The sequence below is a fragment of the Bariatricus sp. TF06-38A genome (assembly GCF_027690675.1).
Classification (GTDB): Bacteria; Bacillota; Clostridia; order Lachnospirales; family Lachnospiraceae; genus Allocoprococcus; species Allocoprococcus comes.
The window spans coordinates 1-57527 of sequence record NZ_JAQFCE010000023.1 but is presented as its reverse complement, the minus strand read 5'-3'; the positions used below and the strand labels follow the sequence as shown (position 1 = coordinate 57527).

The 57527-nt window shown below is 41.8% G+C and carries 50 protein-coding genes and 1 riboswitch; of the genes, 13 read left to right on the top strand and 37 right to left on the bottom strand.

Features of this window, described 5'->3' with window-relative positions:
- Positions 1-17 precede the first annotated feature (17 nt).
- From PG418_RS14990 to PG418_RS14915, 16 genes are all read right to left on the bottom strand, one after another.
- The gene (locus PG418_RS14990) at positions 18-710 is read right to left on the bottom strand and encodes an AraC family ligand binding domain-containing protein (RefSeq protein ID WP_498837629.1); all 693 of its coding nucleotides are present in this window, start codon (positions 708-710) and stop codon (positions 18-20) included.
- 227 nt (positions 711-937) lie between these two features.
- Positions 938-1963, bottom strand: a complete 1026-nt coding sequence (locus PG418_RS14985; protein WP_446821247.1) for a DUF3878 family protein — start codon at positions 1961-1963, stop codon at positions 938-940.
- Positions 1964-2992, bottom strand: coding sequence for a transglutaminase domain-containing protein (locus PG418_RS14980; RefSeq protein WP_173685258.1), 1029 nt, complete (start codon positions 2990-2992; stop codon positions 1964-1966). It lies immediately after the preceding gene.
- Positions 2993-3267: 275 nt separating this feature from the next.
- Positions 3268-3627 carry a DUF1667 domain-containing protein gene (locus tag PG418_RS14975; RefSeq protein WP_055155468.1) on the bottom strand — a complete coding sequence of 120 codons (360 nt, stop codon included), beginning with the start codon at positions 3625-3627 and terminating at the stop codon, positions 3268-3270.
- 3 nt (positions 3628-3630) lie between these two features.
- Positions 3631-4899 (bottom strand): NAD(P)/FAD-dependent oxidoreductase, encoded by a 1269-nt coding sequence (locus PG418_RS14970; protein WP_498837628.1) that lies wholly within the window; start codon positions 4897-4899, stop codon positions 3631-3633.
- Between the two features lie 17 nt (positions 4900-4916).
- Positions 4917-6353, bottom strand: a complete 1437-nt coding sequence (locus PG418_RS14965; RefSeq protein ID WP_055155469.1) for an NAD(P)/FAD-dependent oxidoreductase — start codon at positions 6351-6353, stop codon at positions 4917-4919.
- Positions 6354-6499: 146 nt separating this feature from the next.
- Entirely contained in the window at positions 6500-7213 is a 714-nt protein-coding gene (locus PG418_RS14960; protein WP_022220047.1) for an MIP/aquaporin family protein, read from the bottom strand.
- A 60-nt stretch (positions 7214-7273) separates the two neighbouring features.
- Positions 7274-8770, bottom strand: coding sequence for a glycerol kinase GlpK (gene glpK, locus PG418_RS14955; RefSeq protein WP_008373317.1), 1497 nt, complete (start codon positions 8768-8770; stop codon positions 7274-7276).
- A 132-nt stretch (positions 8771-8902) separates the two neighbouring features.
- A complete protein-coding gene (locus tag PG418_RS14950; RefSeq protein ID WP_055155471.1) occupies positions 8903-9472 on the bottom strand; it encodes a glycerol-3-phosphate responsive antiterminator in 570 nt (189 codons plus the stop codon).
- Positions 9473-10013: 541 nt separating this feature from the next.
- Positions 10014-10343 carry a divalent cation tolerance protein CutA gene (gene cutA, locus PG418_RS14945; protein ID WP_270223057.1) on the bottom strand — a complete coding sequence of 110 codons (330 nt, stop codon included), beginning with the start codon at positions 10341-10343 and terminating at the stop codon, positions 10014-10016.
- A gap of 287 nt (positions 10344-10630) precedes the next feature.
- Positions 10631-11908 (bottom strand): L-cysteine desulfidase family protein, encoded by a 1278-nt coding sequence (locus PG418_RS14940; RefSeq protein WP_498837627.1) that lies wholly within the window; start codon positions 11906-11908, stop codon positions 10631-10633.
- Between the two features lie 78 nt (positions 11909-11986).
- Complete coding sequence (locus tag PG418_RS14935) at positions 11987-12964, bottom strand: ABC transporter ATP-binding protein (protein ID WP_008373311.1); 978 nt, start codon at positions 12962-12964, stop codon at positions 11987-11989.
- On the bottom strand, positions 12954-13985 hold the full coding sequence (locus PG418_RS14930; protein ID WP_022220050.1) for an ABC transporter ATP-binding protein: 1032 nt from the start codon (positions 13983-13985) through the stop codon (positions 12954-12956). Before PG418_RS14930 ends, PG418_RS14935 begins: the two co-directional genes overlap by 11 nt.
- A 14-nt stretch (positions 13986-13999) precedes the next feature.
- Complete coding sequence (locus PG418_RS14925; RefSeq protein ID WP_008373309.1) at positions 14000-15337, bottom strand: ABC transporter permease; 1338 nt, start codon at positions 15335-15337, stop codon at positions 14000-14002.
- A gap of 15 nt (positions 15338-15352) precedes the next feature.
- On the bottom strand, positions 15353-16270 hold the full coding sequence (locus PG418_RS14920) for an ABC transporter permease (RefSeq protein WP_055155474.1): 918 nt from the start codon (positions 16268-16270) through the stop codon (positions 15353-15355).
- A gap of 68 nt (positions 16271-16338) precedes the next feature.
- Positions 16339-18069 (bottom strand): peptide ABC transporter substrate-binding protein, encoded by a 1731-nt coding sequence (locus tag PG418_RS14915; RefSeq protein WP_008373307.1) that lies wholly within the window; start codon positions 18067-18069, stop codon positions 16339-16341.
- Between the two features lie 220 nt (positions 18070-18289).
- Between PG418_RS14915 and PG418_RS14910 the strand changes: the two genes are divergently transcribed.
- The 5 genes from PG418_RS14910 to PG418_RS14890 are packed head-to-tail and all read left to right on the top strand — an operon-like array spanning position 18290 to position 23536.
- Positions 18290-19144, top strand: a complete 855-nt coding sequence (locus tag PG418_RS14910) for a M55 family metallopeptidase (protein WP_055155475.1) — start codon at positions 18290-18292, stop codon at positions 19142-19144.
- 23 nt (positions 19145-19167) lie between these two features.
- Positions 19168-20331, top strand: coding sequence for a MalY/PatB family protein (locus PG418_RS14905; protein ID WP_055155476.1), 1164 nt, complete (start codon positions 19168-19170; stop codon positions 20329-20331).
- Between the two features lie 36 nt (positions 20332-20367).
- Positions 20368-20961 carry a helix-turn-helix domain-containing protein gene (locus PG418_RS14900; RefSeq protein WP_008373304.1) on the top strand — a complete coding sequence of 198 codons (594 nt, stop codon included), beginning with the start codon at positions 20368-20370 and terminating at the stop codon, positions 20959-20961.
- A 13-nt stretch (positions 20962-20974) separates the two neighbouring features.
- Positions 20975-21973: a dipeptidase gene (locus PG418_RS14895; protein WP_498837626.1), complete on the top strand. Its 999-nt coding sequence runs from the start codon at positions 20975-20977 to the stop codon at positions 21971-21973.
- A 24-nt stretch (positions 21974-21997) separates the two neighbouring features.
- Entirely contained in the window at positions 21998-23536 is a 1539-nt protein-coding gene (locus tag PG418_RS14890) for a serine hydrolase domain-containing protein (RefSeq protein ID WP_498837625.1), read from the top strand.
- Between the two features lie 142 nt (positions 23537-23678).
- Here the strand turns inward: PG418_RS14890 and PG418_RS14885 are convergent, their stop codons facing one another.
- The 5 genes from PG418_RS14885 to PG418_RS14865 all read right to left on the bottom strand — a co-directional run bounded on the left by PG418_RS14885 (position 23679) and on the right by PG418_RS14865 (position 28768).
- A complete protein-coding gene (locus PG418_RS14885; RefSeq protein WP_195548576.1) occupies positions 23679-24614 on the bottom strand; it encodes a GTP-binding protein in 936 nt (311 codons plus the stop codon).
- 196 nt (positions 24615-24810) lie between these two features.
- A complete protein-coding gene (locus tag PG418_RS14880) occupies positions 24811-24948 on the bottom strand; it encodes a hypothetical protein (protein WP_022219980.1) in 138 nt (45 codons plus the stop codon).
- Positions 24949-25100: 152 nt separating this feature from the next.
- Entirely contained in the window at positions 25101-26435 is a 1335-nt protein-coding gene (locus PG418_RS14875; protein WP_227084671.1) for an MATE family efflux transporter, read from the bottom strand.
- The gene (locus tag PG418_RS14870) at positions 26428-26913 is read right to left on the bottom strand and encodes a MarR family winged helix-turn-helix transcriptional regulator (RefSeq protein WP_055155481.1); all 486 of its coding nucleotides are present in this window, start codon (positions 26911-26913) and stop codon (positions 26428-26430) included. Before PG418_RS14870 ends, PG418_RS14875 begins: the two co-directional genes overlap by 8 nt.
- A gap of 160 nt (positions 26914-27073) precedes the next feature.
- Entirely contained in the window at positions 27074-28768 is a 1695-nt protein-coding gene (locus tag PG418_RS14865; protein WP_055260348.1) for a carbon starvation CstA family protein, read from the bottom strand.
- A gap of 358 nt (positions 28769-29126) precedes the next feature.
- Positions 29127-29231: riboswitch (TPP riboswitch) on the top strand.
- Positions 29232-29699: 468 nt separating this feature from the next.
- Between PG418_RS14865 and thiS the strand changes: the two genes are divergently transcribed.
- The 5 genes from thiS to PG418_RS14840 are packed head-to-tail and all read left to right on the top strand — an operon-like array spanning position 29700 to position 33131.
- Positions 29700-29897 carry a sulfur carrier protein ThiS gene (thiS, locus tag PG418_RS14860; protein WP_008368609.1) on the top strand — a complete coding sequence of 66 codons (198 nt, stop codon included), beginning with the start codon at positions 29700-29702 and terminating at the stop codon, positions 29895-29897.
- A gap of 6 nt (positions 29898-29903) precedes the next feature.
- A complete protein-coding gene (gene thiF / locus PG418_RS14855) occupies positions 29904-30545 on the top strand; it encodes a sulfur carrier protein ThiS adenylyltransferase ThiF (protein WP_008368611.1) in 642 nt (213 codons plus the stop codon).
- Between the two features lie 26 nt (positions 30546-30571).
- Positions 30572-31348 carry a thiazole synthase gene (locus tag PG418_RS14850; protein ID WP_008368613.1) on the top strand — a complete coding sequence of 259 codons (777 nt, stop codon included), beginning with the start codon at positions 30572-30574 and terminating at the stop codon, positions 31346-31348.
- Positions 31349-31360: 12 nt separating this feature from the next.
- Positions 31361-32575, top strand: a complete 1215-nt coding sequence (gene thiH / locus PG418_RS14845; protein WP_498837624.1) for a 2-iminoacetate synthase ThiH — start codon at positions 31361-31363, stop codon at positions 32573-32575.
- Positions 32568-33131, top strand: a complete 564-nt coding sequence (locus tag PG418_RS14840; RefSeq protein ID WP_195479118.1) for a thiamine phosphate synthase — start codon at positions 32568-32570, stop codon at positions 33129-33131. The genes thiH and PG418_RS14840 overlap by 8 nt, the downstream gene beginning before the upstream one ends.
- An 80-nt stretch (positions 33132-33211) precedes the next feature.
- Here PG418_RS14840 and PG418_RS14835 read toward each other — a convergent pair whose 3' ends face one another.
- The 5 genes from PG418_RS14835 to PG418_RS14815 form a co-directional block, all read right to left on the bottom strand.
- Positions 33212-34141, bottom strand: a complete 930-nt coding sequence (locus tag PG418_RS14835; protein WP_195253502.1) for an ABC transporter ATP-binding protein — start codon at positions 34139-34141, stop codon at positions 33212-33214.
- A complete protein-coding gene (locus PG418_RS14830; RefSeq protein WP_175305835.1) occupies positions 34113-35810 on the bottom strand; it encodes an ABC transporter permease in 1698 nt (565 codons plus the stop codon). Before PG418_RS14830 ends, PG418_RS14835 begins: the two co-directional genes overlap by 29 nt.
- On the bottom strand, positions 35800-36873 hold the full coding sequence (locus PG418_RS14825; RefSeq protein WP_055296616.1) for an ABC transporter substrate-binding protein: 1074 nt from the start codon (positions 36871-36873) through the stop codon (positions 35800-35802). Before PG418_RS14825 ends, PG418_RS14830 begins: the two co-directional genes overlap by 11 nt.
- A 251-nt stretch (positions 36874-37124) precedes the next feature.
- Positions 37125-38534: a magnesium transporter gene (gene mgtE / locus PG418_RS14820; protein WP_211134090.1), complete on the bottom strand. Its 1410-nt coding sequence runs from the start codon at positions 38532-38534 to the stop codon at positions 37125-37127.
- 402 nt (positions 38535-38936) lie between these two features.
- Positions 38937-40421, bottom strand: coding sequence for a C69 family dipeptidase (locus PG418_RS14815; RefSeq protein ID WP_498837623.1), 1485 nt, complete (start codon positions 40419-40421; stop codon positions 38937-38939).
- 184 nt (positions 40422-40605) lie between these two features.
- On the opposite strand from PG418_RS14815, the gene PG418_RS14810 reads away from it, so the two are divergent.
- Positions 40606-43140, top strand: coding sequence for an ATP-binding protein (locus PG418_RS14810; protein ID WP_498837622.1), 2535 nt, complete (start codon positions 40606-40608; stop codon positions 43138-43140).
- Positions 43141-43255: 115 nt separating this feature from the next.
- Here PG418_RS14810 and PG418_RS14805 read toward each other — a convergent pair whose 3' ends face one another.
- From PG418_RS14805 to PG418_RS14780, 6 genes are all read right to left on the bottom strand, one after another.
- Positions 43256-43759, bottom strand: a complete 504-nt coding sequence (locus tag PG418_RS14805; RefSeq protein ID WP_368282514.1) for an NUDIX hydrolase — start codon at positions 43757-43759, stop codon at positions 43256-43258.
- 81 nt (positions 43760-43840) lie between these two features.
- Entirely contained in the window at positions 43841-44338 is a 498-nt protein-coding gene (locus tag PG418_RS14800) for a hypothetical protein (RefSeq protein WP_117557271.1), read from the bottom strand.
- An 11-nt stretch (positions 44339-44349) separates the two neighbouring features.
- Positions 44350-45186 carry a class C sortase gene (locus PG418_RS14795; protein ID WP_498837621.1) on the bottom strand — a complete coding sequence of 279 codons (837 nt, stop codon included), beginning with the start codon at positions 45184-45186 and terminating at the stop codon, positions 44350-44352.
- A complete protein-coding gene (locus PG418_RS14790) occupies positions 45183-46691 on the bottom strand; it encodes a SpaA isopeptide-forming pilin-related protein (protein ID WP_498837620.1) in 1509 nt (502 codons plus the stop codon). The genes PG418_RS14795 and PG418_RS14790 overlap by 4 nt, the downstream gene beginning before the upstream one ends.
- A 275-nt stretch (positions 46692-46966) precedes the next feature.
- Positions 46967-47419, bottom strand: coding sequence for an AfsR/SARP family transcriptional regulator (locus tag PG418_RS14785; RefSeq protein ID WP_055155495.1), 453 nt, complete (start codon positions 47417-47419; stop codon positions 46967-46969).
- A 122-nt stretch (positions 47420-47541) separates the two neighbouring features.
- A complete protein-coding gene (locus PG418_RS14780; protein ID WP_008368677.1) occupies positions 47542-48036 on the bottom strand; it encodes an NUDIX hydrolase in 495 nt (164 codons plus the stop codon).
- A gap of 461 nt (positions 48037-48497) precedes the next feature.
- Between PG418_RS14780 and PG418_RS14775 the strand changes: the two genes are divergently transcribed.
- Positions 48498-51371: an HD domain-containing phosphohydrolase gene (locus PG418_RS14775; RefSeq protein ID WP_498837619.1), complete on the top strand. Its 2874-nt coding sequence runs from the start codon at positions 48498-48500 to the stop codon at positions 51369-51371.
- Here PG418_RS14775 and PG418_RS14770 read toward each other — a convergent pair.
- Together PG418_RS14770 and PG418_RS14765 are read right to left on the bottom strand one after the other, a co-directional pair.
- On the bottom strand, positions 51346-51531 hold the full coding sequence (locus tag PG418_RS14770) for a MerR family transcriptional regulator (protein ID WP_055155497.1): 186 nt from the start codon (positions 51529-51531) through the stop codon (positions 51346-51348). The genes PG418_RS14775 and PG418_RS14770 overlap by 26 nt on opposite strands.
- A gap of 54 nt (positions 51532-51585) precedes the next feature.
- A complete protein-coding gene (locus PG418_RS14765) occupies positions 51586-52755 on the bottom strand; it encodes an iron-containing alcohol dehydrogenase (RefSeq protein ID WP_498837618.1) in 1170 nt (389 codons plus the stop codon).
- Positions 52756-53086: 331 nt separating this feature from the next.
- Between PG418_RS14765 and thrH the strand changes: the two genes are divergently transcribed.
- A complete protein-coding gene (gene thrH, locus PG418_RS14760) occupies positions 53087-53689 on the top strand; it encodes a bifunctional phosphoserine phosphatase/homoserine phosphotransferase ThrH (RefSeq protein WP_008368697.1) in 603 nt (200 codons plus the stop codon).
- A gap of 132 nt (positions 53690-53821) precedes the next feature.
- Here thrH and PG418_RS14755 read toward each other — a convergent pair whose 3' ends face one another.
- The 3 genes from PG418_RS14755 to PG418_RS14745 form a co-directional block, all read right to left on the bottom strand.
- The gene (locus tag PG418_RS14755) at positions 53822-55513 is read right to left on the bottom strand and encodes an acyl-CoA dehydratase activase (RefSeq protein WP_195250708.1); all 1692 of its coding nucleotides are present in this window, start codon (positions 55511-55513) and stop codon (positions 53822-53824) included.
- A complete protein-coding gene (locus tag PG418_RS14750) occupies positions 55494-56819 on the bottom strand; it encodes a 2-hydroxyacyl-CoA dehydratase subunit D (protein WP_055155501.1) in 1326 nt (441 codons plus the stop codon). The genes PG418_RS14755 and PG418_RS14750 overlap by 20 nt, the downstream gene beginning before the upstream one ends.
- A 383-nt stretch (positions 56820-57202) precedes the next feature.
- A complete protein-coding gene (locus tag PG418_RS14745) occupies positions 57203-57511 on the bottom strand; it encodes an SseB family protein (protein WP_498837617.1) in 309 nt (102 codons plus the stop codon).
- Positions 57512-57527 lie beyond the last annotated feature (16 nt).

The window sequence follows — 57527 nt, the reverse complement described above, 5'->3', positions numbered from 1 at the left end:
TTTCAATGTTCTTAAATTTAGCCTTGACTTTTTATTTGCAGGCTAATACTCTGCAAGTATTCCCTATAACTAACTTTCGCATACTTTTGAAACATCTTCGACAAATAGGTCGGAGAATATCCAAATATTTTTGCCAGACTTTCAAGAGAGATATCTCCCTCATAATTTTCTTTAATATAATTTGTTATATCTGTCAGACGATTCAAATGCTTATAACTTTTTATTCTTTCATCACTTACATCTGTTATCCTATACACTGTTACCATTAAATATAACAAATGATAAAACTTTGTTTGAGTTAGAAATTCATACCCGCACTTCTTTGCTACATAGGCTCTGTACATCTCTTTCATTATACCCATCATATCTTTATCACAATAATTGGAATCATGTGAAAATGTAATGAAATTTTTCTCAATATAATACTCTTCAAAAACAACAAGTGGGATTTGAATAACTAATGTCAAATTTAAATCTGGTGCAAAAATAGAATGCACTTCATTTGAATTTACAATAACAAATTCACCTTCTTTCAAATAATATTCTTCATCATTTAAAAAGAATCTTACTGAACCTTTAAAAACAGCAAAAATCTCTATTGATGTATGCCAATGTTTATTTCTTACATAATTTCCGTTTTTCCCTTCAAATATAAACATTTTAAATGGTAATCCTTTATTAGGTATAATAATTTCATGATTAGCATCCATGCATTTCCCCACCTTCTAATAATATACTTTACACATTTTGCCTTTTCTATTCCCCAATATTCAAGCAAAATATGTCTTTTAAAAAACTAATTTTACTAAAATTACTTTTCTATTTTATCTTTTATTCTAACACTTATCCTACTGATTTCAACCATCTATCCCTATTTGCCTCATCATCAAAAAATACTTTTTATTTTAAATTATTTTTCTATTTTATTTACAAAAATTCAAAGAAACTCTTCGATTTCCACGATCCGATCTCCCCTTTTTTCTTTCCATATCATCAGATACACCTTAAAATCCACCAAATCTCTTGCAGCAGAAAACGGTTCCTCACGCACAAGCGTCACTTTCTGCCCGTTTATCTCCAGTTCTTCTTTTCTTTGCTCTGCTTTCTGTAAAACTTTTTCGTACTTCTGGTTAAATTTCTCTCCAAAATCTCTTCGTGGATAATTTTTTGCTTCTTTTGCAAGCTTTTTATCCAGCAGGTCAATCATATCTGCATGGCTTCTTCTGTGTAACAGCCTTGCAAGCCATCTGCTCATCACTTTTCCGTGATGCTTCCGGTAAAAACGAAGCCACCTTACCATGCTTCTGTCCCCTTTCTCCACAGCAAGCTCTTCCATTACATCCATTGCCTCTTCGGTCGGATTCCACGGATCTTCCATCGGGACAATATATTTTGCCGGAACTGCCGGATAACAGGTATAGTTCAGCGGAGGAAAATGTACCAGTTTTGCAAGTTTCCGTTCTGTATCACTTGTTGCCTTTTCTCCAAGATATTCACATTTATCACTCAGAATCGCCAGACGATATTCCAGAATCCGCAGATACTCATACCCTTTCAACCAGAAATGTCCTATATCTCCGTAATTATAGAGATTCATCTCCAGCGAAAGATCCTGGAAGAAAATGGTCACAACCGTTTCGCCCTGATATACGACAAGTACATATTCTCCATCCTCCTGGCTTAAAGTTGCGTCCAGCTCTCCTTCATAATCTTTCTGATAATGTCCGGTCATTCTTGCACCAGAGAATACCAGAAAGCTTTCCACTGCATCATTCATCAGATACACCAGACGCATTTCATCCTGGTTTTCCACATCTTTGTCTGGAAACAGAAGTTCAAACTGATCCTGACCGAGTAACTGGGCAAGCTTCTGGAAGGCCTCCGGAATTTCTTCATATGCACTTTCTGTATCCATGAACGCTTCCTCTGCTGACATATTTTCCTGTATTTCCAGTTCACTCATCTATTCCTTTTCTCCTTCATTTGCCTCTTCCATATCCACACAGGCAAGTCCTCTGTCCTCCACATAACTGACACGGATCACTGCCTGCGACCAGTTGAGGCTGATCCTGGCAGCCTTCTGCTTCTCTTCTCCGGCTTTCCGGAGCAGATCCAAAAGTTTCTCCAAAACTTCTCTTGTCAGATAGCCGCCTCTCCACTGAAAGGTCAATATCCTGCCCTTCTTAGCCGCCTGCAGCGACCGTTTATAGACATCTTCTTCTTTTGTAAAGGAAAGTTTCTTCTCCCGATAATAAAAATGATCCCCATTCGTACAGACCGGTGCCGGTGCGATCAGCGGTTCATGATCCCGGAAAATCTTCTTGTCGTCCAGATTGAAATAATCATAGCGGATCTCCTGTCCTGCCGCACTGTGTTTACCAAGCGTATTGTCAAAAGTTGCATCCAGATGATAATATGTACCACCAATTTTTACGATATTCCAAGTATGACGGTACTTGATCCCTTTTTCCGGATTGTTACCACAGACTGCGATCATGCACCAGATTCCAAGCGCATCACAGAGTACTTTCACAGATTTTGCAATCCCTTCACATACGCCAACTCCATGTCCAAGTGGACCGATGATCTCATGGGAATACGCCTTTTTCAGCTTATCATAAGTCACATTATCACAGATAAAATCATGAATATATTTCTCCTTTTCCCATTCAGACAAATCTTTTGCCGCCCGCGCAAGTTTTTCTACTCTGGAGGACATTGCCCTCTGATGCTCCCGGATTTTATTTTTGTCAAACAGATACTCCGGTACAAAGATCAGATTCGGAGAGTCCTGATAGTATTTATACTTATATCCTGTCATCCAGAAAATCTCCGGATGATCCAGCCGAAGCCTGAAAAAGACATCATAAAGCTCCGCACTTTCTATGCGCGGTATCTGAAATTCATCCGCAAGTGCATTCGCTCCCTGCATGATTACATGGTATGCTGCCTGCTGCTGTTTCGTCATTTTGGTATAATAGAATGGTTCCATGAAAGTCCTCCTGCGCAATGTTTTGATTCTCCTATTATACATTTTTTCACGAAAACACGAAATGTTTTTCCTTGCTTTTTAACGAAAAACAGAAATGTTTTACGCTAGTTTTTAACGAAAATAGAAAATGTTTATACCCATTTCTTAACGAAAAACAGAAATGTTTATACTTAGATTTTCACGAAATCACAAAATGTTTCTCCAGAATACAATATAAAAAAGTCCCATATGGCAACCCTTTCCGTCACCATACAGGACTTCTCCTTCTTTTCCTTTTATTCAACATTCTTCGTCGCAACAATATCCACGCCCGTGTCCGCCACATTTTCAAGAATCACATCCCCAATATGAACCGGAGCCGGAACTTCAATTCCTTTGAGCGCCTTCACACATTCAAAGATCTTGCCCTTCGGGATATCTTCTTTCGTCTTCACCGATACCATGTCGATGCTTCCGCCGGACACACGCACGGTCGAAGTTACGATTCTCGTCGGATTCGTCACTTCTTTTCTTGCGTATACATCACCGCGCTTGCAGGTATTTCCGGTTACACCCACTACTTCTTTCCCATTCATTATAACTGTAAGAGGGCAGCCCATCGGACAGCCGATACATGTCAATTTTCTCTCTTCCATCGTCTACGCCTCCTCAATCTTTACTGTGATGGTCTGCAGATCCGGATATTTCAGAAGCTGCTCTTTTGTCAGCTTAATCTCTTCCATCTCACCCGGTGCAACAACCGGACGTTTTCTGTGGATCACTCTCTCATCATCAAAATATGCGCTGATATAACAGTTCTTGTAGACACCGCCCACACGGAAACGCACGGTCAGGTTCTCATCCATCCGGTCTACGTTAATCGTTCCCGGAACTGTATAGCGGACACCTTCGACTGGATTCATCCGAATCTCTTTTCCATCCTGTCTGCGCTCTTCTCCCAGTTTGACGTATTCCGCAGCATTTCTTCCTGCAGTTCCGGCTTCTTCCGATACAAAGTCAACCAGGTCATGCACATGCAGGACATTTCCGCAGGCAAATACACCTTCGATGTTTGTTTCCAGGCTCTCATTTACCTTTGGTCCTGATGTGACAGGGTTCATATCCACGCCCATGCCTCTTGAAATTTCATTTTCCGGGATCAATCCTACGGAAAGAAGAAGCGTATCACAGCTGTATTCTTCTTCAGTTCCCGGAATTGGTTTTCCGTGACTGTCCACCTGTACCAGTGTAATGCCTTCCAGCCGCTCTTTCCCTTTGATGTCCACAACGGTATGGCTCAGCTTCAGCGGAATATCATAATCATCCAGACATTGTACAATATTTCTCTTAAGCCCTCCGGAATACGGCATCAGCTCTGCAACAACCTTAACCTTTGCGCCTTCAAATGTCATTCGTCTCGCCATGATCAGTCCGATGTCGCCGGAACCAAGGATCACGACCTCCCGCCCCGGCATATAGCCTTCGATATTGACCAGTCTCTGTACCGTACCTGCCGAGAAAATACCCGCCGGACGATAACCCGGAATATTAAGTGCACCTCTGGAACGTTCACGGCATCCCATTGCCAGGACAACTGCCTTCGCCTGAATCTCGAAAAGACCTTCCTCCCGGTTCATTGCGGTGACAACCTTCTGTGGGCTGATATCCATAACCATTGTATTCAGCTTGTATTCAATATTCAGTTCTTTCGCCTGATCAATAAAACGTCCTGCATATTCCGGTCCGGTCAGTTCTTCCTTAAATGTATGGAGTCCGAATCCGTTGTGGATACACTGATTCAGGATTCCGCCAAGTTCTTTGTCTCTTTCCAGGATCAGAACACTGTCCACTCCGCTTTTCTTCGCCGAAATTGCAGCCGCAAGTCCTGCCGGTCCTCCTCCAATGATAACAATATCATAAGCTCTCATGATGCAATGCCTCCCTCTTATAACGAATCCTTATTAGTACCTGTGACAATTTTAGAATCTCCACCGGATTTTGTGATCTCGAACATACTCACATGGCGTTCTCTCGCCAGGATCTCCATCGTTCTCGGTGAACAGAATCCAGCCTGACATCGTCCCATTCCGGCTCTTGTTCTGCGTTTTACCCCATCCAGAGATTTGGCACCGAGCGGTCTGTTGATTGCATCCATGATCTCACCCTCTGTAACCATTTCACAACGGCAGATAATATTTCCATATTCCGGTTTCTCTTTGATCAGTTCCATTCTTTCTTCCTTGCTGAGTGTATTCGGATCTAGAACACCCTTTCTTGTTGCGATAAAATCTTCTTTTTCTTCCAGATTCATTTTCTCTTTCAGGATCTGTGCCACCATTTCTCCGATTGCCGGTGCACTGGTAAGTCCCGGTGATTCAATGCCTGCACAGTCGATAAATCCTTTTGCATCCTCCACTTCCCCGATCAGGAACTCATGTCCGTCCTCATGTGCACGAAGTCCGGCAAATGAAGTAATCACCTGACGGAGCGGAATATTTTTCACATTCATCTCTGCTCTTTCGATCACCTGGTCCAGACCTTCTCTTGTTGTATTGGTCCCTTCTTTATCTTCGATATCGATCGCCGTTGGTCCAAGGATCAGATTACCGTGAACCGTCGGTGCAACCAGAATACCTTTTCCATATTTTCCCGGAAGTGCAAAAATCGTCTTGCTCACATGACTTCCCGCACTCTTATCAAGCAGGCAGTAATCTCCTCTTCTAGGGGTAATATGGATCTTCTTCTCACTTACCATATTATGAAACTTGTCTGCATAGACTCCGGCTGCATTTACCACGTACCTTGTCTGAAAAACTCCGTTATTTGTATGGATTTCCCATCCCTCATCTATTGGTTTAAGATCCGTAACTTCCGTATCAAATTTGAACTCCACACCATTTACATTTGCATTCTCAGCCATTGCAATGTTCAGATTAAACGGACATACAATTCCGGCTGTCGGTGCATAAAGTGCGGCATACGCCTGATCGGAAATATTCGGTTCCATTTCTTTCAATTCCTTACAGTTAAGAATTCTTAACTCCTTAACACCATTTGCAACACCTCGGTCATACAGTGCCTGAAGATTCGGCATATCCTCCTCATGCAGACATACAACCAGAGAGCCATTTTTCTTAAATGGGAAATCCAGATCCTTTGAAAGCTGTTCCATCATCTGATTTCCCCTGACATTCAGTTTTGCCATCAGCGATCCTTCTGCCGCATCATAACCGGCATGGACAATTGCACTGTTTGCCTTGGAAGTACCACAGCATACATCCTCTTCTTTCTCGATTACACATGCCTTCACTTTATAACGTGACAGCTCTCTTGCTGTTGCCGCACCGGATACTCCAGCTCCGATAATTATTACATCATACATTCCCAGATCACTCCTTAATAACTGTTTTTTTCTTCCTGAACTTCCTGATTATGAAAAAGAGCCTGCCAAGTAAACGCATTTCCTTTATGCGGTTATCCTGTCAGGCTCTCTCATCTCATGCCATTACCATTTTCAATTCTGAACTTTTACCACGGAATTGCCCCATACAGTAATACTGCTGCGATTGCTCCGATGATTGGTCCGATGATCGGTACAACCAGACCGTATCCGAAGTTTGAATCACCTTTTCCTTTAATTGGAAGTACTGCGTGTGCAAGTCTTGGTCCAAGATCTCTTGCCGGGTTGATCGCATAACCGGTCAGTCCGCCAAGTGACATACCTACTGATACGATAATTCCGAATACAAATAATTTGTCAACGCCTGTGGAAAGTCCTGTCACGTTTCCAATTCCCTTGATCGCAAATACAAGGATAAATGTTCCAACTGCCTCACTGAAAATATTCAGTCCTGTGTTTGCAATCGAAGGTCCTGTACAGAATACACCAAGCTTTGTTCCCGGATCTTCTGTGGCGTCAAACTGTCCTTTGAAAAGTAAATAAACGATACAGCCGCCTACGAATGCTCCTGCGATCTGGGCGATGATATATCCAGGAACCATCGACCATGCAAAACTTCCGTCCACTGCAAGCGCGATTGTAAGTGCCGGATTAAAGGAAGCTCCTGAAGCCTCTCCGAAAATAAATGCCGGAAGCAGAACTGCAAGACCCCAGGCAAATGTAATCTGAACCGCACCGGCACCTTTCATACCGGATTTGTTAAGGTTCACATTTGCTACTACTCCATCTCCAAGAATAATAAGTATCATTGTTCCAAGAAACTCTGCTATATAAGGTAACATAATAAGTCCCCCTTTTCCCTATTCAATGTTCCGTTTTCATTTCCTTTTTACTGTCAAAATCTAATCTTCTTTTGCCCATCCGTAAGCATATTTGACAGCCTTATTCCAGCCTTTGATCCGTTTTTCTCTTTCTTCATCTGCAATCTTTGGCTCGAATGTCTTATCAATTGCCCAGTTCTTAATAACATCCTCTTTACTTGCCCAGTATCCAACTGCAAGACCTGCAAGATAAGCAGCTCCCATTGCGGTTGTCTCTACACACTGCGGACGGTTAACCGGTGCATTGATGATGTCAGACTGTGTCTGCATCAGGAAATCATTTGCACTTGCTCCACCGTCAACCTTAAGTGCTGCAAGTTCAATTCCAGAGTCAGCTTTCATTGCTTCCAGAACATCATTTACCTGATAAGCAAGGGATTCCAGAGTTGCGCGGATAATGTGATATTTATTAACGCCACGTGTAATTCCTACGATCGTTCCTCTTGCATACTGATCCCAGTGCGGTGCTCCAAGTCCGGTAAATGCAGGTACTACATAGCATCCGTTTGTATCTTTTACTTTCTTAGCCATGTATTCTGAATCCGGTGCGGAATCAATAATACGAAGTTCATCTCTCAGCCACTGAATTGCAGCTCCTGCCACGAAAATTGAACCTTCCAGTGCATAATTTACTTTTCCATCCAGTCCCCATGCGATGGTTGTTACCAGTCCGTTCTTTGAGAAGATCGGTTTCTCACCGGTATTCATCAGCATGAAACATCCGGTTCCATATGTATTCTTTGCTTCGCCTGCATTGAAGCATGTCTGTCCAAACAGTGCGGACTGCTGGTCTCCTGCTGCTCCTGCGATCGGAATCGGTCCACCGAGGTAAGAAGGATCTGCTTCTCCATATACACAGCTTGACGGTTTTGGTTCTGGAAGCATGCATTTCGGAATGTTCAGCTCTGCAAGAATCTCATCATCCCATTCAAGCGTATTGATATTGAACAGCATCGTACGGGAAGCATTTGAATAATCAGTTACATGAACTGCACCTTTTGTCAGTTTCCAGATCAGCCATGTCTCAACTGTACCGAATAATAATTCTCCCTTTTCTGCTCTCTCTCTTGCTCCCGGCACATTATCAAGAAGCCATTTTACCTTTGTTCCTGAAAAATACGCGTCGATAACAAGTCCTGTTTTTTCTCTGAATTTATCGGTAAGTCCTTTTTCCTTCAGACTGTCACAATACTCAGAAGTTCTGCGGCACTGCCATACGATTGCATGATGGATCGGCTCTCCTGTCTCTTTGTCCCAGACGATGGTTGTCTCTCTCTGGTTTGTAATACCGATTGCTGCAATGTCCTCTGCTTCTGCCCCAATCATGTTCATTGCTTCAACGGCTACACCAAGCATACTTGCCCAGATCTCATCTGCATCATGTTCAACCCAGCCCGGTTTCGGGAAATACTGTGTGAATTCCCTCTGTGCAACGCTGCACATTTCTCCTTTTTCATTGAACAGGATACATCTGTTACTTGTTGTTCCTGCGTCCAGTGCCATTACATACTTAGCCATACTCTTTTTCCTCCTTTAATAAAAATCGCTGCTTTGCATGTTTTATAGTAAAGCGGATATTCTATGCCGCTTCGCTACTTACTCATCCTCAAATACCTGTACTTTGTTTAAATATCTTCTGTTACTTTTGTTTTACATTTTCCAGACTTCATGATTCGTAGATGAAACTGCGATCGCTCCAGCTGAAAGTGCCGCCATCACAGATTCTTTGTCCGAGATCAGACCACCTGCAATGATCGGTGTCTTTGACATTTTACAGACTTTTCCGATCACCTTCGGCATCACACCCGGAAGTACTTCGATATAATCGGGCTTCACGGCGTGTTGTTGCTGTCTGATATTCTCATATGCCATTGAATCCAGAAGAAAATACCTTAGGACTGTGAACATCTTAAGTTCCTTCCCCCTTTTAATCAATGCGGCTTTTGTGGAAATTATTCCATCTGCTTCTGTATTTTTCCGAATAAAATCTACGACAATTTCCTTACTGCTAAGACCGCTTATCAGGTCTACATGAACCATCGCAACCTTCCCGGAATCTTTTATCTGTTGGACGATCTCACGGATCGAACAGACATCTCCAAATAAAATAAACACAACCTGGATATCTTCCAAAGAACAGCAGATTTTTAAATCATCCATGTTCTTTACTGCTGCAATGATCGGATTTTCTTCTACTGCTTCATGAAAAAAACTGTTCATTTTTTCACCCCTCATACTATGATCGAGTAGGATGCTCCTGCCCACTCTGTATATTTTGTACAGCCTCTGCACTTGACTCATCGTATAATCGAGCAGGCTGACTTCTGCTCGATCTGTATACTCCGTACAGCATCTCACTTAGCAGCTCGATGATGTACATTCGCCAAATGTAGATCCTTGTGCAAGCACAAATCGGCACTTGGCTCATCGTATACACAAAAAAAGAGCGCCTCTTGTAACAGCCTCATGGCTGATATAACATTCGCTCTCCTGTCACGGCATCTCTCTTCAATTGCTTTTTCAACTTGACTTCACTATATCACATTGCACAATTATATGCAAATAATTTTTTCAAAAATATACTTTTTGTACAGTTTCTACAATTTTTTTGCCAATAATCAGGCTTGTTATTTGAAAAAAGATGTTTTTCTTTATGCAACTTTTCCGTTACTTTATTAACAAATTTTAGAATCAATTTTCTTTAATCTGAACGCTCACTTTTTACCATTTCTGTTCTGACTATTAAGCTTCTTTTTTTACATCAAAATGAAGTTCTCAGGATCGGGATCGCATTGATCACCGGTTCTTCGTACGGATGAACTTTCTTGATTGCTTCAATTGTCCTGTCAACTGCTTCTGTAAATACAGTGACTTCAACCTTTACTTCCGGTTCTTTACTGATCTCTCCTTCATTTCCAATATAAGGATTGCAGCCTTCAAGCGGACGCCAGTATCCGGTCACTTCACTTGATGACATACAGGAATCATAGTTCCCGATATGTCCGGCATCTACTTCCTGGAGGGTTTTCTGGAGAGCCGGAAGATGTGTTTCCGGGATGAAAATTTCTAATTTGCAGTATTTGAAATCCATGGTGTGTTCCTTTCTTCTTACTATGCATTTTTATGATGATACCAGGGTCAAAAGGGCAGAAAGCCGATGCATTTATAATATACTACAATTCTTTTTCATGCAAATTCTATAGAAATTTTCAACTCGTTAATCAATTTTTACTAATTTTTTAATTATCTAAACAATGTTTTGCACAGTAGGATAGTTCTTCATGATGTTCTTCAAAGAAAACAAAAGCCTTCAAACTGATCTTTTTCAATCAATTTAAAGGCTTTTACATTATTCAAATATCACCCTATATATAGTTTCTATTCACTTTTTTCCTGTAAAATATCTACGATCGTCTTCTCCGTTCCGATCATTCCCGGTGATGCGATCTCTCCCATATGACGCATGGTATCTTCCGGTGTAAACCCATTGATTCCATGAATATCATCAATAAAGATTTCATGCATTGCAAAATCCGCCGACTGAAATGCGGCATTTACCGCCACGACTCCTTTCATCGTACAGCCCTTATTTCCGCCATGACAGATCATACCGGTAATACTGCTGGACATGTTGTTGATCGTTCTTGCCATTGCATGCTCATCACCTCCATGAAGGAAAACCAACGCACAGGCCATTCCTGTACCGGCAGCAATGCCACAGCCACAGAAAGCAGAAAGCTTACCGGAATACTCTTTGATATACATGCAAATAAGATAGCTTAATGCGGTGGCACGATATAAGGTTTCATCGCTTAATCCGCGAATCTTGCAAACACCGTAAAGAGGCATGGTTGCAATAATTCCATGTGCCCCGGAACCGGTAATGCTCATGGCCGGTCTGTCAAGTCCGATCACACGGGCCTCAATTGCTGCATTGCAAAGTAAAGATGCAGTTTTTAACTCATCATCCGAAATAATCTTTCCGTCATTTTTCTCAAGCAAATACCGTGCATAGGTTGTTCTCGGGTTCTGGATTCCTTCTTCAAAAAGAGCATAGTTCATCTCATAGGCAGCCTTGATAAATTCAATTTCCTCTGCCGGAACTTCTTTAGCATATTTATAAATCTGTTTTAATGTGTAATCGTGGATCAAAGCTTTCTCTTCATGACTACTTTCTCCGGATGTCTCTTCTTTTTCCAGAATCACTTCTCCATTTACTTCCATACGAACAATATTCGTATGTGCATCGCGGATTCGAACCATCGCCTCTCCACCTGTTGTCTTTACACGGGCTTCGATAAAAATACGGCTTGTGATCTCACTCATTTTCACAACGATTTTTCCGTCTTTTACTAATTGCTCTGCTGCCACATTGTCAGCTTCTGTTACATCCGCAAGACTCTCCAGTTCTTTCTCCGGTTTTCCTGCTACGGCTCCAAGCGCTGCTGCATATTCATTCCCGTAAAAGTGGCTGTTTGGAATACCACATGTATACGCATTTTTATACATACCGCTGTTCAGCAAAAGTGTAACCTGTTCCAGTTCTCCAGAAATGTAGGATTTTGCCTTTGAAACCGCATATGCGATCGCTCCCGGCTCAGTTACTCCAAGAGCCGGACGCATATCATCTTTGATTAATTGTGTTAATTCATGCATTTTCTTTTTCTCCTCTAATCAGATATTCAGATTATTGACTGCTTCAATGCTACTTCCATTGTAGCAAAGTTAAATGCATTATTCTACCAGATGACAGGCTACATAATGTTCATTTCCAACATTTCTGAAGATTGGTCTTTCTTCATGGCAACGTTTTGTAGCATATGGACATCTGGATGCAAATTTACATCCAACCGGTGTATCGATCGGACTCGGGACATCTCCTTGCAACATAACCGGTTTCTTAGTTTTACTGATCGCAGGGTCAAGCTCAGGAACCGCCGACATCAATGCTTTTGTATATGGATGCAGTGTCTGCTCATATAATTCTTCTGTCTCTGCAAATTCCACCAGAGATCCAAGGTACATAACACCTACTTTTTGGGAAATATGTCTGACCATAGAAAGATCATGTGCAATAAACAAATAAGTAAGTCCAAGACTTGCCTGCAGATCTTCAAGCATATTTACTACCTGTGCCTGAATACTGACATCAAGTGCCGAAATAGGCTCATCGCAGACTACAAAATCCGGATTTACTGCAAGTGCTCTTGCAATCCCGACACGCTGCCTTTGTCCACCTGAAAATTCATGAGGATAACGGCTGGCATGGTCTTTTCCAAGACCAACTGTATTCAACAATTCATAGATGCGTTCCTGTCTTTCCTTACCTTCATAAAGATGATAAATATCCAGTGGCTCACCGATAATATCTGAAACCGTCATACGAGGATTCAGAGATGCATATGGATCCTGGAAGATCATCTGCATTCTTTTTCTATATGGCCATACTTCGGCTGCGCTCAACTGTGCAATATCTTTCCCATCAAATATGATTTCTCCTGCTGTCGGTTTATAGAGACGCATGATCGAATATCCGGTTGTAGATTTTCCACATCCGGACTCTCCTACAAGTCCGATTGTTTCTCCCTTTTGAATTTTGAAGGAAACTCCGTCCACTGCTTTTACATACTCGATTTTTTTACCTAAAAATCCTTTTTTATTCTCAAAATACATTTTCAGGTCTTTTACTTCCAGAAGTGTATTATTTGGCATGTCGGATTCCTCCTTTCTGACTTTCGTACTCTTCGTTCCGAGGTGCCTGCGGATGGCACATAAAACAGCTTACACGATGTGTATCACTGATATACTGTTCCGGCACCGGCATGGATGCGCATACCTTCATTGCATATTTGCATCGCGGATAAAACGGGCAGCCTGTCGGTGGATGAAGCATATCCGGCGGTGTTCCAAGAATCGGAACCAGTCTTTCTTTTGATGCTTCTCCGGTTACTTTTGGTACAGAGTTCAAAAGTCCCATGGTATATGGATGGTGCGGTTCATAGAAGATTTCTTCTGTTGTTCCTTCTTCCATAATTTTTCCGCCATACATAACGATGATTCTGTCACAGATACTTGATGCACATCCTAAGTTATGTGTGATCAAAATAGTAGCTGTTCCAAGTCTTTCATTTAATTCTTTCATAAGAGCCAGTACCTGGGCCTGAATGGTAACATCCAGCGCGGTTGTCGGCTCGTCTGCGATCAGAAGCTCCGGCTCACAGGAAAGTGCCATCGCGATCATTGCTCTCTGTCTCATACCGCCTGAAAATTCATGCGGGTAGGAATGAAATCTTTTTTCCGGTGAAGGAATACCTACCAGCCGCAGCATTTCAAGTGCACGTTTTTTTGCATCTTCTTTTTTAATTTTATGATGTGTCAGAATGGCTTCTGTAATCTGATCACCAATTTTAAATAACGGATTCAATGATGTCATCGGATCCTGGAAGATCATAGCAATGTGATCCCCCTGAATCTTACGCATCTCACTTTTTTTCTTCTTCAAAAGATCTTCTCCGTTAAAGAGAATCTCCCCGTCTTTTACTCTTCCCGGATATGCAAGCAGTCCCATAATAGAAAGTGACGTAACACTCTTCCCACTGCCTGATTCACCTACAATACCAATGATCTCGCCTTTATCTAATCCAAAACTGACATCACGGATCGCCTGCACCTCTCCTAAATGCGTAAAGAAAGAGGTATGTAAATTTTTTACATCTAATAATTTTTCACTCATTTGCTTTTTCCTCCTTATTTACGCTGTTTTGGATCGAATGCATCTCTTAAACCATCACTTAATAAGTTGAATGTAAGGATTGTAACTGAAATGGCAATCGCCGGATATACCATCTGATATGGATATACATAAATTCCTGCTAAAGCGTCATTACACAAAGTACCCCAGGAAGCCATCGGTGCAGAAATACCAAGACCTACGAAGCTCAGGAATGCTTCATTGAAAATTGCACTTGGAATCTGCATTGCCATATTTACCATGATAGGTCCCATCATATTCGGGATTAGGTGTTTCACAATAATTCTCTTTGTATCTGCTCCTGTTACGATGGCAGCTTTAACAAATTCCTGCTGTTTCAGCGTCAGAACCTGCCCTCTGACGATACGGGCCATTTTAACCCAGAATGTCAAACCTAATGCAATAATGATGGAAGAAATACCAGGTCCTACTACAACCATGATCAAAATAACATACAGCGTCATCGGAATGGAGTCCAGAACGTCAATAATACGCATCATGATATTATCAACCGTTCCACCGCAGTAACCTGCAATCGCACCGTAGAATACACCAACCACAAAGTTGATAAATGCCGCAAACAGACCAACCAAAAGAGAAATACGTGCACCATATACAATACGGATAAACAGATCTCTTCCCAGACCATCTGTTCCAAGCAGATAGGTTTTATTTTTTATCTTCTCCTGCTTTGTAAGCTTCTCACCATCACAAGTGATCACTGTTCTTTCTATCTTGTTTTCCAAAATACTTTTTGCTTCATCGATGGTAACCTCTGTCACATCGCTTCCTGCATAATAGTTTTCAAGGTATTTAATTCCTTTGATCGCTGTTGTATCTAAATCTTTTTTTGCTGCTTTCTTTTCTAATTTCTTATACTCTTTGCTTGCATCTGAATAAACACTATAATCAACACAGATTTCACTGTCTCCGACCACGAAGAAATTTTTCTTTCCATTGACATCTTTATTCTTAACTTCTGCAAGCCCTTCGAGATTTCCCTTTTTATCAACCACAACAACCGTATACTGTGGTGTTACATAAATATTTTTTCCATTGTCAAGCGGATATACTTTCATTACATCCGGAATATTCGCTAATTCCAGATTCTGTTTCTTATAATCATATTTCCAAAACATTGGGATAAAAATAGCCCCAATTGTGATCAAAGCAATTACGATCAACGAAAGGATCGCTATTTTATTGGATTTTAATCTTCTCCATCCGTCTTGTAAAAAAGTAAGACTAGGTCTCTCCATTTTCTCAGCATTTTTTTCTTCCTGTTCCAACGGTGCCCATAATTCCGGAGAAATAACGTTATTTTTTTCGCTCATATTTTCTCACCTGTTTTACTGATATTTAATACGTGGATCAATTAATACATACAGAATATCGACTACTAAAATGCAGATTACAAGTATAACTGAGAAAAATACCGTAATACCCATAATAAGCGTATAGTCTCGGTTAAGAATACTGTTTGTAAACAAGTTTCCGATACCAGGAATACCAAATACCTTTTCTACTACGAAAGATCCTGTGATCAAAGCCGCAAACATCGGTCCGATGTAAGTTACAACCGGAAGCAAGGCATTCCTCAATGCATGTTTTCCAAGTACCTTCCATTCCGGAAGTCCCTTTGCTCTTGCCGTACGGATATAATCCTGGTTCAGAACATCCAACGTAGAAGTTCTTGTCAGTCGTACAACATATGCCAGTGAGAATAATGCACTGACTATAACCGGTCCAATATATCCCTTCCAGCTATTCACACCAAACGATGGTACCCATCCTAAAATCTTGCTGAACAGATATAAGAATCCTGTTGCAAATACAAAGCTTGGGATTGTCGCCCCTAGGGTTGATAGCACCATCAAGACTCGATCTACAAATTTATTTTGCCTCAATGCGGCAATAATACCAAAAAATATTCCGAAACCTAAAATAACTAATGAAGCCCAAATACCGATTGCTAAAGAATATGGAAATCCTGCTGAAATAATATCATTGGTTGTGATTCCTTTTTTCATAAAGGAAATACCAAAATCCCCATGCATATAGTTCCGCATATATGTTCCATACTGTTCAATAAACGGTTTATCAAGACCATATTTTGCTTTCATATTTGCAATAATTACCGGATCGTTCATTTTCTCGCTGGCAAATGGGTCACCTGGAATTGCATTCATTAATATAAATGTCAGTGTCATAATGAACCAGATCGTAATAATCGCAGAAAGTACTCTTTTCGCTATATATCTCAGCATATTACTTCTCCTCTAATAATAGGGAGACCGAAAAGCAAGGTACTTTTCGGTCTTCCTAAAGTCAACAACTACTCAACGATTTCAGCATGGCTGAACATAAATGAATTGCCCAATGTAAGTTCAACATTTTCAACCTGATCTTCATTTATAAGAGCTACGAAAGACGGATAATAAAGCGCTGTGATCGGCATATCATCCATAAGAGCTTTATTCGCTTCTTCCCAGGCTTCATCTCTTTCTTTGCCTAATGATGCCATTGCTTTATCAAAGGCTTCATCAAAGGCTTTGTTGCCCGGATTTAATGTCGTATCGTGCGGAGCACCTTTGTATTCTCTCCATCTCCACTGACATGTATTATTACCATTCTGAGAATAGAAGAGTTTAATAAGTCCACTTGCATCGTATGGGTTATTTGTCCATCCACCAGGAGCCATCTCGTAATCACCTTTACTCTTTGTAGAGTTGAATACACTTGATTCTTCTGCGCGGAGTTTAACTTTGATATTTAAATTTGTTTCCAGCATCTGCTGAATTGCTTCACAAAGTCTCTTGTTCTTTTCAGTATTCGCATATGTGATTTCCACCTCCGGAAAGCCCTCTCCGTTTGGATAACCTGCTTCCGCAAGTTCTGCCTGCGCATCTTCTACCTTAGCCTGACGCGGATCGATTCCATATTCTTCTGCCGGATATCCATCTGCTTCAAGTTCACGGAAATGTGTTCCATCTGTTTTCTGACATGTCGGAGCGATAAAGTTACTTGCCGGGATAGAACCATCTTTTAATACCTGTTCTGTGATCTGCTTTCTGTCGATTGCCTTGGCAACTGCTTTTCTTACATGAACATTATCAAATGGTGCTTTATCTACGTTGAAATTCAGGAACTGTGCTCCTGTATCGGCACTTACGATTACATATGGGTCTTCAGCAACAATCTGTGGAACCTGTTCTGCCGGAAGATGATCCATAACATCAATCTCACCTGCCTGATATGCCTGATATGCGGTATTATCATCTGTAATAAATACTGCTTTGATACCTGGAAGTTTTACTTCATCTGCTGCATAGTAGTAAGGATTCTTTTTCAGTAATAAATGCGATCCAACCTGATATTCTTCTAAGTAGAATGCTCCGTTACTGATTGCTGATTCCGGTTTCTTCTCCCATCCTTCTCCTGCTGCTTCCACTGCCTCTTTTTTAATAGGAAGATAAACGTCATTGGCAACTAACTGCGGGAAGAACGGTGTTGCATTCTTCAAAACAACTTCAAATGTATAATCATCAATTGCTGTTGCTTTGATATCATCATACTCACCTGTTCCTTCAAAATATTCAGTAGCACCTACAACATAATCTGTGATAGCCTGAAGTGCTTCAGATGCAAAATCCGGATCACAAATTCTTCTCCAGGAATATTCGAAGTCTTTTGCTGTCACCGGACTTCCGTCTGACCATTTCGCATCTTTTCTTAAATGGAATGTATATGTTTTTCCGTCCTCTGAAACATCCCATTTTTCCGCGATACCCGGTTTAAAACCATCAGATGTTGATACGGTGAGGCCTTCAAACAACTGCTTACAAATCGCGTCCGATACAGATGCTGAGTTGTTCGTCGGATCCCATTGTTTTGGTTCGGAATCTAATCTCCACATAAGGTATCTACCTTCTTCAGATCCCTCATCTTCTGCTTCCTGTTTTACCGATCCATTGTCAGAAGCTTTTTCTTTTTTGTCACCACACCCCACAAAACTTGCAGCAACCATCGTCAGTGCTAAAAGCAACGCTAAATTTCTCTTCTTCATACATTTCTCCTCCTTTACATCCTTTTTTGAGTTTCGTTTTACGAAAAAGATTTTTTCTGTGTTTTTACTCACAGTATAATTATTACTGACAGTATAATTCTTTTTGTATATTATGTCAAGATATTGACAGCATTCTTTTATTGTTTTATAATATTTCAACAACTGTATGTTTTGTTTTTCTATAAGAAAACAAATAAATTACATAAAGGAGGATTTTCTTATGAAGAAAGCACTAAAAATCTACATTTCTGTAGACATGGAAGGAATGGCTGGTATCACTTCTCCATCCCAGGAACGCGATGAGGTTCCTTCCTTCCGCCGCGCTTTACACAATCAGGTACGCTGGATCATCGAAGGAATTCATGCTTCTTCCAGAAATGAGGAGATTGGGGAAATCACCATTTCTGACTCTCACGGAAGCGGAACGAACCTTTCCTATGATGAACTTTGCCAGATGGATGAACGTATCAGCTTAGTAAGCGGTTCTCCAAGAAGACAGTACATGATGTCTTGCCTGGATGAAACCTACGATGTTGTATTTCTGGCCGGATATCATGCCGGTCCGGGAGAAGATTTCGCCAATATGGATCACAGCTTCTACGGAAGAGTTGTTTCCAGCCTTAAGATCAACGGGGCCTATATGAACGAAAGCACAACGAACGCAGCACTTGCTGCTTCTTATAAGGTTCCGGTCGGTCTTATCATCGGTGATTCCGGTCTTCGCAAACAGCTTATAGACAAAGAAATGATGCCATGGGTAAAATTTGTAACAACAAAAGAAGCTTTATCCCGCTACGCAGCAAAATTCCCTCCGCAAAAAGTTCTCAGGGAAAACACGATTTCTGCAGTAAAGGAAGTTCTTGATTCCGATTTGAGCAAAATTCCTTTATATGAAGTTACAACTCCGATCAAGCTGGGATTTGAATTCAAATCAACAGCAATGGCCGACACCGTTGCACAAATCCCTCGCATGAAACGTTTAAGCGGTACAGAAGTAGAAATCACATGTGATAACATGCATGAATTAGAATGTGGCATCTCTGCAATTACCGGTCTTGCAGGAACAGCTAACTAAAAATTTCGAAGGAGAAAAAGAAAATGGGAAAATATAATTTTGATGAAATCATCGACAGACATGGCACATCTTGTAATAAATGGGAATACAATATTCCGGAAGATGTCGTTCCGATGTGGGTAGCAGACATGGATTTTGCAGCAGCTCCGGAAATTCGCGAAGCAATGCAGAAACGTTTAGATCATCCTGTTTATGGATATACTCATCACAGCAAAGAATTAAAAGATGCCATCGTATCCTGGGTAGGAAGACGTTATCACTGGGATATTCAGAGCGAATGGTTAGGTTTCAGTCCCGGCGTTGTTCCTGCTCTTGTTATGAGTCTTTTATCTCTGACAACACCTGGGGATCGTATTGTGATCATGACACCTGTTTATCATCCATTCTACTCTTCGATTGAAGAAAATGGACGTGTTATCATTAATCACCAGTTAGATTGTGATGAAAACGGACGTTATTCCATTAACTTCGAGCGTCTGGAAGCCCAGATCGACAACCGCTGCAAAGCGATCATGATGTGTAATCCTCATAATCCGGCTGGTCGTGTATGGACAAAAGAAGAGCTTTTGGAAGTTGCTAAAATCGCCGAACGCCATGAGCTGTATATTATTTCAGATGAGATCCATGCCGATTTCGTATATGGCGGAAAACACCATACTCCGATGGCATCCGTATCAGAATATGCTATGGAACATACAATCACAGCTTTGGCACCGAGTAAAACCTTTAATGTTGCCGGTCTTTGTCAATCTTATGTTGTTATTCCGAACAAGAAATTATACAATGCGTATGACGCAACCTATAATGCGTTTGATCTTGGGGATAACGTTTTCGGTATGACAGCGCTGACTGCCGCATATACAAAAGGCGAGGAATGGCTTACAGAAATGCTTCAATATCTCGAAGCTAACAGAGATTTCACCGTGGAATATATCAGAGAAAATATTCCGGAAATCAGCGTTTGGTCACCTGAAGGAACATATCTTCTGTGGCTTGATTGTTCAAAACTTAATCTGGAAAATGACGAATTAAATCAATTTTTCTTAGAAAAAGCAAAGGTAAAAATGAATCCTGGATATCGTTTCGGTGCTCAGTGCAGCACTTATATGCGATTAAATATTGGCTGTCCACGCGCTCAACTTCAGGAAGCTCTTGCCCGCATTGAAAAAGCAATCAAAAACCGCTAGTTTTTATACTTAAATTGCGAAAGGAGGAGCGGGATCATGTATGGAAGCCGAATTCGCGAAATGCGAAAAAAAAGAGGGCTCACGCTCAAAGAGGTAGCTGAAGCTACCGGATACACAATAGGTCATATATCACAAATTGAAAGAGATTTAAAATCTCCTTCACTCGTGGCACTTAGAAAAATTGCAGTCTGCTTAGATTGTTCAGAAGTATGGTTGATCATGGGTGACTCCGAACTCTCTGCCAAGTCACCTGAAGAAGGAAAGAAATCAAAGGAATCTTATTTGGTGAGAAAAGAGAACCGAATTCCAATGAAAATCCCGGAAATTGATGTTTCCTACTCTATTTTTACACCTTCTAAACTTCCGAACGCACAAGAAGCACAAATGACCGGACTCATCGTGAGATTAAAACCGAACACCTGGGTAACTGAGCAAATGATTTCACATGGTAATTACGACGAAAGTCTCCTGCTCCTCAAAGGGGAATTAGAACTCCGCATCGATAACAGCACTTATATAATCTACGAGGGCGACAGTTTCTATATCCCTAAAAATTGTTTACATAACTACTTGAATACATCAGATGAAGAAGCGACTATAATTGTTTATTTTTCACAATTAATTTATTAAGGAAAACACGATTATGAAATATATTATTGATGGACATTTTGACCTGCTAAGCGATGTCGCTGTACGCCGCAAAAATGGTGAGCACAAGGTCATCGAAAGATTGTACTATCCTGCATTCAAAAAAGGAAATGTTACCGGAATCGTTGCCTCACTCTTTGTAGACAGCCAGTACCTGCCTTACGGAAGTGTTTCCATCGCTCTGGAACAGATTGCAGCTCTCCACTGTGAGATCAGCGAAAGTCCGGAACTTCTTATGCTTTGTACATGTGCCGATGACTTTGTAAAAGCTGCTCTGGAAAAAAAGGTCGGTATCCTTCTCTCCTTTGAAGGAGCAGAACCGGTATCTTCCTGCCTCATGTTACACGCATTCTACGCCGCAGGCGTAAGAGGACTGGGACTTACCTGGAGCCGCAGAAATATGGCAGCTGACGGCTGTGATTTTACCGGAAATGCAAAAAAAGGCGGTCTGACCGACTTTGGCCAAATGCTTGTAAAAGAAGCCGAATCCTTAAACATGATCATTGATCTCAGTCATTTAAGTGACGAGGGCGTGGATGATGTCTTATCCATTACCTCCTGCCCACTGATCGCATCGCATTCTAATGCACGGGCAGTTGCTCATAATAACAGGAATCTGAAGGATGAGCATTTAAAAGAAATCGCCAAACGTGGCGGTGTTGTGGGACTGAATGCCTGCAGTATCATTAACGCAGATGCCGGCAGCACAGCTGACCGCCGGCAAATGCTTGCACACCTGGATCACATGATCCAGGTAATGGGAGAACAGCATGTCGGTTTCGGATTTGACTTTTGCGATCTCTTCTTAAAGAACAGTTCCGCACAAGACTTATCCCTGATGCCGGAATTTCCTTTCGATATTCTGTCCGGCGGTCATGCGGACATTCCGGATTTCTTGCAGAATATGAAGAAACATAATTATTCAGATGAACGGATTTCTCTCATTGCAGGTAAAAACTGGCTTTATGCATTCGAAAAAATTCTAAAAAAATAGTTTATCAGAAGGAGTATTTTTGTTATGAATTCAAATATGACAGAACAATTAGATCAGCTTTTCCGTATGTGGGATCGCGGTCTTTGCCCTGGCGCTCAGGTATTGATTCGCCAGCACGGTAAAACTCTTTACGAAAAATGTTTTGGATATGGAAATCTTGAAAATAAATTAAAAATCCATAAAGAAAGTATTTTCCATGTCGCATCGATTTCCAAAGAATTTACTGTTATGTCTATTCTTCTTCTCTGGAAAGAAGGAAAACTTGATTTAGATGACAACATCAGAAAATATTTAGATGAATATATCAACATTGAAACACCGATTACGATCCGCCAGATGATGAATAATGTCAGCGGACTTCGCGACCAATGGGAACTCTTATTTTTACGCGGTATCAAGATCAACGATCAGATTGACATGGATGATATCAATACAACGATATCTCTTCAGAAATCGCTGAACTTTGAACCGCAGTCACAGTATTTATACAGTAACACCGGTTTCCACTTATTGGCACTTATCGTTGAAAAGCTGTCGCAAATGAGCTTCCCACAATTTGTAAAAGAACGTATTTTCACTCCACTCGGAATGACACATTCTTTTGTCCGTGAAAGCTTTACACAGATTGTTCCGGATCTTACTTACTCTTACCAGGACGAAGGTGATGATACATTCTACTACAATCCACTGAACTATGCACTTTACGGACCAACCTCTGTAAATACCTGTGCTTCCGATCTCTGCAAAGTATTAGATGAGTACATTCATCCAAATGTGATCGATCCTGAAATTATCGAGCTTATGAAGAAACCTGTCCTTCTCAGCAATGGCAAAACGGCTGAATACTGCGGCGGACTGATCACCCATAAGCTTCATGGTCTGGATGTATTCGGTCATGGCGGTGCAGATGCTGCATACCGTGGTGAAATTATTTGCATTCCGGAAAAAGAACTGGAGCTTGTACTGATCAGTAACACCACAACTTACGCAATGTCTAAGCTTGCCGATAAAGCCACCTGCATCGTACTCGGATTACCGGATTGTACCGAACCAGCCGTGCCGGAACATGAAAATGCACCTGCTCGCAGCGGTGTATTCCTGACAGCACTTCCGGATGATCCAATGTTTGTTGATATTACAGAGCAAAACGGTACTTTCTATATGCAAAGAGAATGGTGCCGCACAGAACTGGTAAAAGAAGAGGATGGCGGTTATCGCATTGGTTCATTGGATGAAAAGATCTACTTCACAGATAACGGAATCCTTTATCGGCTTCCTGGTCGTGTACTTACATTGACCCCTGCCAAGCCTGCAGATCCGGCACTTTTCCAGGAAGGAACCTATTACAACGATGAAACCGATTCCTTCATGAAATTAGTGAAAGTTGAAAATACCTGCGAAATCCATATGCGTCGTCATGGGAAAACAACACTTTACCAATCAGCATCAGGAAGTATTATCTTCCGAATGGATGCAAATCTTGTAATGTATGTAAAAGCTGAAAATGATACCATCATTATGGATGGCGGTCGTATAAAACATATCATTTACCAAAAACAATAAATTAACAGGACGCATGAAAAAACTTTCGTTTTTTCATGCGTCCTGTTGCTTATGGATACAATAACAGCTGTATTACACAAACAAAACTATTTTCAGCATACTGACCGGATCACATCGCTTTTGATGCGCTCTTTTACACTTTCTAATTCTCCAGATACTTCCGTATACAATCTTCCTTCAACTGCTCCCCAATCACGATCACAACCTCCTGCCCGTCTCCGATCGGCTTCATACTGATCTCATGACCGGTTGCATTCAGCTGCATCCAGCTTCCTGCATCATCTTTCACGAATCCCTTCACCCGGAAAATACCGCCACATTCTGGATCCTGCATCATCTTCGCAACCTGCGTCTTCAATTCATCTGCAGAAATTTTCAATTCCATAAAATACAACGAATCAAAACCTTTTTTCTCATCCAGCTCCATCTTCCGATAATTTTCTGCAACATAACCGCTCTTTAAGATCTTATCAAAATCCTCTTTCGAAAGCTCTGCTCCATCTTTTCTCATGATTTCCCGATCCAGCCTTCGCTTGCACTGAACCTGTTCAAGCGCTCTGTTCAAATGTTCAATTGTATTTTCAATCTGTTCTTTTGTTGCTTCTTCTGCCCTGCTGAGGATGATGCTTCCTGCATTTGCAGCCTCGGACGCAAGCAGATAGTCTGCTTCTTCTGACAATTCCGGCTCCAGTTTTGCGTCAACGATCGTAATCACATTGCCAATCTCATACCACTTATCCAGTGGTTCATCGTGAAGAACGTCAAAAAATTCGTCTACATCATAAATCCCGGATGGCTCAACAATTACTCTGTCATATCCACACATTCCCATTGCGATCAACTTCGTCCGGAAACGCCGCCTGTGCGTCTCTTTGTCGCACCCACCGGAAATCATTTCAAGCTCACAGTTATCTCCCATCAGGTCCCGCAAAAGAAGCATATCTACATTTACCGCACCAAAATCATTCTCAAGGATGCCAATGTTCATTCCTTTATCCAGAAGATATTTTGCATATTTTTTTATAAACGTTGTCTTGCCGGAGCCTAAGAAACCGGTGATTAAATCTATTTTTACCATCGCTAATCTTCCCCTTTGATTTTTTAGTTCTTCAAAAATTTTCTGCTGTAATTTTACTTCCTTCTCTCTACTTTTAAGATAATAGCATATTTTTTTAGTTTCTTAAAGGAACTCAAATAAAGAACTCAAACAGAAACTTAAATTTTGAGTTCCTATTTGAGTTCTTTTCATTTTTTCTAAAAAATCATTTTCCTTTTTACTTTTCTTCTTTCTTTATCCCAGCCTTCTCCAGAATCCCGTTCCACATCTGCTCTCGCTTTTTCTCCCGTTCTGCCTTTCCGTCATTCCACTTCTGTATAAATGCCATCTGTTCCAGATCATCTCGCTCTTCCATAAACAGCCTCTCTTTCTTACATTTATTCAGATGAATTATTTCCTGTACCTGACTATTATATGCGTGTCCGCAATGATTCTTTCCACTTTGCACGTTATATTTATAAGCAAGAAAAAAACAGGCATCACCCCCGACACCTGATTTTCTCTCACTTATTCACTCTTTAATTTTCTCTTCTTTCTTCCCCAGATATACATGGACAGTACAATCGCCACGCAATCCGTAAGTGCCTGTCCGTAAATGACTCCGTTTAATCCGAACACTGCATTCAACAGATACAGTAAGGGAATCAGCAGAAGTCCCTGTCGGAGCACCGACAGAATCGTTGCAGGAAGTGCATCTCCAGTAGACTGCATGCAGTTCATATTTACAAAAAGGATTCCGATAAACGGTCCGGAAACCATATATGCAGCCAGCATTTTCACGCCATAATATATAACGTCTTTATCGTTAATGAACAGGTGGATAATTGGTTCTCGAAAAAAGAAAAATAATGCCGTCGCCAGGATTCCAACGACCAGACAGCATTTTTTCGTAAAACAGTCCACTTCCATAAAACGTTTCTGATTGCCTGCCCCAAAATTGTAACCCATCAGCGGCTGCACGCCGTTTGCAAGTCCCATTTGAAGGAAGGTAATAAACATATTTGCCTTGAATACAATTCCAATCGCCGCCACCGGTGCATTTCCGTACTTGACCAGAATCTGATTCAGCACGATCGTTGATACACTCATCAGTGCTGAAAAAATTGCGGTCGGAAAACCGATCGAACATACCCTTGATAAAACCTGCTCTCCGCATTTGAAATACTTCGGACTGACGGAAAAGCTTTTACTCTTTTTCATGAAATACCAGAGATAATAAATGCTTGCCAGAATATTGCCGATCGTTGTCGCAATCGCAGCCCCTGCCGCCCCCATTCCAAGTCCGCTGATAAATACCGGATCCAGAACAATGTTGGCAACTGTACCGATCATACTTCCGATCATCGCCTCACTGCTTGCACCTTCCGCACGAACGATAAAGCTTGACGCTGCTGACCAGATGATAAATGGTGCACCATAGGAAACGTGAAATGTATAACCTTTTGCCATCTCATAAGTCTGACTGTTCGCACCAAATGTGTAAAGGATCGGTTTCACAAAGAAAATCAGGATCAAAGCAAATAAAATCCCGACGATCAGTGATGCATAGGTTACAAATGCCGATGTATTCTTTACCCGTTTCTCATTTTTTTCTCCCATCGCCATAGATGCAACGGCACTTCCACCCATACCAAACATATTTGCAAATGCCATCAGTAAAATAAATATCGGATTGGTCAGACTGACCGCTGCTACCTGCAGTGGATCCCCAGTCTGTCCAACAAAAAAGGTGTCTGCCATATTGTAGACAACCGTGACCAGACTGCTGATCACGCTTGGTATTGCCATCTTCGCAACGGCTTTTGACACCTTCATACTTCCCATCAGTTCATTTTCATTCATCTGTCCGTCCTCCGTGTTGTTTTTTTCTGCCTGCGTTTTTCTTTACCGTATTCGCAGGAAAAGTATCCAGATTCTGCAACATTTTCTCTGCGATCCGCAGAAATTCCTGCCGTTCTTCTTTTGTCACTCCCTGCAGCAAAATCGTTTCCGACTCTTCGATCTCACTCTTAAGCACAGCTTCTATCTGCTCTGCTTTTTCAGTAAATACGATTTTCTTATATCTTCCATCATTTGGATCAGTCTCTCTTTTTATCAGTCCATTTTTCTCCAAAGATTTCAGTGTCTCTGTTGCCGTGGAAGGACGAAGTCCGAATTCCTGTTCAATATCCTTCTGATAGACAGATCTGTTCTGAGATTCTACTAAAATATAATTTAAAATATTCCCCTGTGCACCGCTGATCCCGATTGTTTCCTGGATTGCCCTGGACCGTCTACGGAGACGGTTGGAAATCTGATTGATCTTCTTTCCTGTCTGCATGATAACCTCCCTTGCACTTATGATATTTTACTTTATCATTTTTTGCATTAAATACTTCGTTTCCTAAGTATTTTAGGGCAGATTTTAAAAAAAGTCAATCAAAAAAAGAGACAGCCCATCATTTTGACAAGCCATCCCTTTTCGTCATATTTTATAAATCCTACGCTTCAGACTCTTTCTTAGCTCCAAAGTAAGCCTTCAGAGAATTGATCACAATAACAAGTCCGAGTGCCATCAGCAGAACTGCGATGATCAGCTGAAGTCCTTCTACAAGGAATACTGCTGAGCCGGCCTGGTAAGCTTTTACAAGACCGATTGTTCTTTCTACCAGTGCGGTTCCTGTTACGCAAAGCATGATAATAAGCGGTGGGAAAAGCATTTTGTTGCTTCTTCCTGTCACTTTCAGGAATACGCAAAGTGTTACAAGTACCAGAGCGGAAAGCAGCTGGTTGGCTGATCCGAACAATGGCCAGATATTTGCATATCCAATTCGTGTCAGAACATAGGCACATACAAGTGTAAGGATTGTTGAGAAGTAGGTATTGCAAAGGAATTTTCTCCATCCTTCTGCATGTTCCATATCATCTACACTGAAGAGTTCCTGGAAACTCATACGTCCGATACGTGCTACTGCATCCAGACTGGTGAGTGCAAGTGCAGATACGCACATGGTCATGAAGCACTGTGCTACATAAACCGGAACTCCGAACATTTCAAAGAATCCTGCAACACCGCTTGAGAATACCTGGAATGGTGTTCCTGCTGCCGGTGTTCCGTCTGCTGCTGCAGCTGCACCAGCTACACAAAGTGCGAGGACTGCAAGAAGACTTTCCAGAACCATGGCTCCATATCCAACCTTCAGCATATCTTTTTCATTGGATACTGTCTTTGAGGAAGTACCGGATGAAACCAGGCTGTGGAATCCGGAAACGGCACCACAAGCTACCGTAACGAACAGGATTGGGAACATATCTCCTAATGTGTCGTTGTGGAATCCTGTAAATACAGGAAGGTTCATTGTCGGATGTGCAACTAAAAGTCCAAGTGCTGCTCCGGCGATCATTCCGATGAACATATAAGTCGTCATTGCATCACGAGGCTGTTTTAAAAGCCACATCGGAAGTACTGCTGCAAAGAAGATATATACAAATGTGATATAAGTCCAAGTATCTTTACCTGCTGTGATCGGTGCAAGCATACCAAGAGCAAGCGCTGCTACTGTAAGTACAAGGCCAAGAACTGTTTCTTTCCATCCGCGGAACTGGAATTTTTTCTGCACCAGACCAAATACCATTGCAAATGCAATGAATAAAAGGGAAATAGTTCCTGCAGCTCCGTTTGTCTTTGCTGCATCTGCAAGTTTTAAAGCTCCGTCGACTTCTGTATACGCATTGAATGTACCTGCAACCATATCTGCAAATGCTGCGATAACAAGAAGTGTGAACAGCCAACAGAACAACAAGAATAATTTTCTACCGAATTTACCAATGTATTTCTCGATCAGAAGTCCCATAGACTTTCCGTCATTTTTTACACTCGCATATAAAGCTCCGAAATCTGTTACCGCACCGAAGAAAATGCCTCCGATCAGTACCCACAGTAAAACAGGAAGCCATCCAAATACAGCTGCCTGAATGGCGCCGGTAACAGGACCTGCACCTGCGATTGACGAAAACTGATGACTGAATACTGTCCAGCCGTCTGTCGGAACGTAATCCTTTCCATCTGCGAATTTCTTTGCTGGTGTCTCTGCCTTTGGATCGATTCCCCATTTGTTAGCAAGCCAGCGTCCGTAGAATACATATGCACAGCAAAGTAAAACGGCTGCGATCAGTACAATAACTAATGTATTCATACTTATCCCTCTCTTTCTCTCTTCCAGTAAAAATTGTTTTATATAGTATTTTAATTTGATAAGCTTTTATCAAATTGCCATAGTGGTGTTTTACCCCTTTAAAGGGCGTTTGTCAATGGATTTTCGGCATTTTCGGCACGTTCACATGATTTTTTAGAGTATGCTCTGTTTTTTTGTGCATTTTTCCATACTCCGCGTTACAAAAACATATGACCGCTTCGCGAAAGCATTCCTGTAATATACAATTTGTCCGTGATACCTGCATCTGACTCCAGAATATGAGACTCCAGAATATGACCGGATATATTTTTATATTGATATTGACATTTTTTCTCAACCGAACTATACTGAATTTTGTAAATGAAACGGGGAGCTTGTTTGACAGGCTGAGAGGAAGTTCAGAACTTCGACCCATATACCTGATTTGGATAATGCCAACGTAGGAACGTATATTTTGATGATAACGGGAGATACATTGGTATCTCTCTTTTTTTGATATACGGCGTCAAATACCATCAGCATACTCTGATGATATTTGAGAAACAGGATTTCTTATAATAATATGAAATGATACCAGGGTCAAAAGGTCAGAAAGCTGATGCAAGCTTGCTTGCAAGAGGATTTTTGACCTCTTGACCCGCCAAAAACATGAGTAAGTAGCCATTTTTCAAAGAAAAATGAGCGGATTACGAATGTTTTTGAGGATTGCGAGAGTGCAAAGCACGTAGCAATCTGGTATCAAAGGGGTCAAAATACCTTTTGACCCCAACATCATGAAATTCCACATTCAACCAGGGTTTACACGAAAATGAATAAGGTAAAGTTGAGATTGGGCGAGAGTTCATGAAGGGGTACACCACCACGGGTGTAATTCTTTGTGTACTCTTTTTTCATTTTTAAGAACTTTTCCGTTTTGAAAGGAGGTTTTCCCATGATTACAGTTAATGGTAAAGAAGTTACTCTGACCGGACCGCTCAGTGTTGCGGATTATCTGGAACAAAACAATTATCAGATCAAACGGATCGCCGTTGAAATGAATGGTGATATTTTACCAAAATACAGCTATTCTGACACCATGCTCAAAGACGGGGACCGTCTGGAGGTTGTAAGTTTTGTAGGAGGAGGCTAAGAAATCATGTATCATACACTTACAAAAGAAGAAATCTACACCGCCCTTGACGAGCGACATTCACCGGAGACGCAGAAGCTTCTCTCGGCAGGAAATGTAGCGATCGCAGGGCTTGGCGGTCTTGGCTCTAATGTTGCTTATGCGCTTGCACGGATTGGTGTCGGTCATCTTCACCTGATTGATTTTGACGTAGTTGACATTACCAATCTGAACCGCCAGCAATATTTCATGGAGCATATCGGAATGTACAAGACCGATGCCCTGAAATCCCTGCTTCTGAAGATCAATCCGTATCTGGATATCCGCACAGACTGTGTAAAAGTTACGGACGATAATCTGCAGGAATTATTTGCAGATGCCACAATTGTCTGCGAAGCGTTTGATAATCCTGAAGCCAAAGCAATGCTGGTCAATGGAATTCTGGAACATTTCCCAGAGAAAAAACTCGTATCCGCAACCGGAATGGCTGGCTATGGAAGCAGCAATACCATTATCACAAAACGGATCATGAAAAACTTTTATCTGTGTGGTGATGGCGTAACAGCACCAACTTACGGTCATGGACTGATGGCGCCGCGTGTTGCCATCTGTGCCGCACATGAAGCCAACATGATCACGCGGCTGATCCTCGGTGAAGAAGAAATTTAAAAATATAAGAAAGAAGGAACTTTATTATGAGTACAAATGAAGATAAATTTATCCTGGGAGGTCATGAATTCACTTCCCGTTTTATTCTCGGATCCGGTAAATTTTCTCTGGATCTTGTAAAAGCCTGTATCGAAAAAGCAGAAGCTCAGATCATCACACTTGCCCTGCGTCGCGCAAATGAAGGCGGTCTTGCAAATATCCTGGACTATATTCCGGACAATGTAACCCTGCTTCCAAATACATCCGGTGCACGTAATGCTGAGGAGGCAGTCCGTATCGCCAGACTTTCCCGTGAAGTCGGATGCGGCGACTTTGTAAAGATCGAAGTCGTTCATGATTCCAAATACCTGCTTCCGGACAACTACGAAACCATCAAAGCAACAGAAATCCTTGCAAAAGAAGGCTTTGTTGTCATGCCGTATATGTACCCGGATCTGAATGCTGCAAGAGCACTTGCTGATGCCGGAGCTGCCTGCATTATGCCGCTCGGCTCTCCAATCGGTTCCAACAAAGGGCTCAGCACAAAGGATTTCATCCAGATCCTGATTGATGAGATCGATCTGCCGATCATCGTTGATGCCGGAATCGGTCGCCCTTCCCAGGCTTGTGAAGCCATGGAAATGGGTGCTTCCGCTGTCATGGCAAATACTGCTATCGCAACTGCAGGAAATGTTCCTGCCATGGCAGAAGCTTTCAAAAAAGCCATTGAAGCCGGACGCAGTGCTTATCTTTCCGGACTGGGACGCACCATCGAAAGAGGCGCAAGCGCATCCTCACCTCTGACAGGATTCTTAGAGAATTAGGAGGCAGTCAAAATGGAAAATTCACATATCAACGAAAGTATTTTAAGTGAGGAAATTCTGGAGGACCAGAAAAAGAACCGGATCGATCATATGACCTATCTTCCGGATATGGAGGACATTGGTTCTGACGTGATGGATCAGGTAGTGAGCGCCATGAATGCTTATGATTATGACAAATATACGGAAGCAGATGTAAAGCGTGCTATTGCACACGACATCCGTACACCGGAAGATTTTGCTGCTCTTCTTTCTCCTGCTGCTCTTCCGCTTCTGGAGGAAATTGCACAGGCTGCCCAGGAAGAGACACGAAAACATTTCGGAAACAGCGTCTACATGTTTACTCCGATCTACATTGCAAACTACTGCGAAAACTATTGTATTTACTGTGGTTTCAACTGCCACAACAAGATCAACCGTGCACAGTTAAATGAGGAAGAAATTGAAAAAGAAATGGCAGCCATCGCCAAAACAGGTCTTCAGGAGATCCTGATCCTGACCGGTGAAAGCCGCAGCAAATCCACGGTGGAATATATCGGAAATGCCTGCAAGATCGCGCGCAAATATTTTAAAGTTATCGGACTGGAAATTTATCCGGTTAACTCAGATGAGTATGCATATCTCCACGAATGCGGTGCAGACTATGTAACCGTTTTTCAGGAAACTTACAATTCCGACAAATACGAAACCCTGCATCTTGCCGGGCATAAGAGGATCTTCCCTTATCGTGTAAATGCACAGGAACGTGCACTGATGGGCGGAATGCGTGGTGTCGGCTTTGGTGCCCTGCTTGGCCTGGATGATTTCAGAAAAGATGCTTTTGCAACCGGATACCATGCTTATCTTCTCCAGAGAAAATACCCGCATGCTGAGATCGCGTTCTCCTGTCCGAGGCTGTGCCCGATCATCAACAATGACCGGATCAATCCGATGGATGTCCATGAGCCACAGCTTCTCCAGGTAGTCTGTGCTTACCGTCTGTTCATGCCATTTGCAAGCATTACGGTATCTACCAGAGAATGTGCTCGTGTAAGAGACAATCTGACACAGATTGCTGCAACCAAGATTTCTGCCGGAGTCAGCACCGGAATCGGAAGCCATGTGGATGATATTGAGGATAAGGGAGATGACCAGTTCGAGATTTCTGACGGACGTTCCGTAGATGAGGTTTATCAGGCACTTCTTTCCAACAATATGCAGCCGGTTATGAGTGATTATATCTATGTATAGAGATCTTATTGCCGTAACAAACCGCCATCTCTGTTCCCGTCCTTTTACAGAACAGATCACCCGTGTCTGCAAGCTGCATCCGAAAGCTCTGATCCTGCGTGAAAAAGATCTGCCGGAAGAGGAATATTTTTCTCTTGCCCGGCAGGTGAAGGAAATCTGTGAACAGTTTAAAGTTCCGTTTATTCCGCATTTTTATCCAGCCGTTGCGAGAGAACTCGGCTGCGACAGGCTACATTTACCACTTCCACTTTTGCTTGAAAATCCGAAAGTGGTTTCCGATTTTCATACAGTTGGAACTTCCATCCATTCTGTTTCTGAAGCAGTCGAAGCGGAAAAGCTGGGAACTTCCTATCTCACAGCAGGACATATTTATGTTACCGACTGCAAGAAAGGGCTCCCGCCACGGGGACTTCCATTTCTGCAGAATGTATGCCAAGCTGTGCAGATTCCGGTTTATGGCATTGGCGGAATCAAAATTGATGAAACACAACTGCACGAACTGAAAAATGCCGGTGCTGCAGGAGGTTGTGTGATGTCAGGGATGATGCACGTCTGACCGGTCATTCCTCAAAATAAAAAAGGCACTATGCAGGGTAGCATATCAAACTGATATTGTCACCTTGCACAGTGTCTTTTTTATTTCACCCGAAGTTGCACTTCTTTGCCTTCTTCTACTTTTATATTTCTGTCTGTCCGTACAATAATATGTTCATGATTCATTGTTTCAACATAATACTGTCTGTAAAACCCAAGAAATTCTTCCTGTCTTACAATTCCTTTCACAGAACCTTCTGCTGCAAATTCCAGTTCCTCCGGTCTGCAGCATATTGTATTTCCATGGATATCAGTAAAACGGTTGGATATTCCAAGGAAATCTCTTGCAAAATCATTCTGTGGATGCAGATACACCTCTTCCGGCTTTCCAATCTGAACCAACTTTCCCTGATCCATAATAGCGATCTGATCTCCAAGTACCATTGCCTCTTCCTGGTCATGCGTTACAAAAACCATTGTAATTTCATATTTCTTCTGGATTTCACGGATTTCTTCTCTCATTTTTACCCGGAGTTTCGCATCCAGATTACTAAGAGGTTCATCCAGAAGAAGCACCTTCGGTTTTGTGATCAGAGATCTGACCAGTGCTACTCTCTGCTGCTGTCCTCCGGAAATTTCCCCGATCGATGCCCCGGCATATTCTTCCATATCTACGATTTTCAGATATTCCATACCCATTTCTCTGGCTTCTTTTTTTCGGATGCCACGGAACTTCAGACCATAGATCACATTTTCCAGAACACTCATATGTGGAAATAATGCATAAGACTGAAAAACAGTCGATACCGGACGCTTCTCCGGAGCCAGTGTGGTGATATCCTGGCCATCAACCAGGATCTGCCCTTTATCTGTTTTTAAAAATCCACTTATCATTTTGAGTGTTGTCGTTTTTCCACAGCCGGATGCTCCCAGAAGACACAACAGTTCTCCCTTTGGAAGGGAGAGTGATAAATCTTTTACTACTTCTTTTTCACCAAAACTTTTACTTATGTTTTTCAGTTCTAAATACACGTTTCTTTTTCCCTTTCCATGCAACAATTATCGAAAACAGCACATTTACTGAAATTGTGATCACAATAATAAATGTCGCAATCATAGATGCTTCTCCATACCGACCTGTGTTAATGCAATCAAATAATGTAAATACTGCAATCTTCTGTCCCGGTGTCACCAGGAAAATAACTGCTCCTGCTGTAACCATCGCACTTGTAAAATTATTGATAAATCCCGTTGCAAATGCCTGCTTTACATTCGGAAGAATGACATCTTTCATTACCAGAAATTTATTCGCTCCAAGATCCCGCGCTGCTGCATCAAGCTCTGTACTGATCTGCAAAAGGGAGGATGCCGAAGCCTTCGTTGTGATTGACATCTGTTTATAGATCATATTCAAGATAACAATGACCGCTGTTCCGGTAAGTTTTAACGGTTCATGATTAAATGCCAGAATATATCCGATTCCAAAACAACTTCCTGGAAGCATATACGGAAGTGTAATAATAAAGTCCAGTACTCCGCCAAATTTTATCTTTCGTCTTTCAATATAATACGAAAGTAAAATACCGATCAGACTGCCGACTATTGCTACAATAAGCGCATATTCCACACTTCGGATAAATGTATCCATATTCCGTTCCAGAAGTGCGTCCAGATACATCGTTGTAAATGTGATTTTCCCACGTAAATTTCTACTGAAACTGTTTAGAAAAATGGATCCGTATTCAAGCGCCATCATTACAAAAAAGATACCTGCGCCCAGCCATACAATCACTGCTGACAGCCCACGAACCCGGAATGTATCTCCCGCTTCTACCGTCTTATTACTGTTTCCGCTGATGACTTTTTCATTTTTCTGCATTAGATAGCGGTACAGGATAAAAACAAGAATCGTCGGGATCAGAAGCAGTACATTAAGTGCCGCACTCTTATCCAGTCTGGAATATCCGATCACCTGCATATAAATCTCTGTAGAAACCGTTTCAAAACGTCCTCCGATTACCACCGGCGTACCAAAATCCGCAATCGATCGAATAAAGGAAAGTAAAAAACAACTGAGTAAAACCGGCCTTAGCAAAGGAACAATGATTCTCCACAAGGTATATCCCGACGGAGCTCCCAGATCAGAGGAGGCTCTTACAAGCGACATATCCGTTTTTTGCAGCATTCCGATGATCATCAGTGCATTCAGCGATGAAAAAAATAACGTCTGCATAACGACAACACCGACCCATCCGTATGGATTGACGGAAAGCCCAAGAATTCCTTTTGTGATCAGGCCATTTCTTCCGAATAGCTGGATATAAGCAAGTGAAGCTATAAAAGGCGGTGAAACCATACTGATCAGCAAAATACATTCCAGAAATTTCCCCAGTTTTTTTCCTGCTGTCCATACGCAGATTGCCACAAAAAGTCCGGAAATTGTAGAGAAAAATGCCGATAACACACCTACAAATACACTGTTTTTTACAAGCAGCAGATTGTTGCTGAAAATACTTTTATATACCTCTGTTGAGAATCCATTTTCTCCAATAAAGCTCTGCCTTATCATACAAAGTAGCGGATATAAAATAAAAAGCAGAACTCCCGCCACCATTACCGCTAATATAAAATAATCTAAAATATTATAAAAATGGGCATCATAAAATGATGCCCGTTTTTCTCTAGGTTTTCTATTCTTCACCTTTATCTCCCATCAAAGTATTCCACTTATCAAGAATTGTAGTTCTTTCTGCTCCAAAAAGTGAAAGATCTTCTTTCATCAGTTTGCTCTGGTCAAAATCGAGTTCAAGTCCTTCTATACTTGGTTTTACTAATAAACAAGTATTTTTATGATCGATTTCTGCAAGCATCTTCATATTTTCATCATCTGAGAAGAACCATTTGATAAATGCTTTTGCTGCTTCTGTGTTTTCTGCATTTGCAAATGCTGCAACACCTTCCGGAACATATGGCATTCCATCTGTCGGATATACAACTTCAACATCTGCCTGTTCTTTCAGTTCATCTAAAGTTCCATCAATATAAGTAATACCGATTCCAACTTCACCGGCTGCAGTCTTAGTGCTCGGATCAGAACCACGTTTTGAGTAATAATCTACATTCTTATTCAGATCTTCAAAGTATTTCCAGCCTTCTTCTTCTCCCTTTGTCTGAAGAAGTGCATTTACTACTGCGTAGTTTGTTCCTGAAATAGCCGGATTAGACATCAGAACTTCACCCTGATATTCTTCTTTTGTAAGATCATCCCAGGACTTTGGAGCTTCAAGTCCTTTCTCTTTTAAGATATCATTGTTAACAATAAATCCTACAACTGTAACACCTTTAGAGAACCAGTAATTATCACTGTCCTTATATTCCGGTGCAAGATCATCTGCTGCATCAAAATCTACCTTTTCAAGAAGGTTATTATCTTTTGCATCCATAAATGCATCGATTCCGCCCCCGAACCACAGATCAGCTGCCGGTGTTCCACCTTCTGCTTTGAGCTTTGACAATACTTCTCCAGAAGACATGGAAATAAATTCTACCTTCGGTCCTACTTCTTCTGTAAACTTATCAAACAATGGCTGATAAGCATCACCTGTTGTAACAACCTTCAGAGTTCCTTCCAGTTTCTTTGTCTCTTTGTCGTCTTTCTTGGTTTCTTCTTTTTTTGTAGTCTCTTCCTTTTTATCTGAGCTTCCACAGGCTACCATACCTGCTGCCATTGATACTGCAAGGAGAAGAGCTGCAAATTTTTTCATTTTTTTCATAATGTTCCTCCCTTTAACATATCTCTGATATTATTCCGATATGCTTTTTACATTCTAGCACCAGATATTTTAATTTTCAAATTGTTTTTCTCTATAGATAATCATTCCTATAGTTTCTATCTATTTATTTTATTTTTATTTTCTATAAAAGAAATGCATGTGGGATACTGTACTGTCTTTACCGTTTTATTCAGTAAAAGCATTTATATCCTACACGCACTTCGTTTTACTCTCTTTTATAATTATCCCGCCAGATGAAGCACTCCGATCAGAAGAATACCACACAGTCCATAGTAAGCTACAACCGCAACAAGATCGTTGATGGTCGTAATAAGTGGTCCGGATGCTACCGCCGGGTCGATATTGATCTTCTTGAAGAACAGAGGAATCAGTGTACCCACCGCACCGGAAATTACCATTGCCACCATCAGAGACAGACCGATACAGCCGGATACCGCATACGCAAATGTCCAGGTCTTTCCTTTGAAAAGTGCAATATAAAGTCCTAATACGAGGAATGACAAAATTCCAAGAATCGCACCATTTGAAAATGCGATCCGCATCTCTTTGAATACCAGTTCTACTTTCTGCTTTCCTGTCAGTGATTCATCCATCAGAACACGAATCGTTACCGCCAGTGACTGGGTACCGACGTTACCTGCCATGTCCAGGATCAGTGACTGGAAACACATAATGATCGTCAGCTGGCTTACTACCTGCTCAAATACACCTACAACAGAAGATACAACTGTTCCTAGTGCCAGCAGAACAAGCAGCCAAGGGAGACGTTTTTTCATGCTCTCTTTGAGTGGCTCTTTCAAATCTTCTTCTGCAGTCAGACCAGCGAACATCGCATAATCTTCACCCATCTCATCATCGACCAAATCTACAATGCTCTGGGATGTGATAACACCGAGAAGTTTATTATCGTTATCCAGGATCGGAATAGAATTTTCCGAATAATCTTTCAATTTTTCGATACAGTCATCAATCAGCTCATGACCGTATACATATGGATATGATGTCACGATCAGATCCTCAAGACGTGTATCCTGTCTTGCCGTGATCAGATCCTTCAGATCCATCGCACCGTAGAAGGTGTGATCCGCTGTCACCATAAAAATTGTAGAAATATTGTCATTTTTTGCTGCCTGACCGACAAGTTCGGTCATCGCCTGCTTTACAGTAAGATTCTCTCTGATCTCAATGTAATTCGTGGTCATTCTTGAACCGATCTCTTCATCATCGAATGCAGCAATAACTGCCATATCCTTTCTAGCTTCATCATCCATCAGCTCTAGCAAAAGAGCTCTCTTTTCTTTTGGAATCATCCGCAGTACATCTACAACCGCATCTGTTTCCATTCTGGAAAGAATTGCTGCTGCTTTCCGCACATCCATCTCATCCAGATATTCAGCAGCCTGCTTTTCATCGATATACTCGAAGATATCCGCAAGCATGTCCAGATTCAGAATCCGGCACAATTTCCGCCGCTCTGCAACGGAGAGATCCGGGAATACATCTGCAAGGTCATTCTCATGGTAGTCTTCCAGTTTATTTCTCATAATTCCCGGAGAGGCATTGCTTCTTACAATGCCCAGGATCTCAGCTCTGTAGTCCTGGTAGTCCTGATAATCCTGTGTATTTTCCATAACTTTCGCCCTCCTTATCCTTTTTCCAGCACAAAAACATGCAGAATCAAAGTCTAAAATTCTCCACATTTCTGTCTTTCATCCAATATTCAATTATGAATGTCAATACGGGAAAACAGGATAAGAAATGCTATACGAACAAACAGAATGAACTGCTGCCATTTTCCCATCCTGCGTATATACTTCGCCCATGACTATCACAACTGTCCATTCTGTTCACCTGCCTTTTGTTTGAATTTGATTAAGAAGTTTTCAACTTCCTACGCTATTATAATACCTTAGTCTACAAAATTCAAACCTTTCTGTTTATAAAATTATTTTTTTATCAACTTTTTTCTTATTTTTAACACTTACATCATTTTATGATTTTTCTGCCCTCTTCATTTCCCACTCGTATTTTATTTATGCATCCGATCTCGCATAAGAATTCTTCATCTGATTGCTCAGTTCGTACAAAACCTTAGACAATGTATCCGAAGTTTCCTTCTTCACCATCTTCGCAATCTCCCGGTTCGCTTCCCGTTTGATCTGCATACGCTTTGCTATATCACTTTCTTTCGTAAGATTGTCATCATACCGATTTATGATCTGATGTGCCTTTGCCATCACATGTTCCTGGTAACGCTCAATATGGAAAATAGACTTTTTATAAGAAGCATCTGCCATCGCAGCGATCATTCTGCTTGACCAGTAGAAGTTCTCTGTTGAAACTTCCCCTGTCGTATTTGCAAAATATTCCGGTGTTTCATCAATATCTGCATAGAATGGAGCCATTACATTAAATGCATTTGATGCAAATGCCACCCATTCAATTGCGCGGGAATCTTCCGGCTGATCCGGTCTCATCTGGATCAAAGACATAAAATCATTTCGATTGATACCAATGGAGCGATAAGCACCATTCATTGATTTGTCCCCGTAAGCTCCATACGGATCATAAGGTGTTCCCTGATAATGTGAAGACAGAACATATTTTACATCTTCTACTGTAACCTTCTTTTCCGGAACCATACACCACGGAATATCATCGGATACTGGTGTATAATCTGCATCCGGTCCATCCCAGCTGTATGAATTTGGATTCAGGTAACGTTCCATAAACCAGGCTCTCGGTGTATTGTATACATGATCCGAGTCATCATGGCTTCCAAAAGCATCTCTTGGATTTAAGGTTCCATCCATGGACGGGTTCAGATGATATTTCTCAATGAATTCCTTCATATCCGGAGAACACATATAATTTTTCTGCTCACCAAGTGCATCTTCCAGATCAAATTCATCCATTCCAAGCTGGTTCGGCATCACCACATAAACCTCATCCGGCACTTTTCTGGCAATCCAGTGATGTCCGCCGATTGTTTCCAGCCACCAGATCTCATTTACATCCTCGAATGCAATTCCATTCATCTCATAAGTACCGTATTTCTCGAGAATACTTCCAAGTCTCTGCACGCCTTCTCTTGCGCTGTGGATATAAGGAAGCACGATATATACAATGTCCTCTTCCCCGATTCCACCTGCAATTTCTTCCTGGTCGTCCGACTTCGGCTGATATGTAACCAGCGGATCTGCTCCAAGCACACGTGGATTGGATGTGATCGTTTCGGTTGCCGTCATTCCTACCTGCGCTTCATTTACCCCGCTTGCCGCCCAGATTCCTTCCCCCTTGACTGCGTTCGGCATGGCGGTATAACGCATCGGATTCTCCGGTAATTCTATTTTCACATGCGAAATCACCGATTCATATACCTTCGGCTGATCTTCCGGATGAATCACCACAAATTTTTTCGGCATATAAGCGCCTGACGGTGAATCATCATTCCTTGCGATCATCGTAGAGCCGTCATACGATGCCTTTTTTCCAACCAGTATTGTTGTACAAGCCATTTCATTTTCCTCCTGTTATCTCCTGACAAAATCTTTTTCGTCTAATTGAAATTATAGAATCATTCCTTCTTTTTGTAAACCACCAGACAATTTGTTTGTATTTCAAATTTTTCGTGGACGAATTCGCAAAAACAAGGTAAAGTAATTTTATAAACTTTACACTTTTCTTGAGAGGAACTTCCTTATGAATAATGACAAGGATAATGCAACTTTATATGCTGAGCTGGAAGCCGAACGTTTTATGACAGATCAGATTTCCCTGCTTCATGAAGCAGAGGATCTGGCTGACGGTATCAATTTTATGCTCAAATCGATCGGAGAATTTACAGACGCCGACCGTGCTTATGTATTTGAAACCAGTGAAAATCATACTTCTACCAATACTTATGAGTGGTGCGCCGCAGGAGTCACCCCGCAGATCCGGAATCTGCATGATATTCCTTTTGAAAGCATGCCAAAATGGATCGAGGTTTTTCTTCATGGTGAAAATATTCTGATCGAAGATCTGGAGGCTTACCGTGAATCTATGCCTCTGGAATATGAACTGTTAAAAGTTCAGAACGTTTCTACCCTGATCGCCTTTCCTATTTCTGTACACGAAAAGCTGATTGGTTTCGTTGGCGTATATAATCCGGATATGGAGAAATCCAGCCTGATCCACCGCCTGCTGTCCCTTCTTGGAAAATATGTCGGAACCATGATCAAAGATCATAAGAATGAGCAGATGCGCCTGGAGGTTGTTGCCTCCAAATCCCGTCTGGATTATCAGCTGGAGATGGACGAAATTCTTCGTGGCGCACAGATCGGTATCTGGACGCTTGAGATGGATGGCGTTAAAGCTCCCCGGCTGCACCCAAATCCTACAATGTGTACTCTTCTTGGTGTGTCACAAGAGATGTCTCCTGAAGAAGTTTATCAGTTCTGGTATCACCGGATTCCTCCCAAATACGTAACCCCGGTGCTTGATTATATACAGAAGGTCATTCACGAAAGTTATTCAGAAATCACATACCCATGGAATCATCCGTTACTTGGACAGATCTGGATACGATGTGGCGGTATCCTCTATCCGGATTATCAGGGAAATGGAATATGCATCCGTGGATATCATCAGGATGTCACCCGTAATATCGAAAATGAACGTAAATATCAGAACCTGACCGCTGCAACCAGTCAGATTTATCATGCAATTTACCATATCGATCTGATTCAAGACCGGATTGAAAAGCTTGCCGGTGCCAACCAGAACTATCCACCGACCGGAGTTGTCACTTCCGCCACTGCGCAGTTAAATGATATCCTTGAGAAAATGGTTGCACCGTCACATCACGAGATCATGCAGTATTTCTTTGATCTGGCAACGGTAAATGACCGGCTGCACGGAAAGCTTTTTATAAGCCGGGAGTATCCATCTCCACAGGGGATCTGGCGCCGTGCCACCTTTATCGTCCAGAACCGCGACACTGATGACGATGTTACAGAAATTCTTTATGTAACCCAGATCATCGATGATTACAAACAGAAAGAACTGGCTTACCAGCAGGAGCTGGTTAAGGCGGTCGAATCCGCAAATCAGGCAAATACAGCCAAAACCGACTTCCTCAACCGGATGTCACATGATATCCGCACCCCTCTTAACGGAATTCTTGGAATGCTTGATATTGCACAGAAAAATGAAACAAATCCCAAAGCACTGCTGGAGTGTCATGAGAAAATGCGTACTGCTGCTTTTCACTTAAAAGCTCTTGTCAACGATGTCCTGGATATGCAGCGGATGGAAACAGACCGATTCTTCCTTGAACAGATACCATTCGACATCCGCGAGATCCTTGACAATTGCTGGAGTATGCTGGAGGCACAGGCTTCCCGGCTTGATATCACTCTGGAAAAAATAAAACCGGGCAGTTTAAAATATCCTTATCTGATCGGAAGTCCATTACATATCCGTCAGATTTTCATGAATCTTTTAAGCAATGCAATTAAATACAATAAGCCCGGTGGTTCGATCTCTATACACGCAAAGATCATCAGGCAGGTACATCAGAATGTTATTTACAAATTTATAATTTCTGATACCGGTATCGGTATCAGTCCGGAATTTCAGAAGCATATTTTTGAACCTTTTGCACAGGAAGATACCGGTGCCCGGACGATTTACAAAGGGACCGGGCTCGGTATGGCGATCGTTCACAGACTGGTACAGGAAATGGGCGGTACGATCCAGTTGAAAAGTGAAAAAAATGTCGGCTCAACTTTTACTCTGATCCTGCCATTTACCATTGACGAGCATCAACCTTCCGCCTCTGCGGAAACTGACACTGATACTCCGGCAGATCTTACGGATCTTCATATTCTTGTTGTAGAGGATAATGAACTGAACCTTGAGATTGCTGTTTTCTCTCTGGAAGCCGCAGGACTTAATGTATCCACAGCCATCAACGGACTGGAAGCCGTCCGGCTTTTTGAAAAATCAAAACCATATGAATACGACATCATTCTTATGGATATTATGATGCCGGTTATGAATGGTCTGGATGCCGCAAAGGCAATCCGCGGACTTTCCCGCCCTGATGCCCCAACGGTTCCAATCATTGCCCTCAGCGCCAATGCTTTTACGGAAGATATCCAGAAGTCAAAGAATGCCGGAATCAATGAGCATCTCGCAAAGCCACTGGAAATGGATAAGGTGTTGAAAGTGATTGCATCATATTGCAAGTAGCAGAAAGAAACAGATACTCGCTATGTATTGCATATTTTTTCAGAGTTTCTGTTTTATAAAAAATCGGATTATCAGGCGATCTGTCATTTCCCCGATAATCCGATTTTTATTTTACTTACATCTCAAATGCTTTCTTTATACTGTCATAATGCAGAAACTTTCCTTCTTCCGCAAATGCCTTAATCTCATCTAATGTTGCAAACATATAACCATCTGTCTCTGCCTCCTGAAGATGGAGATCTTTTTCATCAATATCCATCACAAAACGATACACATCTACGAAATAATTATCTCCTTCCCCCGGATTCTCTCTCTTGTAAGTGAAAAGATAACCTCCGTCTGCCCGGCTTACATCCAGTCCTGTTTCTTCTCTGACTTCTCTTAATACAGCATCGTAAGACGCTTCTCCCGCCTGCGCAGCACCGCCGGATACCTCCCACCAGCCCGGTGCCCAGGCTTTCGTCATTACCCTTTTAGTGATCAGAAATTCCCCGTCCGGTCTTGCTACAACGCCAAGAACAGTAAGGTGATACTCCCCGTTCTTCAGACACCAGTCATTGCGCTTCATCGTTCTTCCTGTTGGTTTCTTATCTGCATCATAAATATCCCATAATTCCATTGTCTGCATCTCCTGTTCTTCTTGTCTGTAGTTTCTTATGTCATTATAATATGTCTTTCAGAACTTCACAATCCTTTATCGTCAGTTTCTCTCTGCCTTCCAGTTTTTCCTTACACTCCTTCTCTCTGTAAATCCTACAATATCTTTCAGCAGTATAATCAGTTCAAATCCGCTCCGGTACGGATAATCTCTTCCCCAGATATGCACTATCCCCTGAAAAGATGCGAACTCCCGTCCCATTACTTTTAACCAGAAAACAGCTGCATGCTCCGATTTTTTTACCAGCTCCAGTTCCTTTCCCGCTTCAAGATACCGTCTTCTTTTCTGATTTCTTCTAACCTGTGCTTTCCTCAGTAATACACCATTCTGCTCGCAAGTTTCATCCAGATACAGCAAAAGTCCGTCAAATCCTGTGAAATTGATCTGTGCATCCTCTCTTTTGGCATCCTTCCAGTACAGAATATTTCCAGACGGAATCCTCCCTTTTTCCCAGTACATCCGGATAAAGAAAAGCTCCCCGATATGTCTGTTATCATCCAGCGACCGGTCTTCTGTTTTTTCAGCAAATACTGTCTGCATTTTTATCCCCCTCATTTATATTTATCCTCTTCTTTTTTCTTCCTTTTCCAGCACAAGATCACGCCTGCCACAAACAGATTCAGTCCGATTGCAGCATACCATCCCCGATACGTCTTCTCGCCTGTCCGGATCGGCTCCGCTCTCTCCGTCACCTCACAGCGTACGCCCCGCACCAGAAGCCGTTTGGTATTGATACCGTAAGGCGTACATGTCAGTAATGTGCAGTAATCCTTCTCCTTATCCAGGGCAAGCAGTCCCGTTTCCTCCGGTTCTACAATATCGATCCGATCGATTTGATAGAAAATCGTCTGCCGGAGCACTGTAATTGTAAAATAGTCTCCCACCTTCAGCTTGTCCAGATCCGAGAAAAGTTTCGCCCCCGGCAGTCCTCTATGGGAAGAAAGCACCGCATGTGTTCCCTTTCCGCCTATCGGGAAACTGCTTCCTTCCACATGTCCTGCGCCATTGCAGATTGCAAAATCACCCGTTCCATGATAAATCGGAAGTTTCACCCGGATTTCCGGAATTTCCAGATATCCCATCACACCGTCAGATGTCATATTCAAAAGTGCTCCATAACTATCAGCATTTTTGTCATTCGGCACTGGGTTATTCTGTTCCAGAAGCATCACATTATATGCTCTTGTCTGTGCGATTATTTCCTCTTCCTTCCTAGCATCCAGCTTCTCCACTGACCTTTCATATCCATCTACCACCCTGCTTTGCCGACCGGCATTCCAGATCTTTCCGACTTTTGGATAGAGCATGACCGCGATTCCCACAAGAAGGATTCCTGTCCATATAAAAAAGAAAAGTCTTCCCCTTCGTTCCGGCTTATTCACTATCATACAATTCGTTTTCGTCTTTTTGTATTCAACAGGACAACTCCTGCAACAATTGCAATCAGTACTCCACTGACCGTAAAGATCATTTCACCTGTTCCACCTGTCCCCGGAAGAAGTTTTCCTGATTTATTTACAACAACTTTTACCTTTGCTGCAAAATCTGCATTTGTATAAGTTACCTTTGTCTCAGTCTCGCTTTCTGTAACATTTCCGTTTTCATCAAGATATGTGCTGGCGTCCGTCCTTGTCGCCCTGATCTTTTCGGCACTTACCAGAAATGACTCCGTCAGCTTGTTATATCCTTCTGGTGCTTTTGTTTCTGTAACTCTGTAATCACCCATCTTCAGACCTTTGATCACCACAGCTCCATCACTTCCGGCTTTCACCTTTCCGGTTCCGGTCTGTCCGCCTTTTACAGTATACACACCGCTTTCTTCTTCTGCCTGAACCGGGAACGGCACTTCAAATTCCACTCCGGTAAGTGCCTCTCCTTTTTCATTGACCTTCTGGATCACAACCGCATAGGTATCTGTTGTTGTAGAGTCCTCTATCGAGCTTTTTCCCGGTTCCTCTGTCGTATAATTCCATGAAAATCTGGCACTGTTCTTATTTCCTTCACCGTCGATCACTGCTTTATCGTTTAACACAGCCGTATAATCAATGGTAATTTTTGCCCCGGTATCATAAAGATTTTTCCAGCCATTTTCTCCTTCATCCGCTGCCCAAGGGATCGTAACCGGGAAAGTTGTATTTTCAAACTGTTCCAGCGGTTCTTCTTCAATCATCACAGATGTGATCTTTGCTGCATCAAATCCGGTCGGAAGAGTATCTTCAATAATGAATTCCTTGATCTGCTTGTCTGCAACATAATTCGAGGTGTTGATCTGTAAACGGAAATGAACCGTTTCACCGATACTGACATTATTTTCCTTTACCTGTTTACCATCGTCAAGTACAATACTTTTCCCTCCGGCATTCCCGTCATTCCCCGGAGTCCACTGCGGCTCCTTACTGTTTTTGTCCACGATCTGCGCGTCTTTTGCAACACTCGTTACCATGATCATACCGCCATCTTTTAAAGTGCTGGTGACATAATAGTAGCCGTATGGAAGACCGGTGATTTTTAATATAGAGCCATCGGAAGTTTTACTGCATACTTCCTTTCCATTTTCTTTTATCCAGGCAATTGCCCCTTCTGAAAATTGCTCTTTAGATCCAGCTTCATATGCATCCTCAGTCGCAGTTATATTTCCTGCTGAATCCTTTTTAAAATAAGGATTTTCAGAAATATCTTTTTTTGTATATGCTACCGAAGTTCCTTCTGCATTCACTTTTGCATCAAATATCTTATAAATTGTATAATGAATCCCTTTTGATGCATTCTCAATCGTAATACTGCCATTACCTCCTGCCCCCGATACACTTTCCTGTGCAAATGCCGTCACCGACATCCCCACGATTGTTACTGCCATTACCAAAACGGATAACAGCCGTCTCAATTGTCTCATTCTTTTTCCTCTCTTTCTTTTTATTTTCGGATCCTTTCCTCATTTTACACATCCATACAACCGTTTTCCGTTTCTTTTCCGTCCAAAAAACGTTTCTTTTTCATCCTTTTTTCGTTTCTTTTGCAAAATCTTTTGAACCATTCATTTTTTATTCCTTTTACAGCAGACATTCACAATCAAAAAACTGTACAAAGAATGTGTAGTCCAATAAAATCTCTTCAAAAAAATCGGGAGGCTGTCTGATAACAGTCTCCCGATTTTTGCTATATTTCCCATTATTCTTTTTGATTCAACAACGTTCCCAAAGTGTTTTCCGCCCAGCTGTAATTCGTCATATACACTCCTTTGAACAGCTTTTTATGTTTTTCTTCATCCTCCAGGTAGTCATACAGATCACACTCCACATGCTCTGTGCGGATACGGCTCTCCTGATTTACCCGGTGCAGGACTCTTTCGATTCCGTATGCATTTAACGTTCTCCGAAGTTCTTTTACCACTTTGCGGAATTTATCTTTTATTCTTTTTTCTGTACATTCATCCTCCCATAAATAACTGATCGCATCCCCCGTCGTCACAAATCCTCCTCTTCTGTCAACCAGAAGTGCCAACAGTTCTTTGGCTTTCTTACATGAAAAAGGGATCGTTTCCCCATCCACAAAAATATCAAAATAACCGAATGTGCGGATTACAATCCTTTTCCCTTCCATCTTTGTCAACTCACTGTACATTCTCTTTTCCCCCTTCATTTAATGAGAATCTTTATCATCATACACTATCCAAATGAGCGGACTCAACATTCCATGCTAAAACATTACTTTCGTAACTTTTCCACACTATTCGACATTCCACTTTAACACTCTCTTCTTCTGAAATCTTTCATCTCTTTTCCATCTAACGCTGCATATTCCAGAACATCATCTGTGTTATATACAAGCTTTAATGAGAAAAACGGCTGCTCATTTTCAAGGAGTTCAAAAAAGATCCGATCCCCTTCCCACAATTCCAGTTCTCCGATCTTAGACTTTTCTACCCATTCCAGTTCTCCTTCATCACACGCAATCGGCGTTCCTGTAAAACCATCTGCCGTATAAAGCGACATATATTCTACTACATCTTCGCCATATACAAAGGTTACAATCCCACGATATCTCCAGGATGTCAGCGTGTATCCCGTCTCTTCCCATACCTCACGAAGAAGACATTCCTCCGGGCTTTCCCCTTTTTCAAAATGACCGCCTACTCCGATCCACTTGTCTTTATTGATATCATTTTCTTTGACAGTCCGGTGAAGCATCAGATATTTTCCATCCTGTTCAATATAACAAAGTGTGCTTAATTTTACCATTTTACGTTCCCTTTCATACACAAAATATTTTGACCCCTTTGATACCAGATTGCTACGTGCTTTGCACTCTCGCAATCCTCAAAAACATTCGTAATCCGCTCATTTTTCTTTAAAAAATGGCTACTTACTCATATTTTTGGCGGGTCAAGAGGTCAAAAAACCTCTTGCGAGCAAGCTTGCATCGGCTTTCTGACCTTTTGACCCTGGTATCAATATTTTATGAAAATTATAATCTATCTTCTGGTATTTCTCAACTTCCATGACCTGTCTTTTTCCACCATTCCTCCTTCTCTTTAATTGCAAATATTGTCCGCAAATAGTATAATGATGTTTAAGGATTGTGGGAATTGCGTAGCAATGGAGCAATCCGGTTACATCAGTAAGTGGCAAAATTCACTTTTGACACTCACATCGTATAATATCTTCAAATAGACCAAAATTGTAGATAAGGAGTCTCTGTTTTGACAAAAGAAAACTATAAAATAAGCAAAATCCAGATCGGATTTTACTATCTTCTGATGTTCCTGATACTTATCTGGTTTCTGGTAATACAATTCACAGGAATTAACAATCACAATGCCAAAATCCAATCCAGCGACATCACATATCGTGGTACTTTTACCTGGATTCACTCCGATGGAAGCAAAGAACAGATTGCCGTCCCCGGACATTACAATGTTCCTGCAAAAGAGACTATGGTCATTACCACAACACTTCCTGAAAATTATACGCAAAGTTCACTTGCTATACGTTCCTCTCTGCAGGATATCCGTTTCTATATTGACGGAGTGCTTCGCACTGAATACTCAACCAAAGACCATCGACTGACTGGGAAAAATTCTGCCAGCTGTTATGTTTTCTGTCCTACTTCAGCAGCAGATGCAGGAAAAGAACTCCGTATTGAGCTGACTACCAATACCTCTAACTATTCCGGTGTAGTCAATGAGATCTATTCCGGAGACAAGAGTGATATCTGGGAATATATTTTTGAATCTTACGGGCTTGAGACTATTATTGCTTTCTTTATCTTGTTCGCCGGTATCATTACCATCCTTTTCAGTATCGCACTCGGAATTGTCTATGACAGAAAATTCGATATGGAATATCTTGGATGGTGCATGACCATGGGAGCTACATGGATGCTCGGCGAATCCAAGCTCAGACAGCTTATAGTTCCGAATCCATCTGCACTGGGGACTTTATGCTTTGTGATGATCATGCTCGTTCCGATCCCGGTACTTTTTTATGCAGATCTCATTCAGCAGGGGCGTTATAAAAAGCCTTACTTTTACCTCGGCTGTGCGGCATTTGGTAACTTTTTGATCTGTCTGGTTCTTCATCTGACTGGCACTGCTGATTTTATTGAAACTCTGCCGGGCGCCCACGTGATTCTTGCAGTCACCTTCTTTCTGGTTTTCCTGACTTTCTGTCTGGATATGCGAAAGAAAGAATACCGGAAAAACAAATTGGTGCTGATCGGCCTGATCATTGCAATGCTTGCCATCGCCATCGAATCCATTTCTACATATTTTGTAGTTTTGATTTCCGGTCTTTTTATTGGTGTCAGCATGTTGATCCTTCTTTTCATTAACATTATCCGTACAATAAAGAATGTGCATACCATTGAAATGCATCGTCAAAAAGAGGAGCTTTTGAAACGTAAACGGCAGATGGAAAAAATTTCCTTACAGATGATGCAGACTCTCTCTACAACCATCGAGGCCAAGGACGAATACACCAGAGGGCACTCCCATCGTGTTGCGGAATACTCTGCACTGATTGCGCAGGAAATGGGTTGGAATCGCTCTGAAATCGTCAATCTCCGACATGCAGCTCATCTGCATGATATCGGAAAAGTCGGCATCCCTGATATTATTTTAAACAAGCCATCCAAACTGACAAACGAAGAGTACGCTGTTATTAAGGAACATACGGTTATTGGTGCTGAGATTTTGAAAAATGTTTCGATCATCAATCATGTAACCGAAGTTGCCCGATCTCATCATGAGCGTTATGATGGCCATGGTTATCCGGACGGTCTAAAAGGTGAAGAAATTCCGATCCATGCGCGAATCGTTGCTGTTGCTGACAGCTATGACGCAATGAATTCCCGCCGTATTTACCGTAATTCTCTTCCAAAAGAAACAATTTATGAAGAAATACGCAAAAACAGAGGAACTCAGTTCGATCCGGAAATCGCAGATATTTTTCTCAGACTGATGGATGAGAATCGTCTGACGATCACAGATACTTATCTGGAAATTGATGACGAGCCAGCTCTTCCTGGCATGGAATTTGAAATCAGCAACTTCATTTCCAATGTTATGAATACGATGAAGAGCCAGGAGGAAGTAGAAAATTTTGATCTTCTTACCGGACTCCCTATGCGAAATACCGGTCAGAAAATGATCGCACAGCTGATGCAGGAACACAATGGCTGTCTGATCTTTATGGATATGGATAATCTGAAAAAGATAAATGATATCTACGGTCATAAAGCCGGCGACCGTGCACTGAAAGCACTTGGAGCTCTCCTCTCCGAGCATATCGGAAATTCGGTTGGCTGCAGGCTTGGTGGCGATGAATTCCTTCTTTTTGTACCGGATGCCGGTAAAAATGAAATATCCGAGCTTATGGAAACTCTGTTTTCCCGCTTTGATTCTGAGAAGAAAAAAGATTTTGAGATCCGTGTTGCATCCATTTCTGCCGGACTTTGCATGTGTACCAAGGGAGATTCCTTTGACGAATGTTCTTCCAAAGCAGATAAAGCACTCTATTATGTCAAGCAAAACGGAAAACACAACTTCTTTTTCTATCAACAGATGGGCAATACCGTATTCCCGGTTTCCAGCGTAGCAAAAGATCTTTCCCTTGTGGCAAAAGTACTTCGCAACAGCGGAAACTATTCCGGAGCACTTAATCTTAATTACCGTGAATTTTCTAAGATTTATGAGTACATCAACCAACTTGGAGAACGACATAAATACCATTGTTTCCTGGTCATGGTCACAATGGAAACCGCTCCGGATTCTATGATGTATATTGAAAATATTGAACAGGCACTGGAATACATGGAGGAAGCGATCCGTCACAAGATCCGTAGGATTGACGTGTGTACACGGTATAGTGCCCTGCAGTACCTGATCATTTTATTTGAATCAGATGAAAGTCAGATTCCAAAAGTTATGGACCGTATTTTCATTCAGTATTATAAACTGTACGATAAACGGGATTTCATTCCGAAGTATGAATATCTTCCGGTGAATGAACACTCGGAGGAAACAAATCCTCAAAACACTTCAGATCACCTTAACCAAGATATCCATCCAGTATAGAAATTTTACTACCTGAGACAAGAGATCCCTGTACCCTTTCCGGCACAGGGATCTCTTTAATCTCTTTCAGTTCCATTCCAAGCTCTTTCATATACTGAATCATGTCCAGACAGGCATTCTGCTTGATGTCATAATAGCGGTAGTGCGTCTGTTCATCCACATAGCACGGCTTCTGAAGCCCCAGTGAATCAATATCACCTTTTAGCTATTGTCCTTAGAAGCACTCCAGAAATATTTCCAGAATCTCCTCATGTGTCATCTTCTTATAACTTCCATCCACCAGATAACAAGAATCCGCAATTTCTTTCAGATCCTCTTTTTTCTCCACGCCTACTTCCCGAAGTGTTGTCGGAAGTCCGATCTCTCTGATAAAATCAGCCAATGCCTCTACGCCAGCTTCAGCCATCTCTTCATCAGTACGTCCATTTCTCGGAATTTTCCATACATTTTCCGCAAACCGGGTAAATTTCTTTGCGCCTGCCTGACAGATATGCCGATAATAAACCGGATGCAGTACAGCAAGTCCACATCCATGACTGCAGTTGGTATAAGCACTGATCTGATGCTCCATCTGATGGCATTCAAAATCACATTTTTTGCCGAGCTTGATGATCCGGTTCTCCGCCATGGTAGACAGCCACATCAGATTACTTCTTGCTGTATAATCCTCCGGATTTACCAATGCCGCACGAAGACTTGTTATCACGCCGCGCATCAGAGCTTCCGAAATATCATCTGATACGTTATCCTCGTCCGGCTCACTGAAATAAGTCTCCATAACGTGAGACAGGATATCAAAGCTTCCTGCCACCATCTGTTTTGTCGGAACAGTATAAGTGTAAGTCGGATCCATTAATGCAAATTCCGGATTGCATTTCGGATAATCCCGGTCTGTCTTGATCATGACCTCTTCATTGGTAATAACTGCTCCCCCGTTGCACTCGCTGCCTGTTCCGGACGCTGTTACGATCACGCCAAGTGGCATTGGTTCAAAATCCACAACACCCTTCTTCGCCCAGTACTCATCCCACACATCTTTCTCGCTGACCGCTGCCATGGAAATTGCCTTGCTACAGTCCATAACCGAACCGCCGCCGACTGCAAGAATCCAGTCCACCTGTTTTTCCTTTACCAGCTTTGTGCCTTCAAGCACCTTCTTATAAGTCGGATTTTCCATGATCCCCGGAAATTCACTGATCGTTTTCCCGGCTTTTTCAAGTGCCGCTATGACTTCCTCATAAACTCCATTTTTCTTGATCGAGCCGCCGCCATAGGCAAGCAGAACTTTATCCCCATGCACCGCAGCGATTTTCGGCAGATACTCGCCGACACATCCTTTCCCGAAATATACTTTCGTTTTATTTTCAAAAATAAAGTTATTCATCCTTTTTCTCCTTTATGCAATTTAAGCAAAATATGTTTCGGCAGATTTTCTTTTTTCAATGATCCATTCCGAAACATCCTTCTTTTGCCACAGATACTTATATTATAGTCCTTGAAAAAATTTATCGTCAATATCTTTCCAGTTTGCACACATTCCAAAATGGAACCCGCAATTTTCCCGACTGACTTCTTTACATGGTTTTCCATACCATCATGTAGTTTATACCGGTTTCTCTACCACAATTTTTAATCAATTACAAAAAAGAATGCAAAATAAACAGATATATGGTATGATAGAAAGCAAAAAACAGAAAGTACAGGAGGGTTAACATATGTATATTACTTGTCTGGATGTCGAAGGAGTACTTGTACCAGAAATCTGGGTTGCATTTGCAGAAGCAAGTGGAATTCCGGAACTGAAAAGAACCACAAGAGATGAACCTGATTATAACAAACTGATGCGTTGGAGACTGGATACTTTAAAAGCGCATGGTCTCGGGATCAAAGAAATTCAGGAAACAATTTCCAAGATTGATCCACTTCCGGGCGCAAAAGACTTTCTGGATGAGCTACGTTCCTTCACCCAGGTAATCCTTCTTAGTGATACCTTCACCGAATTTGCAATGCCACTCATGGAAAAGCTTGGTCATCCGACGCTTTTCTGCAACAGTCTGGAAATTGCAGAAAACGGCGAGATCACAGACTTCAAGATGCGTGTGGAAAATTCCAAACTAACAACCGTAAAGGCACTGCAATCCATCGGATTTGAAACGATTGCAAGTGGGGATTCTTACAACGATCTGGGTATGATCCAGGCAAGTAAGGCAGGATTTTTATTCCGTTCAACAGACAAGATCAAAGCGGATTATCCGCAGATCCCGGCATATGAAACCTATGAAGAGCTGCTTGGCGCAATTAAAGATGCAATGAAATAAAAGATAATTGCATATTGCATGGCGATATGCGTAAAAAACCTTACCGGTTTTCAATTTTTACGTCTGAAAATTGGTAAGGTTTCTCTTTTTTATGCAATATAAAATAATGTCCGGTGATTACAAACACAGCCTCTACACACTGCACTTCTCATATGCAAACAATGCAGCTCCAAGTGCACCACAAAGCTGTGCCTCGTCGCAAATATACAATTTCGCATCCAGCTTTTCTTCCAGTGCTTTGATGATTCCAGGATTCTTTGCCACTCCGCCTGTCATCATATATTCTCCCGGATTCTTTTTCCCAAGACGTGCCGCCAGTGCTCCTACTTTCGAAGCAACCGACACATTCAGACCATGGATGATATCTGCCACATCTTTATTCTGAGCCACAAGTGATACCACCTCTGACTCAGCGAACACCGTACACATACTGGAAATCACAATATTTTCCTTCCATTCCAATCCTTTTGTACTCATCTCTTCAAGAGAAAGTCCCAAAGTCCGTGCCATCATTTCCAGAAACCTTCCGGTTCCTGCCGCACATTTGTCATTCATCAGGAAATTCTTTACTGCGCCATTTTCATCGATGCTGATCGCCTTGATATCCTGTCCGCCGATATCGATCACCGTCCGCACATTCGGGTTCAGGTAATGCGCACCTTTGGCATGACAGGTGATCTCTGTAATACTGTCATCCCCGCTTTCAATATAAGCACGTCCATATCCCGTCGTGACAATTCTAACGATTTCTTCTTTCTTAATTCCTGCCTTCTCTACAGCAAGATCCAGGCTTTTCTCCGCACTCATCATCGCTCCGCCGCCTGTCGGAATGATCATCGTAGATTTAATTTTTCCGTCCTGATCCAGAATCACAACGTCTGTACTTGTAGAGCCACTGTCGATCCCTGCTACATAATATATTCCTGACTCCATCTTTTTTCTTGCCTCCTCACTGATTCCTTTTCCCGGATCCATGTCTTCCGATCCTTCAATCGTTTCTGCAAATGCCTGGATTCTCGTTAGTAACTGTCCAGCGCTCTGACTTGTAAAATCCGTCTCGATTTTCAGAATCGGTACTTTGATATTCTTTTTAATGCTCGCATATTCAAATCCATAATAATCACAGAATTTGATCGTATGATAAATAATTCCCTTCAAGTTTGGATCCAGATACAGCTGATTTCTCCGAGTGTTGTTATTCATTCGGAAACATGGGATCTGGCAAAGCAGGGCATCCGCATAAGCCAGAAACATTTTTTCTTCATCCATCTGTCTCATCTGCTCCGGAACAACAGCAAGCTGTCTTCCACCGGTGCAGGTAAGATTGTCCACGTCCATCTGAATATTATCCCGGATCATTTTTTCAAGAATACCCGTTACACGCACACCCATCAGACCAATGTATGGCTTCATTTCTGTCTCATTTTCTGTAAATGAATTTAAAAATGCTTCCTTATCAAATGTTTTTCCGGAAAATTTTTCGTATGCTTTTTTCAGACGCATGATTGCCTGTGCATACTTTACCTTCTCACATTCATTATCTTCATGCGGAAGATCCAGCATATATAAAAATTTGCATTTTCCGGTGCTCTCTACAATATCATAAACTCTCCGGGCAGAATCACAGCAGTTCACAAGTACAAGCTGCTTGACCTTTCCTTCCAGAACTGCCTGAATCACAGATTTCCCAAAGCCGCACAGATTTGCGTGTGCGATCTGATCCGACATTTCAAAGTTCTCCGGCATTTCCTCCAGTACGGCACACTCTTCTCCAAATGCATTCAATAACTCTACCGGCGTATATTTACAGACATAATGTATCATCTGACCCAGCCCCCTTTCCGTGATTTGCGGCATATTTTTCTGCTTTATTTACCTTCAGCATCTCCATATAAGCCTGAAGTCTTGTAGAAATCTGTCCATCACTGCTGTTTGCCGGATTACATCCATCTCCATCAAGGATCATGGTCGGGATTCCTGCTTCCTCAAGCGATCCTTTGATCAGACTGGAAGCTCCGATCGTACCTTTGCATCCCCAATGTGTAAAAAGGATTCCTCCATCCACATTTGTCTGCGCCGCAAGCTCTTTTGCCTTCTGGATTCTCTGTCTGACGCTTCCATTGTAAATGCAGTTCACCATCTTTTCTGCCATGGACTCATACGGATCTTCATAATGTGTCTTCTGAAATCCGTCTGCCACAAAGTCACAGGCACTGATATGAATCTGGTCACTGTAATTGAAAATATCCTTTACCGGTTCCTGCAAAAATGGCATCATATGCATCCAGAGAATATGCAGACCTTCGCTCTTCGGTGCCTTTTTCACATCTTCCAGAAGCAATTTCGTGTACTTGACTGCCTCCTGCGAACCCGCCATGAGGTGGCACATGAAAATCGCGTACAGCTCATTGGTCAGGCTCGTGACCGGATCATGTTCTTTGCGCAGTGCCAGCTGTTCATGATAATATGCGGCTGCCTGGTTGCTGTTATTGACCGCCTGCCGTACTGCCTCTTCGGAAATCTTCTTTCCAGTAACATCTTCTAAAAATGCTTTCAACTCCCGGAGCTGATCTGCCACATATTTTACAGAATCTTCGTTCTTGTCATATGGTACATCTATAAAAAATCCCGGAAGCATATTTTTCTGCTTCAGATACGGAAAGGTCATCATATTGCTGTCACATGCCAGATTTGTGTAGATCATACATTTTGGCTTTGGCACAAGTCCGGATAGTGCCGCCCCAAGGAAAACTCTGTGATAGGAGCACATCGTTTCCGGAAATCCCTCTTCTTCTGTTTTTCTCAAAAATGTCTGCTCACATCTTGTTCCCGCGATAAAGCAGGACATTGCTTCTACCGAATACGGAGTCAGCCCTGCCGCCGTCAAAAGCTCTCCCGGAACAAAGATGCTGACCATCGCTGAATTTTCAGGCTTTGAAAGTGCCTGGATGATATTTTTCATAACAATTCTTGCTACATACTGTCCCGACTTGGGCAGCTTTTTATCTGAAAAAAAGAGCAGTCGTTTCTCCTGAAGTCGGTATCCTGTAAGAAGAAGCCTGCGCGCCTTCCCGGGATCCTCCAGAGACATACTGCTCACTGCGTTACCAAATTTTTGTATAATGTCCATTATAGAATTCCTCTCTGTTTTGCCTTTACGTGCTGTCTGATATATTATAGCAGTTGTGTCGGGAAAGTAAAGAGGAATCTATTGACTTCAACGGAACCAATGGAACGTACTTTTTTCAAGATATAATATCTGCTCTTCTATCTCTTACTCAAATTTAATAGCTATCTCAAGAAATTTTCATTGATTCATTATAAGCCTGATGATAAATAGCCAACTTTATATTTTGAAAAGACAACTTTCCCACCGAATAGCCAGTTTTTCACTCTCAATAGACAACTTTTTCCAATAAATTATTCTAATTCATAAAGCATCGAATTTCAGAAGTAAAAAACCTTACCGATCTTCAGTTTTTACTTCTGAATATCAGTAAGGTTTCTTTGCAACTATCTCGTATACATAGTTTCTTCTTCTTCGTCATCGCCACCAGGATTTATCGTGCCGAGCTGATTCCAGTCCAAAATAACAGAATCAGTAAACGCATTGATGACAAGACCTGTTAATGCATATTGTGATCTCTTTGCCATATCCATCACATCAGAAAAGCGTAACTCTCTTTGAGAAAATTTCTTTCCATATTCTTTCATTTCTGCTCTACTTGTAAACACTGGAAGATAATATCTTTCTCCATTTTTCAGAATATCCAGCTGATTTTTTTCACTAATGGGCGTGTGAAAAAACGAAAGTTTTTTCATGCGTCCTTTTTCTTAT

Coding starts and splice junctions, on each gene's coding strand:
- PG418_RS14815 (WP_498837623.1), bottom strand. CDS start 40,421: ATGGCTTGTACAACAATACTGGTTGGAAAAAAGGCATCGTATGACGGC.
- PG418_RS14935 (WP_008373311.1), bottom strand. CDS start 12,964: ATGCCAAATAATACACTTCTGGAAGTAAAAGACCTGAAAATGTATTTT.
- PG418_RS14755 (WP_195250708.1), bottom strand. CDS start 55,513: ATGATACATTATGTCTGTAAATATACGCCGGTAGAGTTATTGAATGCA.
- PG418_RS14805 (WP_368282514.1), bottom strand. CDS start 43,759: ATGGAATTATGGGATATTTATGATGCAGATAAGAAACCAACAGGAAGA.
- PG418_RS14800 (WP_117557271.1), bottom strand. CDS start 44,338: ATGCAGACAGTATTTGCTGAAAAAACAGAAGACCGGTCGCTGGATGAT.
- PG418_RS14985 (WP_446821247.1), bottom strand. CDS start 1,963: ATGAGTGAACTGGAAATACAGGAAAATATGTCAGCAGAGGAAGCGTTC.
- mgtE (WP_211134090.1), bottom strand. CDS start 38,534: ATGGAAAATACACAGGATTATCAGGACTACCAGGACTACAGAGCTGAG.
- PG418_RS14790 (WP_498837620.1), bottom strand. CDS start 46,691: ATGAGACAATTGAGACGGCTGTTATCCGTTTTGGTAATGGCAGTAACA.
- PG418_RS14895 (WP_498837626.1), top strand. CDS start 20,975: ATGAAATATATTATTGATGGACATTTTGACCTGCTAAGCGATGTCGCT.
- PG418_RS14880 (WP_022219980.1), bottom strand. CDS start 24,948: ATGGAAGAGCGAGATGATCTGGAACAGATGGCATTTATACAGAAGTGG.
- PG418_RS14840 (WP_195479118.1), top strand. CDS start 32,568: ATGTATAGAGATCTTATTGCCGTAACAAACCGCCATCTCTGTTCCCGT.
- PG418_RS14910 (WP_055155475.1), top strand. CDS start 18,290: ATGAAGAAAGCACTAAAAATCTACATTTCTGTAGACATGGAAGGAATG.
- PG418_RS14965 (WP_055155469.1), bottom strand. CDS start 6,353: ATGTATGATGTAATAATTATCGGAGCTGGAGTATCCGGTGCGGCAACA.
- PG418_RS14865 (WP_055260348.1), bottom strand. CDS start 28,768: ATGAATACATTAGTTATTGTACTGATCGCAGCCGTTTTACTTTGCTGT.
- PG418_RS14925 (WP_008373309.1), bottom strand. CDS start 15,337: ATGAGCGAAAAAAATAACGTTATTTCTCCGGAATTATGGGCACCGTTG.
- PG418_RS14780 (WP_008368677.1), bottom strand. CDS start 48,036: ATGGTAAAATTAAGCACACTTTGTTATATTGAACAGGATGGAAAATAT.
- PG418_RS14765 (WP_498837618.1), bottom strand. CDS start 52,755: ATGAATAACTTTATTTTTGAAAATAAAACGAAAGTATATTTCGGGAAA.
- PG418_RS14960 (WP_022220047.1), bottom strand. CDS start 7,213: ATGTTACCTTATATAGCAGAGTTTCTTGGAACAATGATACTTATTATT.
- PG418_RS14940 (WP_498837627.1), bottom strand. CDS start 11,908: ATGCATGAATTAACACAATTAATCAAAGATGATATGCGTCCGGCTCTT.
- PG418_RS14810 (WP_498837622.1), top strand. CDS start 40,606: ATGAATAATGACAAGGATAATGCAACTTTATATGCTGAGCTGGAAGCC.
- PG418_RS14930 (WP_022220050.1), bottom strand. CDS start 13,985: ATGAGTGAAAAATTATTAGATGTAAAAAATTTACATACCTCTTTCTTT.
- thiS (WP_008368609.1), top strand. CDS start 29,700: ATGATTACAGTTAATGGTAAAGAAGTTACTCTGACCGGACCGCTCAGT.
- thiH (WP_498837624.1), top strand. CDS start 31,361: ATGGAAAATTCACATATCAACGAAAGTATTTTAAGTGAGGAAATTCTG.
- PG418_RS14975 (WP_055155468.1), bottom strand. CDS start 3,627: ATGGAAGAGAGAAAATTGACATGTATCGGCTGTCCGATGGGCTGCCCT.
- PG418_RS14890 (WP_498837625.1), top strand. CDS start 21,998: ATGAATTCAAATATGACAGAACAATTAGATCAGCTTTTCCGTATGTGG.
- PG418_RS14990 (WP_498837629.1), bottom strand. CDS start 710: ATGGATGCTAATCATGAAATTATTATACCTAATAAAGGATTACCATTT.
- PG418_RS14970 (WP_498837628.1), bottom strand. CDS start 4,899: ATGAGAGCTTATGATATTGTTATCATTGGAGGAGGACCGGCAGGACTT.
- PG418_RS14920 (WP_055155474.1), bottom strand. CDS start 16,270: ATGCTGAGATATATAGCGAAAAGAGTACTTTCTGCGATTATTACGATC.
- PG418_RS14915 (WP_008373307.1), bottom strand. CDS start 18,069: ATGAAGAAGAGAAATTTAGCGTTGCTTTTAGCACTGACGATGGTTGCT.
- PG418_RS14900 (WP_008373304.1), top strand. CDS start 20,368: ATGTATGGAAGCCGAATTCGCGAAATGCGAAAAAAAAGAGGGCTCACG.
- PG418_RS14875 (WP_227084671.1), bottom strand. CDS start 26,435: ATGAATGAAAATGAACTGATGGGAAGTATGAAGGTGTCAAAAGCCGTT.
- cutA (WP_270223057.1), bottom strand. CDS start 10,343: ATGGATTTCAAATACTGCAAATTAGAAATTTTCATCCCGGAAACACAT.
- PG418_RS14745 (WP_498837617.1), bottom strand. CDS start 57,511: ATGAAAAAACTTTCGTTTTTTCACACGCCCATTAGTGAAAAAAATCAG.
- PG418_RS14905 (WP_055155476.1), top strand. CDS start 19,168: ATGGGAAAATATAATTTTGATGAAATCATCGACAGACATGGCACATCT.
- PG418_RS14885 (WP_195548576.1), bottom strand. CDS start 24,614: ATGGTAAAAATAGATTTAATCACCGGTTTCTTAGGCTCCGGCAAGACA.
- thiF (WP_008368611.1), top strand. CDS start 29,904: ATGTATCATACACTTACAAAAGAAGAAATCTACACCGCCCTTGACGAG.
- PG418_RS14750 (WP_055155501.1), bottom strand. CDS start 56,819: ATGGACATTATACAAAAATTTGGTAACGCAGTGAGCAGTATGTCTCTG.
- PG418_RS14785 (WP_055155495.1), bottom strand. CDS start 47,419: ATGTACAGTGAGTTGACAAAGATGGAAGGGAAAAGGATTGTAATCCGC.
- PG418_RS14850 (WP_008368613.1), top strand. CDS start 30,572: ATGAGTACAAATGAAGATAAATTTATCCTGGGAGGTCATGAATTCACT.
- PG418_RS14795 (WP_498837621.1), bottom strand. CDS start 45,186: ATGATAGTGAATAAGCCGGAACGAAGGGGAAGACTTTTCTTTTTTATA.
- PG418_RS14825 (WP_055296616.1), bottom strand. CDS start 36,873: ATGAAAAAATTTGCAGCTCTTCTCCTTGCAGTATCAATGGCAGCAGGT.
- thrH (WP_008368697.1), top strand. CDS start 53,087: ATGTATATTACTTGTCTGGATGTCGAAGGAGTACTTGTACCAGAAATC.
- PG418_RS14980 (WP_173685258.1), bottom strand. CDS start 2,992: ATGGAACCATTCTATTATACCAAAATGACGAAACAGCAGCAGGCAGCA.
- PG418_RS14870 (WP_055155481.1), bottom strand. CDS start 26,913: ATGCAGACAGGAAAGAAGATCAATCAGATTTCCAACCGTCTCCGTAGA.
- glpK (WP_008373317.1), bottom strand. CDS start 8,770: ATGGCTAAGTATGTAATGGCACTGGACGCAGGAACAACAAGTAACAGA.
- PG418_RS14950 (WP_055155471.1), bottom strand. CDS start 9,472: ATGAACAGTTTTTTTCATGAAGCAGTAGAAGAAAATCCGATCATTGCA.